The sequence below is a fragment of the Roseburia sp. AF02-12 genome (assembly GCF_003461765.1).
GTDB classification, from domain to species: Bacteria; Bacillota; Clostridia; order Lachnospirales; family Lachnospiraceae; genus Roseburia_C; species Roseburia_C amylophila.
Genome location: NZ_QTXS01000001.1, coordinates 1 through 57,671, shown reverse-complemented (window position 1 = coordinate 57,671; position 57,671 = coordinate 1). Strand labels below are relative to the sequence as shown.

Genomic DNA, 57,671 nt, shown 5'->3' with positions numbered 1-57,671 from the left:
TAAATCAATTGCATACTCTCCTGTCTTCAATTTAACTTTTGGTCTAAAATCTAATGGCATCTTAGGATTTTCAGTTGATTCCTTACCTGGATACTGAATATATACTTCTTCTCCCTCCATTGTTTTATACAACATTATTCTTTTTTCTAGCTTATCATACTTCAACTGTTTTCTCTCTAAGGTATTAAATGTATCAATATTCCACTGTCTTCTTAATAATGACTCTTTGTTAATTGTTTTCGCACTATAGTCTGCCTTTAAAACAGCTATCAATTCTTCATTCGACAATAATTTTGCCATATAAACTACCCCTCCTTAAATTCATCTTTTAATTGTGACAAAATGTAATGATTATTCAACCAGAAACACTGTTTTGGATACTGTCTACCATCTGGCAATTCATATGTATCCTGTGCATTTTGAGCATGCGGTCTCACGTGGCAAACCGGATTTTCTGAAGCATTAGGAAAGTTGTTATAATTCTTTCCATTACGTTGTTCTATCTGTAATCCCTCTATGAGCACCTTCTTTGTCCTATTCCACACCTTCTGTACCTCATTTTCTAAATCTACGTATGGAATATTCCAAAACTGGCAACCTTTTAAGCGAAGCACATCATTTTCATCAAACTTGTACACCACAAAAAAGAATCTAGTCTCACTCAAATATGTACCAAACACTGATGTTTCCCACTCTTCTTCTATCACTTCTTTGAATTTGAATGTCGGAAATGACATACTCTCTTTAATCTTGTTGTTTTTGCCAATTCGAATAGTTTTTACAACAATATTAGCCTTTTCAAATTCTTCTGCATGATTTCCCTTAATGCCAAGTATACGATACGCGAGCATTGCTTCAAGATTTTTAGGTTTTTTATCAAATTCGATTTTAAATTCCCTACAAAGAGCTTCGACAGTATAATCCTTATATGAGTTAATCTTTGATATAACATAATCTTCAAAATTACATTCGATTCCATCTTGCATAATAGCTTCGTATGTATCTTTTCCCGGAACAATATAATTGTTCAGCACATATGTCATATATGAATTTTTAAATGCAAATGCTCTTGGTTTAGCAGGCTCATTGCTAAAAGGTTGTTTTCTCCTATCTTTTGATGTTGCTGCTTTAGGCGCAGCTCCCAAATACATCGTATCACCCTCTGATAATTCGTGAGCTTTTCCTGCTTTTATTTTCTCGACAATAATCTCAAAATCATTTTTTATTATTTTAATATCTGCCTCTGGCGGTGAAAACAGTTTTGCATATCCAATTCTATAATCAAGTCGGCTTTGTATTTCCTGTTGATAAAAATAATATATAAGCAAAATCAATCTTGCCTTATTCCACATATGGCTACTTTCAAAACTTTCTTCTATAACCGAAAAATAATCAATCATAGTGATAATCAATCTTTCTTTCGCCACTAGTGTACCATTCTTATTTACTTTATAAGGTGTCACTTTTAATTCTACACCGGCCTTATAAAAATCAGGTCTAGAGTCATTATTACATTGATAATGAAAAAATCTTTCTTCAATAATTTCTCCTAAACCACCTTTTCGTTTTTTATTTTCATGACTAGTTTCATAATCACTTGTTTCACGAACTACAATTGACTTGCCTAAATCATCCTGGTTGCATACATCAGCAAATGTTTTTCCAATTAGTCTTTGCGCATACTTTTCTATCGATATAGGATTTGATTCATCATATTCAACTAAATCATCCAAATTATAACCTTCCTTCCATCTCAACGCGCGTCATTTCCTAACAATAGCTTTTTCTTGTTATATGTCATAGATTTCTCTTCATTCTATTGATAGTATTATACAAAGTTTTTATCAGGGTGTAAACCTGCGTTAACCATAAAAAAAGCAATATAAATACTCAGGGCACTCTATCGTGCCCTGCTTCTGCCACTTTCACCCCTCTCATTCATCTTTTCATCCTGCATTTCCATGGTCTTATCATAAATTCTCTGATAATCCCCATACACCTCATCAAACTCCATCTTTAATCCGCAAGCCTTCAAAACAGCCATATGAAGCTCCAGATTATAGTTATTATCATCCGACAGGAATCGGAACAATTGCTCTGTTGAAATCAGCTTTGTATTCCACTCTCTATTACTTGTGAGTGCTGCACTTGTAATATTTGAGCTGCCAATGATAATACGATAGATTTCATCTTTTTAAAAAATATATCCTTTTGTGTGAAATCCTTCAGCAGCAACTTCAACATCATATATTTTAAAAGTTCATCCTCTATGGATGATATTACTTTCTTTCCTTCTTTATGATTATTTGATATAAACTGTGGTCGATACAAGCTGCTCGATACAGTAGAACCATCTATGTATGCTGTTTCAAAACCTAATCGTACTTCATCAATTTTACTTCATTGCATTAATTTCTTTTTCTAAATGTGCCCAATAATATTACCTTTTTCTACAACTGATTATACTTATCCGATTTACCTTTTGCTTTTTCAACTGGATACTTTGCCTCATTCTGTGCCATTTTCATATTTATAATCTCATCTGCATCAAGTTCTAATTTATCCAATAAATTCTGACTGTATACCATTACATCTGCTAATTCTTCTTTCACATGCTGCAAATCATATTTTTCATCCGACCATTGGAAGCATTCCAATAATTCCGCCGCTTCAATAACAATTGATTTTGCAAGATTTTCCGGTGAATGGAGTTGATTCCAATCACGATCTTGTGTAAATTTTCTGATTCTGTCTATCGTTTTCTGTTTCATAGTCACCTCACTACTGTAAGCATTCTCTCAAATAATCTGCCAATTTTTTATCTGTACAATACACATAACATCCTTTCATTCCCCTCGTCATCAAAGTACGATATGTATTTTTAATAATCTCGTCTGCTTCCTTTAATGCACGATTCGGATCCTCTTTATATAATTTTTTAATTCCTTTTAAAGATTGATCTGTTTTAGCTCTTTTTGTAAAATCAGTAACTATATGACCAGCTTCATATCTCATATCATCGCCAATAATTACACCAGCATAATCGAATTCTAGTCCTTGAGATGTATGTATACATCCAACTTCATTGACAGAATCCTCATCAATTGCAAAAGTTGAAGTATTGCCCAGATTCCAACTCATTTCAAAATCTCCTATTTTTATGTCATGGACATCAGAGTTGTTCTGGCCTTCTTTTAACCATGTCCAACAATATCCTGCCAAAATTCTTGATTGATTTCTTGTTTTATTACACTCTATTATTAAATTCCGAACTTCATTTGGTGAATCCATAATTCTGATATCATAATCTATATCTTTCATATCAAAATTTGCAGTTTGTCTAATTTCCAAAACATCATCCAGCCATGCCAAGTAACCGTCAGACCCATCACACCTAAACTGTGATACAAGCTCCATCTCCTGCACTTCCGAATTGAGTCCATCTGCCCACTTTACAATTTCAGAAACAGTACCAATATCACTAAGTGTTACACGTTGACTTTCATCAATAAAAAAAACACTGCATAAGCCTGCATTAATTATTTCCTTTATCTGATTTTCTCCTAAATTGTGAAACACTCCAGACTTGTCATTTAATCTATGAGCTTCATCGCAAATAATAACATCTGCCATATTTTTTTCTGCGTCAACATAAGAACCTGAGCCTTTAAACATATTGTTTATACTAGTCTTTTTGTGCCCTGTAAGCTTTTTTGCATATACATTTCGTGGTGCACTATTTTTTGATGTATACTGTACAAATAATCCTTCATTGGTAAGTTTAGCTAAAAGATTAATTGCTACGACTGTTTTTCCTGTTCCTGGTCCACCTTTCACAATAACAGTACGTTTTTTCTGATCCAACATACATTTTAATGCTGTTTTTAAGATTTCCTCATATATAACCTTTTGCTCATCCAGCATTATAAATTCCTGATTTCCCTCAATCATGCTTTTAATAGAGTTCTGTAGGCTTTTTGAAGGTTTAATTTTTCCATTATCAATATCATATAAGAGTTGTTTATCATCACCCATTTTTACCGATTGTTTAATAAACTCCCGTAGCTTTGAAACTTCACCTCTTGCAAAAATAGGTGCGTCCTCAACATATTCCTTATATTGATTTTGTTCTAGTTTCTCCGGATTATTTTTCCTATAATTATGCATATATGCACATGGATGAAGAATGATATTTCCCATCTGTACATTTTGATTATAGTCATAAATCATTGCAGCATATGACCATGCTTGATACGATGGATGAACAACTTTACGCATTGCTCCACCTGTAAAAGTTTCTACTAATGCATCCTGTCCTTCCACAACTTCTACCTTATCCCATTGTTTCAATTCAATGATTATTATATTCGAATCTTGTTTTTCTCCGTATCCTGAAACAATAAAATCCACTCTTTTAGAAGTCTGTGGAATGTTGTATTCTATTGCTACTCCAGCATTTTCTGGAATTTCAGTATCATTCAAGACCTTATACATGTATTCCAACGAGTTTTCCCATGAGCGAAATTCGTTTTGAGCAGTTCTTCTATTCATTTTATTATATATATTTTCTTCTATCTCAGCAGCAATTGAATCCTGTTCTACTGCAATTAAAAAATCTCTTTTTGTCCCAGAATATACTATCATCTAATTTTCCTTTCTCATTTTTCATGATTCTCCCAGTTTTTTTACAGCAATTGTTTTCTAAATCACCACCCCATTACAATGATCTATCTCATGCTGAATTATCTGCGCTGTCCAGCCGGAATATTTTCCATGCTGCCGCTTAAAATTCTGGTCAAGATAATTCACCTCTATCTCCTGGTATCTGGTGCAGGGACGAACTCCTTCTAATGACAGACATCCTTCCTCCGTCTGATACGCCCCAAACTTTTTTGTAATTACCGGATTAATCATTACAAACTGGAATGGTCCCGCTGCCACTACGATAATGTTCTTTTTCACGCCAATCATATTTGCTGCCATACCAACGCAATGTTCCAGATTAGCTCTTAGTGTATCTAATAAATCTATTGCAACCTGTTTATCTGCTTCTGTTGCATCCACTGATTTCTGTGCAAGAAATAACGAATCTTTTACTATTTTCTTTACCATGTTAGTATTCCTTTGCTATCTCTTCATTTATTCCATACATAGACTTAAATTGTTCCAGGTCTGCCGGTTTTTTTATCAGCATAACTTCTTCTATCCTGCCAGTATGTATATCTTTAAAGCCAGCAACCTGCTCTCCATTGCAAATGCTCGCTTTAATTACAGGCTTTTTATTTTCCTCATCATAGGACTGTGTTATTATTTTCTTTTTAAAAAGTGCCATCCTAATCACCATCCTTTGACTGTACCACTAGCACAAGTTTCTCAAATGACTGTGCAAAACGCTCATCATCTTCATTTGTCCGCTTCTTCGGGTCTCCGCTTCCGCTCCGGTCCGCGCAAAGCCGATGTCCACCGGACATTGTACGCCCCTTAATATGATTCTTAGAAGAACTTCGTCTTGCTTTCTTATTAAGATGTCTTTCCATCAGCATCCGGTCAATATTTTCATCCGTGTACCACTTGCCGGATTGATGAATCGCATATGCACCCTTGCCAAGTGCCATTGCAGCAACACCATAATCCTGAGACACTACAATATCTCCCTTATGACAAATACTAATCAGCTTATAATCTACTGCATCAGCTCCGGCTCCCACCACAATCACTTCACTGTAATCAGAATATAATACATGGTTCGTATCACACAGTAATGTGACTGGAATATTATTTTTTTCTGCAATTGTCTCAACAATGTCAACTACCGGACAGGCATCCGCATCTACAAATATCTGCATTATTACCTCCCCATTTCTTTCTGTATCCACGTCATAATTACATCCACAAGGTAATCCTGCTGCACTTCACTCAATTCTCTGCCTGGCTGCATCTTGTGCCATTTCCGAATGCACTCCCTGCAGCATGTAGCCGTTGCGTGCTGTGCTATAAATACAGGATGTCCCTTGGTCGGAGTCTGTTTCCCATCATTGGAAATTACCGCCGGGGCTTCTCTTTTGGCAATAAAGTCTTTAGCATGTTGCCGGATAGTATCCATTCCCTTTTCATTTACATAATCGATATCTTTCTGTTTCAGATGAAAACTGCTGCGGAACTTGGAATTACCTAGTCGCTCGAACAGCTGCTTATACCATTCGTCTTTCGTCATTAGAATTTCACTACTTCCGGCTCATGGGTAAATGATGAGAAGGTGGCTGTTGCATTCTTAAAATAGAATACCTCTGTATTACCATCATCTGCAGAATACATCTTCTGTAATGAAGGATATGCATCCAGCATGGACTGTCTTGCTTCCCTGCGGTCATCTTCTACAAGTTCACCTGCTACACGAAGCCACTCACCATTCTTAAAAGCACATATTTCAACCTTTGGATTGGTGTGAATCTGCTTTGAAACATCCTTAATCTTACCTGTCTGAATATAAAGCTTTCCCTCAAAAATGTGAGCTGTTCCGAAAGGTCTGACTCTCGGCTGGTCTCCCTCAACTGTTGCCAGATAATATGTTTCTGCTTCTTTTAAAAATTTTTCTACTCGTTCCATTGATTCATCCTCCTTTGATTATGCCCTCATTATCAGCTTTTTCATATAATTTATCGTACATCAAAATATTTGATTTTTCAATGTGAAAACAGTTCTGTCAATGCTGCATCCCATTCCTACTCTCCCAGCATCTCCAGAAGTTTCTCCACCCTGCTCTTCTCATCCAGTCTCTTCAGCATCCCCATGTCATGGTTCTTAATATAGCATACTACATCATAAAAATTAGTCGAAGGTAATTTCTGCTTATGATATCCCTCCATACATTTTGTATGTACTTTTAATGCATTGTTTTTTCTCGCTTTATAATTTTCATGATGCAATTTTACTACTTTGTCATCCCGAATATAAATTAGCCATCTGCTGAATGTGGTGCGGATAAATACAGCACCTACAGATATATGATATTCCACCCGAAATTTATCGCATATCAGACTCATGTTTTCTGTCGTCAATGGCAATTGCCTCAGATAACTGGCTGTTTCATGCAATTTTCTACCCGATTGCGGCCCCCAGCCAAGCCGGCTCCAGCTGTCTGTGCAGCCACATACTTTACAGACTTCATTTCTATTGAAAACATCTGTTTTTCCGCAAATCTGCCACTTTATCTTTGACATATTCTGAACATAACGGCAATTTTCTGTATGCAATTTATGTGTTTTCGGATTCCTATAACAGAATTCCTTTTCTGTCTGTTTTTCATATTCTTTATAGCAGCTGCAAAACAGCAGATACATATAATTTGCATCATGTTTGGAATAATGCAGATAATTCTTTTTATATTCTATTCCACCTGCCTTAAATCTCTTTCAAATCCTATCTGATTTCTGCCATCACCTGCAGCTGTTCATCTGTTGCCACAATGCCAATCTGTACCGGCTCTCTATCCTCTATCCCCTTTGTTCCGGGCGTCTGATTCCACTCCATGTCTACAAATAAATATTCAAATGTTTCTGCCATTTTCTTATCTGTCACTCGATCACCAGTCCTCATCCCACTCGTCCATTGCATCATCTACGCCTTCTGCATAATCGTCATCTGTATCGTACCTGTCTGAATCGTAGTCTCCGTCCATATAAATGTCATCATATCCATCATCATATGAATCATAATAGTAATGTTTTGTTGTACTGCTGCCAGAATTTCCACTATTCGTATATTCTGTAGTCTGTTCTGTTTTCTCCGTATTACTGTCTGTTACTCCACTGTCAGATGGTTTACTATATGAATCTTTACTGTCTGACGAAGTGCTGTCTGATGGCGTGCTATGATAAGATGATGATGGTTTGTGAATATAGCAATAGTCACTTCCAGATACACGCTTATTGTCACATCCGGCTTTGATACATTTTGGTTCACTGGTCTTACCCAGTGTTCCTATTAGAAAAAGTACAAGAACAAATACAAGAACTACCAATACACTTTGTCCAAAAGAATTTTTTCTCATCTTACACGGTCTCCTCTTTGCATTTGATTTATTAATAACTATCCCTTTTATAAGTCCATTAACACGGTCTTATTATAAATTTTTCCACTTTTCCCATAAAGAAAAAAGGCTCTCCAGATTATCTGAAAAGCCTGTACATATTATATTCCTAATCCTGCTTATCCTCTTCCATAACTTTTTCCTCCATAACTTCTTCCTCCAAAATCTCTTTCTCCAACAGCTCATCCTCCGGAGCATCTTTTCTTAACATTTCCCGGAACTGCTCTTTCTTGGCTGCCACAGCGTCCTTGAGGGCAAGCTTCTTCTCTTCGCGGTTCTCTAAGGCTTCCTGCTTCTTTGCGTCACGAAGTTTTTGCTGTTCTTCGCGCTGCGCGGCTTTCTTAAGCTCTTTTTCCTGGCGTTGCTCTTCTTTGATGCGGAGCTTCTCGGCTTTATCCTGCTCCTTCTGCTGCAGGCGGTTCTGGCGAAGCTCGTCTTTCGCCTGCTGCTTCTGGCTCTTCTTGACCTGCTTTTTGGCGGAACGCTCGATAGAACGGATCATGCTCTTGGCATCACCGACTCTGCGGCGGGCACTGCGGTATGGATCGTAGAGGAAATAGGATGCTGTGGTAAGTGCCAGCAGCACCAGTCCTACGATAAGGCAGATTGGAAGCAGGAAATCGTAGAAGCCGTACTTTAATTCATAGCCGATAAAGAGAACCAGCATCACCGGGAAAACTACTGCTGAGAAAATGTCGCAGATGAGTCTCCAGAGAAAGAAGCACTGCTTCTGATGTACAAAAATGGCAGCCTGCACGCCGGTAAAGAACATCAGCATCAGACAGATTTGTGATGTGATTCCATGTAAAAAGCCTACAAAGACGCACAATGCCAGTGAAAAGAAAAACATGGCAAGGGCGTAGCCTCTGCGGTATGCATATTTGTATTCCCGCATTCCCTCTCGCTTATCTGCACTCAGGTCATGGATTTCATATACCCGGTCATTGACCCGCTCCTTCATGTCCTCCCGGTATTTGCGGCCTTCTCTGGCATGTGCCATATTTTCGTCCATGTCTTCGTCCAGTTCCTGCAACATTTTCTGTTCCATAAAAATCTGCTGCAGCAACTCATCTTCCCGCTCTCTGCGCTTTGTGATTTCATCCTGAATCCAGCTTGCCTTCTGCATCTGGAGACTCTCTTTCATCCATTGTTCCTTTTCCATATTTTCACCCATAGCTGCCTTCTCCGTTTCGTACGCTTCCATTCTGTTCTATTCCTAATCAATCAAATCATTCTGAAATCTCGACAAATGCTCATAAGGAAGAATCAGTCTTCCCCGGTATAAGCCGCAGCCGTCATTCATCAGGCTGTTGCTTACTGCTGTAAACATGTCGACATCCACACCGGAAAGCTCCAGTTCCTGCAAACGCCTGCACCGTTCATAAGCTTCATCAAAATAAATGCATTCTCCCTCCGGGATGGTATCCCGGCGTGCTCTGGATGCTTCCTGCTTTTTCTCATAATTAATATGGTTGGCGGAACCGATTTCTGCAATATCATCCATCTGCTTTGTGCGAAGCTGCATTTCCACATAACATCTCGCACTGTTATCATAAAAAGTAATATGTAAGGATTTGTAATCGTCCTCCTTTTCGCTGGTGATATAATCCCGGTAATATGGTTTTACAGCATCATCCAAAAGCGGGGAACTGCTTCTTAAGACACCGCCTGTCGGCTCTGCCGTAAATCCACGCTCCTCTAAAAACTGTGGCAACACATTTGCAATCTGATAAAGGTGCTTTAATTCCTCTTCTTCGCGGTTCTCATGATTTTTCAAATGACACCGTGGCATGGAAATCACAATCCGGTATGCAATCAGATCACGGAAGCAGTTCAGCTTTTCCTTTAATTCTGCAATGTCCGGATAGCTTTTATGCTTTTTATAATAATCATAAATGTACTCTACAATATAGCCGTTGAATTTGCCCTCCGCACGAATCAGTGACTTGATTCTTCCTTTAAAAGTAAAGGAAAGATAAGGATATTCCATTGCCATATATTTGTAGAACTCACGGATTTTCTGGGACTGCGCTGTCAGGAAATCATTGTGCTCTAACAGCTCCATAATCTGAATCAGGAAATTGCAGTGCACCAGATCCACTTCATTTTTTGATACTTTTGCGGATGCCCGGAGGTCCTGCGTATACTTTTTCAATATCCGGAACACCGTTGCTCCGGAGTATAAGTAATCATTTAATGTAACCATTTTCCCTCGCTAAAATATCTTTTTATTTCAAATACTCTGCCAGTTCATATACCCTGTTTCTTGTTAATTCTGCCGCCTTATCATTTTCCAATAATGGCTGCAGGCTTCCGCCCTCGGCATCTTTACCGGCTTCCTCTACTGCACTGTCTTTTGTCTTAATCCAGTCACGCTCTTCCTGGGTAAGAGTCGTCATAGTGTCCTCATCCAAAGTCTCTTTTAAACGGCTCCAAATAGAATTCAGCTCATTATCCCACAACTGATACAACTGCAGAGACAGGGTATTCATTTCCTGCTGTGTCAGTTCTCCACTGGAAAGGTCTTCCTGCATGGCTGCTGCTTTCTCCTCGATTTTCTGCAATTCACTCTCTATGGATACATCGGAAGTTGTGGTTTTATCATTTACCGTAACCTTATCCCCACTCGGTCCTAAAAAGGTATCAAAGGTCAGCACATTAAAAATTGCATAGAATGGAAGCGTCGTATCATCATCGGTAAGACCAATGGATGCCCAGTCCAGGAATCTTTCCGGCAATTCATCTAACGGTGCACCCGGCAGATAAATATATAAATCATAAACCTCTTCCAAACCAGCCGGTCCCGTGTAAATATATTTCACGCCGCCTTTAATTTCCGTGTCGCCTTCTGTTTCCTTCGTTGCAATATTCTCCAACTGCATCTCATAGGTATAATCATTTATCTTTTCCGGCTGGGTGAATTTTCCATAGAAATCACAATAGTAAAGGGTTCCATTTGGATATCCATCCCCGCTATCTCCCGCATCTGCATCATGATAATTTCCCACAAAAGAGCCATCCTCGGATAAAATCAATGTAGAATCCCATGCACCGACTCCGCTGGTAAACATAAAGCTTTCTCCTGCAAGCTGTGCAAAAATGTCATCTTCATCCACATTTTCCGTTTCTGTCTCCTCTGTCACCTCTTCTGAGTTTTCCGTTTCTTCCGTCTCAGTCTCTGCCTCTGTTTCTGTGGTCTTTTTCTCCGGCTCCACGACTCTGCTTCCGCAAGCCGCAAACGTTGACATTCCAAACGCTGCACTTAATATCATTGCTAAAAACTTTTTCCCTTTCACAAACGAATCCTCCTGATGTTCCTTTTCAATTCCCGCCCCTTTTTTATCTTTCTATGATTCTAAATCAAATACATCCTGGTTTCTTCCCCGTTCTTTTGCAGCATAGAGCTTCTCATCCGCTAAGCGGTATAATATCGTAACAGCAATTCCTTCTGTATAATGCTGTACACCACTGCTGAAAGAGCATTCGATATTCTTTTCATGCTTTGTAAATTCCTTATATTCCCATCTTATATGCTCTAGCATTTTACCGATTTCATCCGTGTTCATCCCCTTTAAAACCAGCATAAATTCTTCTCCGCCAAAGCGTACCGCGATACCTTTATTCTTTACATGCTTCGTTAAAAGTCTTGCAAATTCCACCAGAATAATGTCTCCAAACCCATGTCCGTAAGTGTCATTCACATGTTTAAAGAAGTCAAGATCAATCAGTACCGCATCAAATTCTTCCTTCTCATCCAGAATAAGGTCTCCCAGATACTGATTTAAGTAACGACGATTATAGAGTCCTGTCAGTGCATCTTTATCTGCGGCATCTTTCAACTGTTCATTCAACTTCTTTACTTCTTCTTCCTGTCTCTGTCTCTGCATCTGAAGCAGGATAGAAATTAAAAAGACACAAAGTAAAACGATAAGCAGGGAACAAAGTGTGCTCTGCAGCACGACTTCTTTTGACAGTTTTTCACTTTCCAGCGGTCTCATATAGGCTAAAATAACTGCTGCCACATCTGCTACAATTACCACGCCGGCAAACCGGATTGCATTTCCGGTTGGAATAAAAATCGCAATTGCTACCATCGCAAGTACCATGTATACAATCGTTCCCGTCTGATATATATAATACAGTGCCGGAAATTCCACAAGACTTAAGACTGCTATCATCAAATAAGACGCATAACGTATCTGTCCTTTTTTTATTCCAATGAAACTTCCTGCGACCATAAGTAACATACAGATTCCGCAGAAAATCGTTGTTCCGCTCCATCCGAAAATCAATGCATTTCCAATAAATCCTGCCAGATTTCCGATACAGCTTCCCATTGCCAGCACATAAAACTGTCTGCGGCTCACATCAATTGAGGTATCAAATAAAAAATTCATCTTTCCTCTCCCATTTTATGAAAATAAAATTTTCAATTTATCCAGTGTATTTGCACATATCGTAAGTTTCTTTTTTAATTCATCATCCGGCTGTGTCTGATCCGGAACCATTGCCACCTGACAGCCTGCCTGACAAGCACTCATAACCCCATTGGGCGAATCCTCCACCGCAAGACATTCTTCCGGAGCAAGTCCAAGTTGTGCACATGCAAAAGTATAGATATCCGGTGCCGGCTTTCCGTGTTCTACCATGGTTGCACTGATGATTTCATCAAAGTACGGATATAGTCCTATCTGCTTTAAATATCTTTCTGTCCGTTCCATGTCGGTTGCCGTTGCAACTGCCCGCCGGATTTTCTTTTCTTTTAAGAAATTCAATAACTCAATAGCTCCTCTTTTTATCTCAATACCGTTCTTTGCAAGATATTCCTCCATCAATTCCTTCCGGTAAGCCCGGATAGCCGGATAGTCAAGATTCTCATCTGCAAACATTTCCTTTAAATGCGCCGGTGCAAAGGGTTGTCCTAAGGAACGCATGGACAATGCCTGCTCATCACTCATTTCATAGCCAAAATGCGCCATTGCCTTAGGCCAGCAGATTCTATAGTATTTCTCTGTATCAATGAGTGTTCCATCCATGTCAAATAAAACTGCTTTTATCATATTACATTTTCTTCCTGCCTTTTTCATTGACTAATTTGCCATACCCACTACCACAGTTACCGAAAAAAGATTTTCTTCCTGTTTCAGAAAAACATCCCCGTTCATTTTATGCATCAGCTTTCTGCATATATAAAGCCCCAGTCCGCTTCCTTCCTGGCTTCCTGCATTGGAGCCACGATAGAAGCTGTCAAAAAGATGCGGAAGTTCTTCTGCCGGAAGAACTTCTCCTGTATTTTCCACGGTAATCAGCACACAGTCTTCTTCTTTTGAAATTGATATACCAATTTTTTTGCCACTACCATATTTTATAGCATTTTCTATGATATTCTGCAATACTTCCAGCAAACGTTCTGTATCTGCTTTCACCAGAGAATTCTGATACTCCCCCATGTTAAACCCTATATGAAGCTGTGAAAGTTTATCTTTATAGTATACTGTATCTCAACGGACATTTCCGATGGCATGCCTTCTTCCGTAAGTTCTTCTGCCAGGTCATCTAATTCTTTTGCCAAATCAGCCCGGGTCTTTCCTGCCATATTACCCATTGCCTGTGATACATCTGATATGTAGACATCACTTTCTTTTCCAAATGTCGTAATCAGATTCTTACTTTTCATGGTATCTGTTGTAATAACCACTCCCAGCATAAAAACGGAACAGAGGAAAAAGGACAATATAATCGTAAGGAACCGTCTTGGACTGCTTAAAATATCATTGACTGCCAGATACCAGGTACTGTTAAAACGGCTTTTTCCCAGCCGGTAAATGGATTTCTTTTTAAAGCGTTCTCCGGACTGACCGTTTCGAATAGCATCCACCGGTGTCAGCTTCTTTACTTTTCCGGTACACCGGTATGCAAACCAGATAGTAACTGCAATAACAATGACTGCTCCTATGAAATTTACCGTAATGGCATGACTGTTTCCCAACATCATATTTTCTGTCACAGACTGCAGCAGCATATTGCCAAATGGGATGCTTGCCAGGAATCCAATTGCTGCTCCCACAACAGCCAGCATCAGATATTTTACAAGATAAAGGCTTCGTATCTTAAAGTCCGTAATTCCGATGGCTTTCATGACACCGATTTCCCGGTATTCTTCTGTCACCGTAAAAGTAATCGTAAATTTCAACACTGCAAAGGATACTATCATCAAGCATACACTTAAAACCAGCACCACAAATGCCCCAATCATATCCATGACATAACATAATTTAAAAATGTCCCGTCCCCGGTTAAATAGGATGTTGGATGCATTGCTTAACAAAGAGGCTATTTCCGATGGATTGTCTGTGTCAATATAAATAATCTCGCCACGGTATTCTGCAAGACTTTCATCCGATGCAAATTTCTGATAATCCGCTTCATTTAAAATAAATCTTTTATTTCCCATAAATTCAGAACCCAGCAGCGCATCTTTTGCTTTTCCGGCAATCGTAAACTCCACACTGTTTTTGCCATGGGTAATCGTAAGTTTATCTCCCTCTTTTAAATCATTTGCATCTAAGAAATTTCCTGTGACATAGACCTCACCCTCAGGCACTTTTGTAAGCTCCTTATTATCCTTTGTGAAAAAATGTATCTCACTTTCGGAAATGGATTCTATGATCATTGCCTTGTTTGCTATATCAAGTTCTTTTCCCTCTGCCTTGATATTCCCCTTGGCTGCATACATAATATGATCCATGCGGTAGTCTTTTACATACTGACAGGTATCCAAAAGCTCCGGCACACCGCCATCCCCCTGCTGGGTCAATACTACATAATCTCCAATGTCTGCCTGATTAAGATAATAATCGGTTCCATTTACTACCGTCAGTACATTGTTCAGCCCGCTTGCCACAAACATGGCAGCTAAAATAATAAACAGCAAAATTACAATATTAATTGTTTTCTTTCGCTTTAAGTCTTTGCGTAAGATATCCCAAAACATCTTCTGCTCCTTTCTATCCTCTTAGTATACCTCAACTACGCGAAACACGCTTTGCAATTTTCTCGCTACTTGTAACAAAGAATGTGCCTTGGCACATTCCTGCGCCTGCGGCGGTCACTTGCGACATCTACCTTATACGCCGCAGTGTGCATCCTCGCGTTTTTTTACTTTGCAGGCAATTTCCTGTAAAGGGAAAAAAAGAACCGGCAAAGTTTTATTTCCTTTGCTGGTTCTACTATAACGAATCAATTATTAAAGAATCCTTAAATCTGAAAATTCTTATTTCATGCTTTCTTTTAAAATAAATGCCATCAGAAGTGCATCCGGTCCGATATGGGTTCCGATTGCCATTCCAACTTCATGTAAGCTGCTTTCTGTCAGGGAAAAAGCATCCATGGTTTCTTTCTGGAATTCCTCTCCCATTTCCGGATTATTGCTGTGAGCAAATTCTACCGGCATGCAGCTATCCACTTCTCCTTTTTTCAAAAATGCCTGCATTCCGCTTTTGGCTGCCTTTATGCCGCGGGCTTTGGAATATCCTTCAATCTCTCCATTCCGGAGCAGCAGCACCGGCTTGATTCCCATTACATTTCCCACCGCTGCAACTACCGGAGAAATACGTCCGCCCTTTTTCAAATATAATAATGTGGACGGAACACCGGTAAGATAAGTGCGGTTCTTTACTTCTTCCAAGATTCCTGCAATCTCTTCTGCACTTTTGCCTTCTTCTTTTAACTTCACGGCATACTCCACCAGAAGCCGCAAGGATAAGGATGCCTGCAGGGAATCCACGATATATATCTTTTCATATCCGCACATTTCTTTTGCCAGCACTGCTCCGTTATAGGTTCCTGAAAGCTTTGAAGAAATGAGAATCACCAACACTTCCTCGCCTGCTTCTTCTGCCGCTTCATACTTTTCTAAAAATGCTGCCGGTGATGGCTGGCTGGATACCGGAAGTTGTTCCTCGCTGCGCAGTTTCTCATAAAATGCTTTGAAATTCTCTTCTGTATTCCGGTCGAATATAACATCTGCAAAGTTTGCCGAAATCGGCACCAGATCCACGCCCATTGCCTTTGCTTCGATTTCTAATATATCAGATCCTGTATCTGTAATTATCTTCATTTTCGTCTCCATCTCTTGACTGTTGTCTGTATCTATGCCACACTATATGTGAGATAATTTATATCACATTGTTGTGACTGCATAAGTAGCATTGTAGCATAGTTTTCCCTTTTTTCAACGGTTTGATGTGAGACATTTTATATTATTTTGTATCATGATACGGATGTGGTGCAGGTGGGTGGGACAGAATATGATATTCGTTTCTTACGATTTGCATTTGATATGTGCATTGGTTCATTACGCAAAGAGCGTTATTTTTCTTAGCACTGTATTTTTCTTGCTGTCAGGCTGTCCTTTCCGTTGCTTTGACCGGATGCCGGCTCTGTCCGTCTGATGCGGATACCACATTCCGTCTGAAAGAGACGCTAAGAATTCCGTTAAAGTTTCCGTATCTTCCGGCACCCGGCACATATTCGCATCCATGCTTAAGATGTGCCTCGCTGGCACATCCCTGTGCCAGCGTTGCCGGTTGCTGCCGGAATTCTAAGCGGCTCTAACAGACTGCATATATCGTATCCGCATTCAGGCGAACAGAGTCCGGCATACTGTCAAACATTGGAAAGACAGGCTTTATCGGCAAAAGAAAAATGCAGTGCAAGAAAAACCGCTCTTTGACGTTAGAAGCAATGTATGTATCAAATACAAATCGTAATAACAAATATAAAGCGACTGTCCCACCCACCGGCACACATCCATAGCACATACGAACAGGAGCATTTAAATGAAAGAAACAGACAAACGATACGAAGCGAACCGCCAGGTAAAATTAAAGATTGCCCGTGCCCTGACCAAACTCATGGACACCAAAGCATTTTCCGATATATCCGTAACCGATATTATTACCACTGCCAGAGTAGCAAGAGCTTCCTATTACCGGAATTTTCATTCCAAGGAAGAAGTGCTGATTAAAATTACGGACGATATTATGGAAGAATACCGGAAGAGGGCAGAAAAGCTTGAAAATGACTTTTTCAGCTATGAGGCAATTTTACTGATTTTCCGGTATTTTAAGACTTACAAGAAATTTATTTTAAGTGTATATAAGGCAGGTCTTGCATACATTTACTTAGACCTTTTTGATCAGGAATTAGAAAATCATATGGGTGACATGCCTTATAATGATATTCACCGGTATAAAGTCTACTTCTATTCCGGTGCGCTCTATAATGTTTTCTTAAAATGGCTGCAAAACGGAATGAAGGAACATCCTTCCGCTATGGCTTCCATGGTGACGGAAATGTTAGAACAGGGAGCCTATCCGCTAGCTTAACTGCCAGCGGACATGGCTTCCTTCTTCATCTTTTGTAATAAGAAGCTGGTCTTCCATTTCCTGCTTTAATTCTGTTACATGGGAAATGATTCCAATAAGCTTTGAGCCGCCTGCCATCTCTTTTAATACCCGGACTGCCTGCTCTCTTGCATGCTCATCCAGGGAACCAAATCCTTCATCAATAAACATCATATCAAGATGTATGGCAGCAGAATTTTCCTGAATCTCATCTGCCATGCCTAGTGCCATGGATAACGCCGCCATAAAGGATTCTCCTCCGGAAAGCGTACGGACTTCCCGCTCTTTTCCGGTCACATTGGAATATACCATAAGGTCAAGTCCCTTATTCTTTCCGATTGCAGCCTTCTTCTCATCAAACATTCTGAGTTCAAACTGTCCTGCTGACATTTCTTCAAAACGGCGGTTTGCTGCATAAAGAATCCGCTCCAGATAATAGCGTTGCACAAAGGTCTCCAAATCCATACGGCTGCCGGACACATTTCCGGAAATGACAGTATAAAGCCGTGTTATACGGTTGTGCTGCTCTAATACCTGCTGCCGCCCGCTCCATATTTCCTCTACCGCTTCTAAGATTTCCGTATCCTTCTGATTAGAAATCTCCCACTCATTGGCCGCCCTGCCTGCAAGCTTACTCTGCTCCTCTGCTGCCTTAAGTTCCTCTGAAAGCTTCTCTACGTCCGGTTTTTCTTTCTCTCCTACAGTTTCTTTCGCTGTCTCATAGCGGCTCTGATACATCGTCTTCTGATTCTGATAATCTTCCCTTTTCTGCCGCATCTCTTCCATGGCATCTATCGAATACTGCTCCACCAGCGTCTGCCATTCCAGTTTGGAAATATCTTTTTCTTCTATATATAAATCATATTTTTGCTGCTTGGCTTCTGCTTCCTTTTTCCGTTCCGGAAGTTCTCTTTCACAACGGACAATGCCTGTCTGTGTACCGGTTTTCTCTTCCTCTAAACGGCTCTTTTCTTTATCAGCCTTTGCATATGCACTTTCTGCAGAAGCCTTCTTCTCCTGTGCTTCTGCCAAGACTTCATCCGCTTCTTTTTCAGATGTATAGTCAAGGGTGCGGTTCCGCTCTGTGTAAGCTGCCTGACAACGGTCAAACTGCTCTTTTGCCAATAGCTTCTTTTCTGTTGCTTCTGTCTCTTCTTTTTGAAGTGCAATCTTTTTTGCTTCTGCCTCTTCTAATTTATGAGACAATTCCTTCTTCTTTTTTATCTCCTGAGAAAGTGTTTCTTCTTCTTTTGCAAGCTCTTTCTTTTGCGTGACAAGCCACGGTTCTATTTCTTCATCGGCTGCCGGGTGTGCTTCCTTTCCAAAGGCTTCCATTTTCTTCCTGCACTTTTCCTGTTTTTCTGCCAACTCTTTCTCCCGGTTCTCTCTTCTTACGTGACATGTACCGGCTTTTGTAGATGCTGCTTCCTGCTTCTGCTGTAACTTTGCAACCGTTTCTTCTAAAGTTTCTAACATTTCCCGGCTTAATTCTTCCTGCATTTCTACCACAATGCATGGCTTTGGATGTTCCATGGAACCGCAGACCGGGCATGGCTCTCCCTCTTTTAATTCCTTTGCTAAAATACCTGCCTGGGCATCGAAAAACCGCTTACGATATGCTTCGTATTCCTGCTGCTTTTCCTGATACTGTCCGGATGCTTCCCTATAAATCTCTTTTGCATGTTCCTCTTGTTTCTTTTCTTTACCAAGAAGCTGCTTTGATTCTGTAATCTCTGCTACGGCATCTTCGATTTCTGCAAGAGCATTTTTCTTTCCGGTAATCTGTAACTGCCTTACTTCCATTCCTTCGAAGGCTTCTGCTTCTTTCTTCCACTGCACAATATTCTGCTCTAAGACAGTGCTTTTTTCTTTTGTCTCTTTTTCCGTCTCTTCCGCCTGCTGCAAAGCATCTTTACTCTGCTCTACTTCCTGCGCAGCTTTTCTTATTTCTTTCAATGCCGCTTTCGTGCGATTTACTTTTTCTTCTATAATACTGTAATTCTTCTGCTGTGTTTCCTTTTCCGCCTCTGCTAAGTTTCTTTCCTTTTCTGCCTCTTTTAAAGCTTTCTTTATCTCCGGCAACTTTTCTTCTAATTTCTGCTGTTCTGCCTTTAAATTCTCCAGCCTCTTTACCGCTTCTTCATACTGCTGATAGAGCTGCTTTGCATCATAGGCAAGCTTTATCATCTGCTCTAACCGGGCAGTCTCTTTTATCTCCTCTTCCGCTTCAAAAAGGCGTGCCAACTCCCGCTGTGCTTCTTCCATCTGGGTAAAGGATTTTTGCAGATTTTCCGCTTCCTGCAACGCACTCCTGCAATGCTCCCGCAGTTTTTCCGCTTCCTTTGCTTCCTTCTTTTTCTTCTTTCCCTCTTCCTTAAGATACTGGCACAATTGCTGCATCAATTCTAAAAAGCGTTCCATCTCCGGTGCTTTTGCATCCGCCTGCTGCATCTTCTTTTTCAATGCCAACAGGGCTTCGGCTTCTTCAAAGGCTTCCGGTATGTCCGCATTCTCAGCTTTGGCATGAAACTTCGTACGGATTGTGGCAATCTCTGCATCTAATTTCCTTTTCCGGTCTCCTAATTCATTGGCAATCTTTTCATATTTTTCTGTGTGGAATAATTTTCGGAAAATCACTTTTTTCTCATCGGATTTTGCCCGGAGCAGTTCCATAAATTCTCCCTGGGCAATCATTGCCACCTGCATAAACTGCCCCTTGTTCAGCCCGACAATATCAATGATTTTCTGATTCGTTTCCTTTTGCGAATAAACGATTTCATCCGGCATGATTAAGGTAACGGATTCGCTTTCTTCTTTTTCACCGCTTCCCCGCTTCAATGGGCGGACATGTCTTGGCACACGGCGTACTGTATAGACGCCGCTTTCTTCTGTTCCTTCACAGAATTTCAATTCCACATAAGGCTCTGCGCCTGCTGTGGCAAACTGACTCTGCAGCTCTGTTCCACTTTTCTTATTAGCTGTGGAACTGGCTTCTCCATATAACGCAAAGGCTATGGCATCAAAAATAGTGGACTTGCCGGAACCGGTATCTCCGGTAATCAGAAATAAATTCTGGGATGGTTTTCGAAAATCAATTTTCGTCCGGTCTCCATAGGACCCAAATGCCTGCATTTCCAAGGTTAATGGTCTCATAACTCACTCTCCTCCTCTACTTTATTGATGACTTCCTTAAGAATTTCTCTCTCTTCCTCGTTCATCTCTCCGATAAACTCACAGCATAGTGAAAAGGCATCAAGCTCTGCCTCATGCCGGAATTTTTCCATTTCATAATTGGCTTTGTGCAGCGTTTCTCTTCGGATTTCCAGTAAATTGGGAAATGCATGACGCAGCCGGTCCTGCATGTCAAAGACATTGACATCCACCTTATCGGTAAGAATCACAGTTACAAAATTATCGGATGGCTGCTTTAATACTTCTTCTAATTCTCCTTCCACAATACGCACCTGACGCAGTGGTTTTAACGGAATTACTCTGGTGGAAAGCCTGCCCTTTTCTTCCAGTTCCACCATAATAATGCCCTTTTTCTGTCCCGCTTCACTGACGGAGCAGGCAAGAGGTGTTCCACAGTAACGATAACACTCTTTTCCCACGGTCATAGGCTTATGAATGTGTCCCAATGCCGCATAGTCAAACCGCTCCAACACATCCGCAGACACTTCATCAATATTTCCCACGGTGCGGATTTCGGAATCCATCCGCTCAACATCCTCCGCCGCTTTTCCTGCCGGCAAGTAGAACTGGTGGCTCACCAGCACATTCCGCTCTGCTTCATTTACATTTTCTCTTTCCAGAAGCTTATGCAAAGTTGCATCATAGGAAAGGTTGTTATCATTTTCATCCGTTCCCACAATCTGCTTTACCATAGACGGCTTCACAAAAGGCAGAAGATAAAAATTCACTTTTCCATACTTATCCGTCAATGTCACTTTCTCAATGTATTCCTCTTTCGTCTCAGGCGGCTTTCCTATCATATATAAATGCTGTCTTGATAAAATGCTTCGAAAACAGTTCACTCTTGGTGCGCTGTCATGGTTTCCGCTAACCATCATAATGACAGCCTCCGGCACCATCTCCGTCAGTTCATTGATAAAATGATCGAATACCTCTACTGCCTCTGCCGCCGGCACTGCTTTATCATAAATATCTCCTGCAATCAAAATGGCATCCGGTTTTTCTTCTCCGGCCCGCTCTACAATCTGATGCAGGATATATTCCTGGTCTTCCCTTAAATCATGATTCATTAATTTCAATCCGATGTGAAGGTCGGATAAGTGAAATATCTTCATAGCCCACGTGCTCCTTTTCTATACAAGATTATCCTGCAAAGTGAGATTATATTTTTCTCTATCTCTCCTAGGGCAGAATATATCCGAATGCATCTGCTACCGTTCTTTCTGGTATCCCTAAGCGGGTATCTGCACAAACTTTTATTGATGGACACCGGGCAAAACTCGCATCGTATTTTCCTGCTAAATATAAAGAATCAAGCTCAGACATTTGCCCGGCATCCATTTGTTTGCTGCGATACCCGCTAAGGGATACACACGAAAGAACGGTAATGCAGATGCATTCCGATATATTCTGTTCCAATAGAGATAGCCAAGTCCAACTCTTACTTTGTATTATAGCTTGTCTGTGGTGCTGCCGCAACGGACTTCTGTAGAATTATATGGCAGCATTTTTAAGCAGGAGGCTAATTCTTTAGGGGGAAAATCTTTCAACTTTCTTCACTTTATAAAAATTTCGCAGTTTTTTTATTGATTTTATGACTTATTTATGTATAATAATTATGATGACGTAACTAGGATTTATAGTTTCTCAGTCAAGATATCATAAAAACCTGCTTTTTGCGGGCGATTATCATATTACTATATTTAAAGGAAAGAGGTAAAAACAAAATGGCAGAAATCAATTTAAGCAAGTATGGCATTACTGGAACAACAGAAATTGTCTACAACCCATCCTACGAAACATTATTCGCAGAAGAGACCAAGCCAGAACTGGAAGGCTATGAAAAAGGTCAGGAAAGTGAACTTGGCGCAGTCAATGTTATGACTGGTATCTATACAGGTCGTTCCCCTAAAGACAAATTCATCGTTATGGACGAGAACTCCAAAGACACTGTATGGTGGACATCTGATGAATACAAGAACGACAACCATCCAGCATCTGAGGAAGCATGGAGTGCTGTAAAAGACATCGCTATCAAAGAACTTTCTAACAAAAAACTTTATGTAGTAGATGCTTTCTGTGGTGCTAACAAAGATACCCGTATGGCTATCCGTTTCATCGTAGAAGTAGCTTGGCAGGCACATTTCGTAACAAATATGTTCATCCAGCCTACTGAAGAAGAATTAAAGAACTTTGAGCCGGACTTCATCGTTTACAATGCTTCTAAAGCAAAAGTTGAAAACTACAAAGAATTAGGATTAAACTCTGAGACAGCAGTAATGTTCAACATTACAAGCCGTGAGCAGGTTATCGTTAATACATGGTACGGCGGAGAAATGAAAAAAGGTATGTTCTCTATGATGAACTACTATCTGCCATTAAAGGGCATCGCTTCCATGCACTGCTCTGCTAACACAGATATGAACGGTGAAAACACCGCTATCTTCTTCGGACTTTCCGGAACAGGTAAGACAACCCTTTCAACCGATCCTAAGCGTCTCTTAATCGGTGATGACGAGCATGGTTGGGATGACAACGGCGTATTCAACTTCGAGGGTGGATGCTACGCTAAGGTTATCGACCTTGACAAAGATTCCGAACCTGATATCTACAATGCGATCAGACGTGACGCTCTTCTTGAGAACGTAACATTAGATGCTGACGGAAAAATCGATTTTTCTGATAGGAGCGTAACAGAAAACACCCGTGTATCTTACCCAATCAACCACATTAAGAACATTGTCCGCCCGATCTCTTCTGCTCCAGCAGCTAAGAATGTCATCTTCCTTTCCGCAGATGCATTCGGAGTACTGCCTCCAGTATCTATCTTAACTCCAGAGCAGACTCAGTACTACTTCCTGTCTGGATTTACAGCAAAACTTGCTGGTACAGAGCGTGGAATCACAGAGCCTACACCTACTTTCTCAGCATGTTTCGGACAGGCTTTCTTAGAGCTGCATCCTACAAAATACGCTGCAGAGCTTGTTAAGAAAATGGAAAAGAGCGGAGCTAAGGCTTACCTCGTAAATACAGGATGGAACGGAACCGGAAAACGTATCTCCATCAAAGATACCCGTGGTATCATCGATGCTATCTTAAGCGGAGCTATCTTAACCGCTCCTACAAAACAGATTCCATTCTTCAACTTTGAAGTTCCTACAGAGCTTCCAGGCGTTGATTCAGGCATCTTAGATCCTCGTGATACTTACGCAGATGCTTCTGAATGGGAGACAAAAGCATTAGATCTTGCTGACAGATTCATCAAGAACTTTGCTAAATACGAAGGAAATGAAGCTGGTAAAGCTCTTGTTTCTGCAGGTCCTCAGAAATAATTTTCCTGATAAGGAAATCAATAGAAACGGAAAACCGGATGTGATTCCACATCCGGTTTTCTTTATCTGTTTCCTATTTTGCTGCCAGATCCTTTACTACTTCACCTGCGATAATCAGTCCAGCGACAGATGGCACAAATGCCACACTGCCCGGAATATCACGCCGCTCCGTACATTTATGGGCTGCTCCCGGCGGACAGATACAGTTGGTTCTACAGCTGATTGCCATATCTTCAACTGGTCTGGTTGGCTGCTCTTCGGAATAAACCACCTTAAGCTTCTTTACGCCACGTTTCTTTAACTCACGGCGCATTACTTTTGCCAGCGGGCATACCTTTGTCTTATAAATATCTGCCACACGGAACTGACTGGCATCTAACTTATTTCCGGCTCCCATACTGCTGATAATCGGCACATTCATCTCCTGTGCCTTCATAACCAGTGAAATCTTCGCTGTTACCGTATCTACTGCATCTACGATATAATCATACTCTTCAAAAGGAAATTCATCCGCATTTTCCGGCAGGAAAAAGCATTTATGCACTTCTACCCTGGCATCCGGATTAATCTCTAAAATACGGTCTTTCATGACGTCTGTTTTATATTTTCCAACGGTCTTTCTGGTTGCAATAATCTGACGGTTGAGATTCGTCAGGCATACCTTGTCATCATCAATCAGATCAAAAGCTCCAACTCCGCTTCTTACCAGTGCTTCGCAGACATATCCACCTACTCCGCCAATTCCAAATACTGCAACCTTTGCATTCTTTAATTTTTCCATTGCTTCTTTTCCAAGCAATAGTTCGGTTCTTGAAAACTGTGTCAGCATCTTCTATCTCCTCTTCTTTGACTACGCTACATTTTACCGCGTCCTTATGTTCTTTGCAACAGAAAAATGCTGCACTCCCATTTCTGAAAGTACAGCATTTTTATTTTTCATTTCATGACTTTTCTATTTCCGATATATCCCTTTTCACTTATTTCATACGGCGTCCTGCATTTAATCTGCCATATGCTCCCGCAGCTACTCCTGCCGCAGCAATCAGTACAAGAAGATATAGGAATATCTGATTGTCGTCTCCGGTTTTAACCTGTGTGCTGCTATCAGACGTTGTTGCTGCCGGTGTCTGTACCGAAGATGCGCCTGGCAATGTTGTAACAACATTACTTCCGGCGGTTAATGTCGTTCCATTATTATTTTCATTTGGCGTGCTTCCACCTGGTGTATTTTCCAGATTATTTCCGCCGCCCGGGTTTGACGGGTTTAAGCTGTCGGAAGAAGGAAGTCCTTTTTCTACTACAATCTGTGTTGCAGAAGACGCATAATAATTGCGTGTTTCCTGATAACGTACCAGATAAGTTCCGTCGGTAAGTCCGTTCAATTCATTTTCTGTAATTGCGGTATAGGTAGTTCCATCAATACTGTATTCCATCTCCGCATTCACACCACGAATCTTTCCATCATTTTTGCCATCAATGGTTTCTGCTACTGCGGTAAGTCCTGTTGGTGCTCCACGATGTGCTTTGGTAATGCTGAAGTATTTTGTTACACTGCCTAAAAAGCGGGAACCACTGATAATTGCTGCAGCTGTATCACCCACTTCAATATTGTCAATATAAGTAACCGTAAAATCCCTTCCTTCAGTTAATGTCATTCCATCATACGTTACGGTTACAGCCGGCTCTTTTCCTGTGCCATCATAGACAAAGGCAGCCGGGCTTAAAGTAATGTCCGCTTCTGCCAGCTTCTTATTACGAAGTACCAGATTTTTGGCACGATTTCCGGATTCATCCAGTACTGTAATATCAGTATCAACAAAAACTGAATATCCGAAAGGAATTAATTTGTCCAATGCCTGTTCCATTGCTGGTACATTTTTATAGTTTGCCAGACCACTTATCATGTTTTCTACTGTAATTACAGAATCGTCATCCGGTGCTATTGTAATCATTTCTACAAAGAATGAGCAAGGGGATGCCTGTGAACCTACATGAAGTCTACTGCTCTTTAATTCCAGACCACCATTTGCAGTCCAACTTATCTCATGGATATCCGCTTCCACATTTTCTAATGTACATTTATCAGAAAGACTAGTATTTGCATCATTGAGCATTCTCAGGTTAAGCTTTCCATTGGAAACGCTTAAGTGATTCATGATATTAAATGCATCTAATGTTAAACTCTTCCCATTTAAATCAAGATTTACAGCCTTATATACAGAGGATAAATCAATTGTTTCACTGCTGTTCTTATAATCAACTAATAATTTTACAGTATTGTCTGCATTGGCATTATGGAATGCATCGGACAGGCTGTTATAATTTGTTACATTTCCGCTGGCATCTACAATAGCAGCCACCGGCTCCTGGTCATCACAAACAACACATTTTCCATTGATACGCTTTGGATGCGTACATCCGCTGGCAGTATATACGGTTCCATCTACGATGGCTCCTTTCTTTGTGCCGTCTACAAGCTGGATTACACCTGTTGCAGGAATCCCTTTCACCATGGAAGTTAATGCTGTTCCTTCCGTATTTCTCTTTAACGTAACCGTTCCACCTGCATTCAGGTCGACTGCATTCAAAGTCGAAATTACATATGTGCTGCCTTCCTGTTCTATTGTAATATCCCCATCAGTACACTCAATACTTCCACCTGCTCCACCCCAGGTAAGTGATGAATTTGTTGTTCCATTCTGTTTCAGTGTTACATCATTCTTTGCCTTTATATCAAGTTCTGCCTGAAACATCGGTACAGTTGCATTAGTTGAAATGCTTACTGCTCCTGCCAATGCCCGAATCGTCAGCTTACCATCTTGCATGACAGAGTTTGCAGTCTGTTCTATTGTAACATCCCCATTGGTTGAAGTTAAGCTCACCTGTGGATTACTCTTGCTTGTTATTCCCTTCGCTGATTTTAAAGAAATATCTCCTGCAGCTTCAATCGTAAGATTACTGTCAGTCAACACCCCTGTGCTGGTATTTTCCAGTTCCACCTTTCCACCGGTATTTTTCAGGGTAACATTTTCTGCATGGAAAATTGGATAATAATCAGATGCAGAACTTAATGCAAGGTCTCCTTCTGTCTGTGTCAGGTTCAGTGTGGATACTCCACTGTCAATCATACCACATGGTGCGGTTATCGTAACTTTCTTTCCACTTAAATCAACCACTCCACTGCTCAAAGCAATTGGCTCTGAAGACGTTGATGCAGTTTCCAGTGTAATATCACCGGTTGTATCTATCTCAAATCTGCTGCCACCGTTTATTACATTACTATTACTTGTCACCTTAAAATTTCCGGTAAAATCCTTTGTGACAACGGCAGCACCGGTTCCGGCTAACAGAAATGCAGGAGAAGTTCCTTCTACAGTAAAATTTCCTGCTCCGGAAATTGTTAAGTTTCCGCCTGTTACTGTCACCGGATTCGGTCCGGAAGTAGCAATCTCCATATCATTATATACAGTCATGGTTGCCGTATCTTTATCAAAATAAATATAACCACCACTTTCCGGTTCTTCCCCTACTTTATCGACGCCACGAATCGTTGCAGATGGTCCCGGTGTAGAAGGAGGATCCACCGCCTTCACATACCAGCCCGTCTCTAATGTTGTAATTCCTATTTGAACGGATGCCGGCGTATCCTCTGCCTTTACCAGTAGTCCGGCAGCATCTCCCATAAATAAGCCTGTCATCATAGTCAATGCCATCAAAAATGCCAGACATCGTTTTTTTCGGTTTCTTCCCATATTTCCTCTCCTTTTTTATTCTATTTCTTTTGTTCACACAGTTTCTATTTTAAGAAAACGCTTAAAATTTTGCAACCAATTCTTCCAAATTGTGATTTTATCTTCCTGATTGTCGATAAAAAATGATTTTTATTTTCTTTCAATATGTTATACTTGTTTCGTATCCGGTGTTTTTTACTTTTTATATACAGGAGAATAATTATGCTGATTTACTTATGCGAAGATTCTGAAAGCGATGCCTTACGGCTGAAACATCATCTGAATACATATGCCACGAAACATCATTGTAATATGGAGATTCTACTTTTTTCTTCGGGCGAAGAGATGATTCAGTATTATAAGGAAGAAAAGCGTTATCCGGCTCTGCTGTTTTTAGATATCTATATGAATAACCAGGACGGTGTGGAAACAGCACGTATCCTTCGCTCACTGGGCTATGAGGGTGGCATTATTTTCACCACTTCTTCTACGGAACATGCCATGGCAAGCTATGAGGTAAATGCTCTTTACTATCTGCAAAAGCCTTACTCACACACAGATTTTCTCAATGCCATGAGCCGCTGCGATACGCTTTTAGAGGAATCCAATGAAGTATTTACCTTTTCTGTCCGTAGGAAGGAATATTCTCTTCCTTACTCAGATATTCTCTTTTTTGAAACCGGGCAGCACAATGTCCTGCTGCACGCTATATCAGAGACTTTTACAATTCCCGGAAACCTGACACAGCTTACCGAAGACTTTGCCTCTGTTGCCTGTTTTCTTCCGGTTGGCCGCAGCTATCTGGTAAACTTAAATCATGTCACCGGAATTCTGCAGCACGACCTTATTATGGAAGACCACTCCATTGTGCAGATTCCTTTTCGTAAACGTGACGAGGTAAGCAAGGCCGTTAATAGCTGGTTTGCAAAGCTTGAGAAAGAGCCAACTCATCCCGGCTTATCCTAGGGCCAGATATTTCCCATGTTTCCAATGTACTCCTATTGTGAAAATGTTACAGACTTGTTACAATTCATTTGTACTTAGCTAAGACATGATTTCAAAGAAAATAAGGAGGACGAAACTATGTGTTTTAATTTCAATAGCTGTTCCGAGTTATTTAACACAATCTGCAAATTATTCAGACTCGGATGTTAATATGTTTTATGCGATTTGCATAACCTAAAAAAAGCTGCCCATCGGCAGCTTTTTTCTGGGTAAAGATATTGTCTTTTTGATTGACAGTTTCTTTCTTATATGTTAGTTTTCTACTAGAACCATTATTGGTTCTTTTTCTTTACATATTATGTGCATATCATTTTAAGTAGTTCTTTTAATCTTCTTATTTCAGATTATTCCATGCATTTTTATTATCTTTTTTGTTTTAGTTTATTCCACCCTTGACACACGTATTAACACGTATTAACATAATATTGATCAAAGGAGAATTGCGTATATGCCAATGACTTCCAGAGAAATGGTAAACTACCTTAAGAAACATGGTTTTATCATAACCAACCAGAGCGGTTCTCACATAAAATTATTTCATCCTATCACGAATAGAACCGTCATTGTTCCTTATCATAACAAAGACTTGAAGAAAGGATTAGAACAGGCAATTTTAAAAGAAGCCGGTCTACGATAATCCAATTTCTATCGAAAGGAGGTTCTTATGAACAAATTATTTTATCCTTCCATTTTTCATATTGCAGAAGAAGGTGGATTTTGGGTTACTTTTCCAGATTTACCGGAATGTATGACCCAGGGAGATGATATGCAAAATGCTTATGAAATGGCTGTTGATGCCTTAGGTCTTGCCCTGATAAGCCGTAAGCAGGAACATCAGGAGATTCCGGTTCCTTCCCAGCCAAAAGATATTAACGTTTCAAAAAATGAATACTGCATTATCATCGAATTCGATATGCTTGCTTATCAAAAACGCAATAACTCAAAAGCAGTAAAAAAGACCCTTACCATTCCGGAATGGTTAAATGAAGAGGCTATCTCACTCAATATTAATTTTTCGCAGGTACTGCAGGACGCCCTTATCCAAAAAATTAGAGCTAAGCTGTAAATACATCGCATAAAGCAATTTTATAATCTCTATATTCTATTTTTGAGAATTTTGTGATATACTACTTGTAAAAAGCAGTTTTACTACCGTCGTAAAGCCTCTGGGGGTTTGGTAGTGAACCTGCTTTTTTAACATTTTTTCAAAAATATTGCTAATAAAGCATGTTGTTTTATCTAACATATGATATAATACTTTTTAGAAGATACAGTATCAAGGTGCGTTTCGGACGTAAGAGGAAGGATGTTATCATCATTACTCGTTTGAGAAGTATCTTCTTTTTTATATTTATTTATTCTCTACTATAACAACCAGCAAATCTTTGCCTCTTCTACTCTTAACTCCCATTTTTACTCGATATTTATTTTGTCTCATTTGCACCTACTTGTACCTATTACCTACAGAACCTGCCACTGGCAGCTTCTTACGGATGCCTGCAACAAAAAAGGCTGTAACCCATGATTTATGATCAAGGATTACAGCCTTTTTTCTAGTTAAGCTGGCAACGGGAATCGGACCCGTGACCTCCGCACTACCAATGCGACGCTCTACCGACTGAGCCATGCCAGCAATTCTGTCGGAACTAATCCCGACTTGTAATACTATACTATAGAGAGCTATGATTGTCAATACTTTTCTACAGCATAATGTCAGATTTTTCTTTGCTATGCTCAATCTTCATATTTAACTTCCGGAACGGAATTGCAATTACAAGTCCAATCAGAAGTGAGATTATAATATAGATGCCTAAGATGCCAATGCATTTCCAATAAGTCATTCCATACATACCACCGATAGTCTCCCGGAGTGCATCCATTCCATAAGGGAATGGGAAGAAACGGTAAATCCGCTGATAGATTGCCGGCAGTACTTCGATTGGGAAGGAACCGCCTGCTCCTGCTACCTGGATAACCATAATGACTACCGCCAAAGCCTCTCCGACATTTTCAAAGGCTACCGTTAATGCGTACATAAATAAGGTAAATACAAAGCTGCAGCATGCGCAGGCAAGCCAGAATAAGAACGGGTTATGGCATTGTATCTTAATATAAAACAAATCTCCCAGTGCAGTAATCAATGCCTGCACCTGTCCAATCAGGAAGAATGTAATATATCTTCCAAAGAATTTCTGGTAAGGTTTTGCATCCGGTATTTTCTCATCCGGAAGTACCTTTACATGAATGATTGCCACCAGAATCAACGCACCTACCCACAATGCCAGTACCGTATAGAACGGTGACATTGCCGAACCATAATTGGAAATCGGATAAATCTCTTTCGTCTCCATATTGACCGGAGAAGATAAGAAATCTCCTAACAAAGTCGGGTCGGTCTCTAAAATTTTCATCAAAGCCTGATACTGGTCACTGATTTCCAGAGCACTGAGACTTGTAATCACACTGTCAAGTCCGGTCTTCATTTCCTGTGCTGCTGCCAATGAATCACTTAAGCTTTCATTTCCCTTATCGAGGGTTTCACTATAAGCATCCAACACTTCCGATACTTCATCAAAATCTCCATCGACACCATTTAAAATTGCCTGTGTCTGATTCAGCGACCCCTGCATGGACTGAATGGTTGTCTCCAGCTGACCTTTTACCGAATAGTCAAACGTATCTTTTAAAGCTTTTATTTCGGTCTTACAGGAAGTTATTTCGGTAGATATTTCAGTGTTTAAAGTATCCTTTGCAGTATTTAAATCTGTGACATTATTCTGGACACTGTTTAAATCTGCTTCAATTTTATCTAACTGTGCTTCGATTTCTGCAATCTGACCGGAAACACTTTCATCATCCTTCCAGTCTGCCACACTGTTTTCAAATAACTGACGGATCAGCGGCATCATATTAATTGCGCTCTGCAGTCCGCCGGAAGATAAATCACCATAGTTATCCAACTGATCTAAGGCATTCTGTATCAGCGTATTGATGTTGTCAAGGCTGTCGGCTGCTGTATTAAGATTTGCTGAAATAACCTCAGCCAAAGCACTGGCATTAAGGCTGCCGGAATTCAATGCTCCCTGCATGGTATTTACCGTATTCGAACCATCATCTACCATCGTATTCAGATTCGGCAGCATAACCTGTGTCGTATCAATCAGGCTGGATGCCGAATTGGTAATGCTGACAAAAGAATTCAGCAATGCAATATAGCCGTCCAAATCTCCGCTTAAATCATTAAGCTGTGTCAGGAAAAGATTCATCATAGAGCCGGAATCCATTCCATTTTCTACCATGACATCATTTACCTTTAACATGACTTCTGCCAGAGTGCTGACAAAGGTTGCATTAACCTGTTCCTGCACTGCCGTTTTTGCCTTGGATGTAATCTTTGGTGCAATGGCATTTTTCTTCTCATTTTCATAATAAATAATCTGCGGATTCTGTACTTCTCCGTTAAGGAAGCTTATCATTTTCTCGGAGAAATCCTCCGGAATAATCAGTGCCGCATAATATTCACTGCTGTATACACCGTCGGTTGCTTCATCCATGGTATCAGTAAACTGCCAGCCCATAGTCTGATTGGCTTTCAGGGCATCAATGACGCTGTCTCCGATATTTAAAGACAGACCTCCCATATCAATTCCCTCATCTGCGGAATATACTGCTATCTTAAGATTTGATGTAGATTCCGGTCCATACGGGTCCCAGTTGGACAATATATTAAACCATGCGTACAGTGATGGAATAATGGAAAGGCCTATTACAATAACTACTGCTACCACATTGGTGCTGACTCTCTTAAAATCCCGGTAAAAGATTCTAAAAATATTTTTCATGTGCTATCCCTCTGCTACTCCTTTGTGTTATCTGTTAAAATTTCCTGCTCTGCCGTCTGAAGTACGGTACGAATCCGTTCCTCTACCTGGGCAATTCCATCGCCAATCAGTGCATCTCTCTCCTGCTGCTCCCGGTTAGAAATCTCATTTAATTTTTCCTGTAATTTATAGTCCGAATATTCTACGAAAATTAAATATCCTGCCAGAATAAACAGCGATACAATCCACAGAATCAAAAATACAATTTTTGAGCTTTCTGTCCAGAATAACAATGCCAGGAAAATCAGTGGAATAATGATAAGGCACCGCAATCCGATGCGGATACGTTTCTGGTTCTTCTTATGAATCTCCTGCTCATAGCCTAAAAGCATGTCATAAAGCTTTTCATAATCTTCTTTCTTTTCCATCTGCTCTTCACCTGCTCTCTTACATCATCTTCGTATCTTTCATTCGCTTTTCTACGAAATGATTGATACCCATAAATGGTATGCGAATCATCAGTCCGATTAACAATGCCGCTGCTGCGAAAATCAGAAGCTCTGCCAGATTCTTCTCATAGGTTCCGCCATACATGCCGCCAATGGTTTCACGCATGGCATTAATGGCATATGGGAATGGAAAGAAAATATATACCCGCCGGTAAAATTCCGGCAATATCTCAATCGGATATGTTCCACCGGAACCTGCAATCTGAATAACGACCATTACAACCACCAGTGCTTTTCCGATATCGCCAAAGGAAAGTGTCAGCGCATAGATTAATAAGGTAAAGGTAAAGCTCGTCAGCGACGCCGCAAACCAGAACAATACCGGATTCTTCACCTGACAATGCAGCAGATAAATATTACCCAGCACAATAATCAGTGCCTGTATCTGTCCCATCACAAAGAAAATGAGATATCTTCCAAAAAAAAGCTGATAACGCTTCGGATTCGTCAAATCCTTTTCGGATGCCTTTACCTTAATCAGTGCCACCAGTACAATACCGCCTACCCAGAGTGCCAGTGTTGTATAAAATGGTGCAACCGCAGAACCATAATTTTTAATCTCATAAACCTGCTTTGTCTCCACTTTTACCGGCTGTGCAAAGAATTTACCATAGGATTCCGGATCGCCGCCCAAAAGTTCCATGATAATCTGCATCTGTTCATCTTCCGATGCTTCATTCAGCTTGCTGATTGCCTCTTCTATCTTTGTATCACAGGTCTTCAGCAATGTCTGAATCTGTGTAAAGCTTTCATCTGTAGCATCTACCATATCTAAGGTTCCATCGAAAATGGTTTCCATGTCACCTAATGTATTATTCAGATTATTCAAAAGATTGGTTACATTGACCAGTATCTGGGATGCCGTATCCAATATTCCGGATACTCCAGGCACCAGATTATTGGTGTATACATTCTTCATATTTTCAATGGTCTTGCTGCAGGTAGACAATGCTGTATTCATTCCGCCTGTCACAGTATCTACCGCATCTTTTACTGCATCTGATGCATTGTCCGGCATCAGTGTCTCTAAAAGCTTCTGCATTTCTTCTGCATCCTGCTTCAACGCATCAATCTGTGACATCACATCATCCATATCCGTTTTCTGCTCGTCCGTAAAGCTCTCATCTGTCTTGAGTCCACTGATTGCTCCATAAAGCGACTGCAACTGGTCATTTAAAGTCTTGATATCATTCGTTGTTGTCTCAATACTTTCAGTTGTCTTCTTGGCAGAATCTCCCAGTCCGGCATTGGTAATATCCGTTGAAATCTTATTCAAAGAATTCTCAATATCCGTTAAGGTTGTCTCCACATTCTTGGAAAAATCTGAAAGTGTAGTATCCGTACTGTCTAATTGTGTCTTTGTTCCATTCAGGGAATTTACAGCTGAATCAATTTTATCTTCCACCTTTGACACACTGGAATTGGCTTCATCAATCCCTGCGCTCAGTTCTTCATTTCCGGACAGGAAGCTGTCTATCATGGCATCATAGTCCTTTAAATTCTGGCTGAGCTGCTCTAATTTCTGGCGGAATCCATCCACACCGCCATCTTCACTTATTTTCTCAGAAAGATTATCCATCTGGGCAAACATGGCACTTGCCGCTGTCTCAAGAAATGTCTCATTGATACTGGACTTTAATGTGCTCACTGCAGTATCGGTAATTTTCGTTGCAATGGCATTTTTCTTCTCATTCTCATAATATGTAATGGTCGGATTCTCCAGTCCTTCAGAAAAGATGCTGAACATGCTCTCGGAAAAGCGGTCACCAATAACTACTGCCGCATAATATTTTCCACTTTCTACTCCACTGATTGCTTCATCAGAGCTGTCTACAAACTGCCAGCCTATGGACTTATTCTCCTTCAACTGCTCAATCACCTGAACACCCATGTTGACGGTTGTGCCATCCTCTAATTTCATTCCTTCATCTTCAGATGCCACTGCAATATAGATATTTCCGGTGTTGGCATAAGGATCCTCGTTGGAATAAATATTAAACCATGCATACAAAGATGGAATAAAACACAATCCGATTGCAATGACCAGTGCGAAAAAATTCCTGCAAAGTCCTCTTACGTCCTTACGAAAAATGTGAATGATATTTTTCATGCTGTTACTTCCCTTTCAACTTCTTCTTTAAACGCTGCAACGCATTATCCACAGCCTTCGGCTCTTTTCCCATAGCTTCTGCAATCTGTTCATAGCGAAAGCCCTGCAGATAATACGACAACACTTCCTGTTCCATTTTGCTTAAAGTTTCATTTACTTTCCGCTTGAAATCTTCCCGGTCTTCCTGACTGATAAATAAATTCTCCGGATTCGCCTCATCTATAGTCTCTAACACATCCGCCAGATTCCTGCCTTCCGAATCCTCACTATCTGCATAAAGTGGTACATACGAATTGAGCGGTGCATGCTTTTTCCGATTGGAAGCCTCCACCGCTGTATACATCTGCCTTGCAATACAAAGGTCTGCGAAATGAAAAAAGCTGCTGTCTTTATCCGGCTGATAATCCCGGACAGCTTTAAACAGACCAATCATTCCCTCCTGAATCAAATCGTCCGTCTCACCACCAATAAGATAAAGTGCTTTTGCTTTTTTCTTAACCAGACTCTTGTATTTGTCCATCAGATAATCTGTAATTTCTTTTTCACCACTACGAAGTGCTGCAATTAATTCCTCATCACTCATGTTCTGATAAGATTGCATCTCTCTCTCCTGTTAACTTAATCTCTGTCTTACAATTTCATAAGCTAAAACACCTGTTGCTACCGATGCATTTAAGGAGTCAATATCTCCTTTCATTGGAATCGATGCCACAAAGTCACAGTTTTCTTTTACTAATTTGCTGACACCTTCTCCTTCATTTCCGATAACCAGTCCGATAGAACCTTTTAAATCCAGATCATACATGGTTGTGCCACCCATATCTGCACAGACAAACCACATGCCCTGCTCCTTTAATTCCCGGATGGTATTGGTAAGATTGGTTACCTTTGCTACCGGTGTATAATAAATGGCTCCTGCGGATGCCTTTGCTACGGTAGCGGTCAGTCCCACTGCACGGCGCTTTGGAATAATGACGCCATGGGCACCTGCCAGATTGGCAGTACGGATAATTGCACCCAAATTGTGCGGGTCTTCAATATTATCCAGCAAAATGACAAATGGTGCTTCATTTTTCTTTCTGGCATTTTCTAAAATATCTTCTACCGTTGCATAGGAAAATGCTGCTGCCATGGCAATGACACCCTGATGCTTCTTCGTCTCTGACAACTGCTCTAAACGCTCTTTTGCCACAAACTGTACCAGCGTATCATGCTTTTTCGCTTCTCTTAAAATGGTCTGAATGGGACCGTCTTTACAGCCATCTAATACAAACAGCTTGTCTATGGTTTTTCCGGAACGAAATGCTTCTAAAACTGCATTTCTTCCTTCTATCTTCGTGCTTTCCGCCTGTGTGTTTTCCATCTGCATTTCTTCCATTCTACTTTCCTCCTGCCAGATCATTCTTTCCGGTCTTCACATTATAGTGTCTGATTGCTTCTTTCGCCAGTTCCAAAATCCGCTCAAACTGATCCGTCAGATATAAATAGCCCATCAATGCTTCAAAGCCGGTGGCACGGCGATAATCTGACATAGTTGCGTTTTTTGCCATGGTCGGAGACTTGGCATTTCTGCCTCTGCGGTAAATTTCCGTTTCGTCTTCCGTAAGCATCGGAGTCAGTGTCTCCATCATCGTTGCCTGCGCATGTGCTTTCACCAGATGGCTGGTGGTCTGATGCAGACGGGATGCCTTGGTATTGCCTTTTCCAACTACAATGCTTCTTATGACAAGGTCATAAATGCCATCTCCTATGTAGGCAAGTGCCAAAGGGGAGTAGGTTGCTACATCCACCTTTGGCAGGTCAAAATATTCTTTGATATGGGAATCTATGCCTTTTTCCATTTTACACCCTCTCTGGTATCCTCTAAGACAATTCCTTTTTCCAAAAGTTCATTACGAATTGCGTCTGCTTTGGCAAAATCTTTTTCCTTCTTTGCAGCCTTACGCTCTTCGATTTTTTCTAATACATATGCTTCTAAATCTGCATCGATCTCATCGGCAGGATTTGCTGCTTCTCCCGCTGCCAAATCAAGAGATAATACATAATCAAAATCTTTTACCAGTGCAAGCTTGGTTGCATCGGTCATATCGGCTTTCAATACTTCATATACTACAGTCAGTGCCATGGAAGTATTTAAATCATCCTCTAATGCCTGCAGGAATTTCTCTTTGTATGCATCAAATTTATCCTGCTCTACTTCTGTAGACGCATCCAGTTTTGCAATGGTCTTACGAAGCTTTACATAGGAATTTTCCATATTATCCATTACTTCATAAGAGAATTCCAATGGCTTTCTGTAATGGGACTGCAGACAGAACATACGATATACCAGCGGCAGATAACCTTTTTCTTCCAATAAGGAAACGGTCAGGAAATCTCCCTTGGATTTACTCATTTTTCCTGATTTATCATTCAGATGATGCACATGGAACCAGTAATTACACCATTTGTGTCCAAGATATGCTTCACTCTGTGCAATCTCATTGGTATGATGTGGGAAAATATTATCCACACCACCACAGTGAATATCCATATATTCGCCTAAATGCTTCATGCTGATGCAGGAGCACTCGATATGCCAGCCCGGATAACCAACGCCCCATGGACTATCCCATTTCAGTTCCTGGTTATCGAATTTGGACTTGGTAAACCACAATACAAAATCACTCTTGTTGCGCTTATTTTCATCCTCAGATACGTCATCACGGACACCTACCATCAGCTCTTTTTCGCTCTGGCTGGAAAATACATAATAATCATCTAATTTTGATGTATCAAAATATACATTTTCTCCGGCAATATATGCATAGCCTTTCTCTAAAAGTACCTCTATCATATGAATAAATTCCGGGATACAATTGGTTGCCGGCTCTACCACATCCGGACGTTTGATATTTAATTTGGAGCAATCGGAAAAAAATGCATCGGTATAATACTTTGCAATCTCCATAACGGTCTTGTGCTCACGCTTTGCGCCCTTTAACATTTTATCCTCACCGGTATCTGCATCACTGGAAAGATGTCCTACGTCTGTTATGTTCATGACACGCTTTACATCATAACCTGCATAGCGAAGGGTCTTCTCTAATACATCTTCCATAATATAGCTGCGCAGATTTCCGATATGTGCAAAATGATATACGGTTGGTCCGCAGGTATACATTTTCACTTTGCCATCTTCGTTTGGCACAAAGGTCTCTACTTTTCTTGTAAGGGTATTAAAAATCTTTACGTTGTTCTCCATGTTATCCTCCATCGTTCCTGGAATTACTTATTTAATTCTTTTCTACTTCCTGCTTTAATGCTTTTATCTCTTTTTCCATATCAATGATACGGTTGCATAATTCTGAATTTTCCCGCTGCAATACATTGATGTCTTCCTGTACCGGGTCCGGCAGATTGCACTGATCCATATCGCTGCGTGGAATTTTTACATTGTTACGTTTTACGATTCGTCCCGGAACACCTACTACCGTACAGTTTGGCGGCACCTCTTCAATTACCACACTCCCTGCACCGATTTTCGAATTCTCGCCTACCGTAAAGGAACCGATGATTTTTGCTCCGGCACTTACCATTACATTATCCTCTAAGGTCGGATGACGTTTTCCGGTTTCCTTACCGGTTCCGCCCAGGGTTACACCCTGATATAAGGTTACATTATCTCCGATAATTGATGTCTCTCCGATGATAACGCCGGTACCATGGTCGATAAAGAATCCTTTTCCAATTACTGCGCCCGGATGTATCTCAATTCCGGTTTTTCTTGCTGCTTTCTGTGAAATATATCTTGCCCGGAAGAAATGTCCCTTCAGGTAATGCTTATGTGCACGCCTATAACTAAGCATAACACGAAATGACGGATAAAGCAAAACCTCCATTGGAGATTTTAATGCCGGATCACGCTCCTTGATAATCTCAAATTCCTCTTTTAATTCTTTTATAAAACCCATGATTACAGCCTCCTGTTCACTGTATAGATTCTTTCCTTTATGCATGCAAGCATGCGATTTTTACTTTACAGGAAAGCAATTTCCTATAAAGTAAAAAATCGTCTCTATATAAATATAGAGACGAAGTTATTCCGCGGTTCCACTCTAAGTAAAGCATTGCTGCTTTCCCTCAATACACGTAACATGTGCTATTCGTTCCTGGCTACTTGCTTTCACCGGGACTGCTTCCGGATGCACTTCATATACTTTGGAATCAAGACTGCTTTCAGCCGATGACAGTCTCTCTCTTTTATTCACGCATGTATACTACTCTTTCCGTTCACTGCATTTATCAATTCATTTCTGAATCATTTTTAAATTCTTTTTACGCTACTAGTTTATGCACGAATTGCCATTTTGTCAATAGAAAAGTTATTTTCCGCATCCCAGGCAGCCTGCACAATTTCGTTCACTGCCTCCCACTGCTATGCTGTTTTCATAGATACTTGAGATAGCACAGATTGCCTGGGAGCTGATTCCATCTTCGCTTCCGGTAAAGCCAAGCCCTTCCTCTGTGGTTGCCTTTACATTTACCTGACTGACGTCTATCTTCAATGCCTGTGCAATATTTTCTTCCATCTTCTCAATGTGTGGACGCATCTTTGGCTTCTGGGCAATAATCGTAGCATCGATATTATCAATGACATAATTCTCTTTCTCTAAAAGCTGTCCCACTTCTTCCAATAATTTTATACTGGAAATCCCCTCATATGCCGGGTCTGTATCCGGAAAATGCTTTCCGATATCTCCTAAAGCCGCTGCCCCCAGCAACGCATCCATGATGGCATGTAACAATACATCTGCATCCGAATGTCCCAGCAAGCCAAGACTGTGCGGTATCTCCACTCCGCCTATGATTAATTTTCTTCCTTCTACTAATTTATGAACATCATATCCCATTCCTACTCGCATGTGATTACCTGCTTTCTTTTTTTCTTTTCAACTTTCCGGCTCTCTGCTTCCGCCCTATCTCAGTCCAGCTCCGCAGTGCACGCGGGAAGCTGCCATGCACCTTCCCGCTCTCGGGCTTTCGCCCTATCTCGGTCCAGCTCCGCAGTGCACGCGGGAAGCTGCCATGCACCTTCCCGCTCTCGGGCTTTCGCCCTATCAAAAACAAGGAAAATCCAGTTTTGTCTGCAAGCAGCCAATCTGGATTTTTCTTGTTTTTGGCACTGCTCAATGCTTACGGACATTATACCACACTGGAGGTATTTTCTGATAGCTGTTTATAGATTTCTTTTTTCATATTATTTCCTGTTTTGCATCATACTATAGTTTCAGGAGGTATTTTTATGAATTCTAAAAAACTTTTTATCTGGGGTTTTCTCTTTGTGTCTGTGATTGGATCCCTATTACATTTCGTCTATGAATGGTCCGGTAACAATTCCATCGTACGGCTTTTTGCACCATGGAATGAATCCACCTGGGAGCACATGAAGCTTCTTTTCTTTCCAATGCTGGTTCTTGTGCTTTTTCTCTTTTTCAAACTGCCGGAACAAAGTCCGATTCCAGTAGCACTCTCCATTGGGACGCTGGTTGGATTGGCATTGATTCCAATTCTCTTCTACACATACACCGGTGTGCTGGGCTTCTCTGTCATGGCGATTGATATTGCAATTTTCTACATCAGTGTTCTGGGTGTCTTTCTTACCGGATGGTTTCTGAAAGATAACCGCAAACTTGCCAACCGCAGTGGACTGCTACTTACCTGCCTTGTAATTCTTGCAATTCTGTTTTTTATCTTTAGTTACTATCCGCCTGAGATTGGACTTTTTCAAGAGCCATAAGCTATTTTTAAATAGGGAAACAGGTCGGTAAGGGATTTACAAGAAATTCTCACCTGCAGTTCTTTCCTGATGCCAGATTTTTTCTTGCTACTCGCAAAAAAAGAATCCTGCATCTGCAAGATTCTTTTTCAGTAGCGGAAGGGAGATTTGAACTCTCGACACCACGGGTATGAACCGTGTGCTCTAGCCAACTGAGCTATTCCGCCATATTCAATTATTTGTTTTGGAATGGGACCTACAGGGCTCGAACCTGTGACCCTCTGCTTGTAAGGCAGATGCTCTCCCAGCTGAGCTAAGATCCCATATTCCTGCGGGTTACTCATCTGCAACCCGCTTTGCTAGTATACTATATAGGAATAGTGAAGTCAAGCACTTTTTCAAAAATATTTTTGAAATATTTAAAATTTTTGAAAATATTTCAAGATTCAAAATTACTCAAATAATTCTGTCAAGCTGCCGAATACCTGCCTTATGAGATACCTTTGCAAATCATATATCTCTCCGTACTCCCTACTCCTTCGCAATAAACAAAACACCCAGTGTTCCCGGTCCACAGTGGCTGGATACTACACCACCCGCTCTGGTCTCTAAAATTTCACGAAAGACATGAAGGTCATTAAGGTACGCACGTACTTTATCTACGATTTCCGGGGCACTGCCGGAATGAGTGATAAATACGCGTTCCGGCCGGGCATTCTTCATTGCTTCTTCCATGTCTTTCACATAAGAGAGCACAACCTTTTCCATATTGCCACGGTATTTCTTGCCCGGTCCCATCTTACCATCTTCCACACTGATGCGGGGATGGAGTTTTAACGCACCTCCTGCTAATGCAGCAAGTCCGCTGCATCTGCCGCCACGATAAAGATAGGTCAGTGTATCCACCACAAAGCTCGCTCTTACCAGTGGCTTTAATGTCTCAATATAGGAAGCAATCTCTGCTGCGCTCTTTCCCTGCTGTGCCATTTCGGCTGCTTCTATGACAAGAAGTCCGATACCGGTAGAAAGGTTTGCTGAATCGATTACAGTCACCAGATTTTCCGCATTCAGTTCTTCCGCTGCAAGACGCATGACATTCATAGAAGAAGACATCCCGGATGCAATGGCAAAACAGATAACCTCCTGACCTTTTTCTACATAAGGCTTTAACAATTCTACTGCCTGCTCTGCGGATGGTGCTGAAGTCTTTGGAGTGGTCTTGTGTTCATCCGACCAGTCAAAAATCTCCTGCGGAGTAATATTTACTCCATCCAGATATTCTTCGTCACCTAATAAAATGTGAAGCGGAAGAATGGTAATATCATAACGTTTTACCAGTTCTTCAGATAAATCACAGGTACTATCTGAAATTATCTTTACCATATCAAAAACCTCCCAAAATAAAAATTTACATTTCTTCCAGCAGACGCTCTACCAGTTTTACACAATCAGCTGCATCCGGGGAATAGCCATCTGCACCGATTTCATCTGCAAAGCTCTGTGTAATTGCTGCGCCGCCTACGATAATCTTGCTGTTGCAGCCGCGCTCTTTTGCCAGTTCTACCACATCCTTCATACGCATCATAGTAGTGGTCATCAGGGCAGAAAGTCCGATAATCTGGGCATTTTCTTTTAACGCTGTATCCACAATAATATCCGCTGCCACATCCTTGCCAAGGTCTAAAACACGATAACCATAGTTACGGAGCATCAGTGCTACCAGATTCTTACCGATATCGTGTATGTCACCTTCTACGGTTGCAATAATAATGGTTGCCTTTGGCTCTGCGTCCTTATCTTTGGAAAGCATTGGCTCCAAGTATTCAATGGCATGCTGCATGGTCTGCGCACTGGAAATCAGCTGCGGCAGGAAATAAATCTGCTTGTCAAAAAGAACACCTACTTCATTAATGGCAGGAATCAACTGTCCATTAATAATCGCTCCCGGTTCTTCTCCTGCTGCCAAAGCTTTATCTACTTCTTTTAAAATATTGCCCTTATTTCCCTTTAATACACAGTCAAATACCGGATTTGCCGGCTCTAAAGTGCCTGCCGAAGCTGCGTTATCGGTTGCCGGAGCTTCCTTCTGTGCCCGTTGGTTCATCCGATTGATATAGCGGATATCGGAACCTTCTTTATGTAAAAGCATATCCGAAGCCACTGCCGCATTCATTAATAAATCCTGGGATGGATTTGCAATTGCCATCGTAAGTCCTTTTGCAATTGCCATAGTAAGAAATGCACTGTTTACATAAATACGTTCCGGCAGACCGAAGGAAATATTGGAAAGTCCACAGGCTGTAGCAAGTTTTAACTCATCCTTACAATACTGGATGGTATCAAAACATTCCAATGCTGCCAGCGGATTGGCACCTACCGTTGCTACCAGTCCGTCCACGATAATATCTTCTTTATGAAGACCGATTTTTAAGGCGGCATCTAAAATGGTACGGACAATCTGCCGCTTCTCTTCTGCGTCTTTTGGAAGTCCCTCGTCAGAAAGCGGAAGCAAAATAAACATTGCTCCATATTTCTTTGCAATCGGAAGCAATTTTTCGAATTTCTCTTTTTCTAAGGAAATAGAGTTAATCAAAGCTCGTCCCGGATAAATACGAAGTGCTGCTTCAATAATATCCACATGGGATGAATCGATACAAAGCGGACAATCCACTGTATAAGTAACCTCATGAATGGTATTTAACATCATCTGTTTCTCGTCAATTCCATTCATACCCATATTGACATCCAGAATGGCTGCACCATTTTCTTCCTGCGCCCGTGCCATATCACGAACCATATTAAGGCTGCCTTCCCGAAGCTCTGCCTGCAATTTCTTCTTTCCGGTCGGATTAATCCGCTCACCAATTACCATAAATGGTCCGTCCAAATCAATTTCTACCGTCTTACGCTCGGAAGTAAGCACTCTTCGTCTTGGTGCTTCCACATGATGGATTCCCATTGGTTTTACTTTATCTGCCAATGCTTTGATATGTGCCGGGGTCGTTCCACAGCATCCACCAATAATCGAAACGCCTTCTTCGATTAATTTTGCACCAACTTCTGCGAATTCTTCCGGTGTGGTCTTGTATACCGTTACACCATCCTCTAATTCCGGTAATCCGGCATTTGGCTTTGCCAAAACAGGAACATAGGCATATTCTACAGTCTGGCGAATCGGCTCTAACATTTCCTCTGGTCCTGTGGAGCAGTTCATTCCCACTGCATCAGCACCCAGGCTCTGCAACGTAACTACCGCAGTTACCGGATCTGTTCCATACAAGCTTCTGCCATCCTCGTTATAAGTCATACTTGCCATAATCGGCAAATCACAGGTTTCACGGATTGCCAGCACAGCGGCTCTTGTTTCCTGCAGACTCATCATGGTCTCAATGATAAATAAGTCTACTCCCGCATCTGCCACAACTTTGACCTGTTCTTTATAAATATCTACCAGTTCTTCAAACTGCAATTCACCCATCGGATAAAGCTGCTGACCGGTCATGGTAATATCACCGGCTACCAGCGCTTTTCCGCCTGCTGCCTCTTTTGAAATGGCAACTAATTGCTGGTTCATCTCTACCAGCTTATCTGCCAGTCCATATTCTTCTAATTTAATGCGGTTTGCAGTAAAGGTCGGTGCCAAAAGAATCTGTGTTCCAGCCTCCACATAAGCCCGCTGCAAATCTATCATGATCTGTGGATGCTCTAAAATCCACTGCTCCGGGCAGACTCCTACCGGCATTCCTGCATTCTGAAGATTGCTTCCGGTTGCACCATCTAAGATAACCGGTCCATTTTTTACTAATTCCTTAAATTCCTCTCTTGTCATCTGCGTTCTTCCTCCTGTCGGATTGCCTCAATAATTCTCGCAATTAAGCCCGTCCGGTTAAATGGTGTCATAAAATAAAATCCGTCTGCAATATCATATAATTTTGCTGCGATTTCAACAGATAATTCAATTGCCACTTCTTCTGCCTCTTCTCTTGTCATATCTTCCCGATACCGGTTTACAATTTCATCGGAAACATGGATGCCCGGCATCTCATTTTTCACAAACATTGCATTCTTATAGCTTACCAGCGGCATAATACCGCACATGATTTTCGTGTCAATGTGTTCTTTGATATAAGTCAGTCTTTCCACATCTTCCTCGGTATATACCGGCTGTGTCAGGAAATAACCGCATCCTGCTTCCGCTTTACGCTTCATCCGTTCAATAATCGCATCCGGATTGGCGCCATGATAATTCAGTGCACCACCATAATAAACCGGCTCCTGTGCAAAAACTTCTAAATTCATTTCCTTAACATACTGCATCAGTTTAATGGAATTGAAATCAAAAACAGAAGTCACTCTTTCGCGGTCTGCCCTTGAAACCGGGTCTCCGGTCACAATCAGGAAATGGCGGACATCATTCATATGCATGCCTAAAAGACCTGCCCGCAACGCAATCACATTGCGGTCACGGCAGCTGATATGTGGCATTACTGCCACACCGGTCTTCTGCTGGATTTTCACTGCCAGCTGTCCGGCATCCATTCTCGCCCGCGCCATTGGGGAATCGGAAAGGGTAATCAGATCCACATTACATTTTCTTAAATCTTCTGCTCCTTTCATAACCTTGGATGCATCCTCGGAAAATGGCGGGTCCAATTCTACAATATAAGCCTTCTCCCCACGGGAAAGCTTCTCTTCAAAAATAGATGGAGTTCTTGTAACCTCCTGCGTTACTACATTTTCAATTTTCTTTACTGCCTTCGGCACATCCTGTAACTCGCCAGAAAGCAAAGCAATATATTCCGGTGTGGTTCCACAGCAGCCACCTAAAATATCGGTGCCAAGGGCTGCAATATCCTTCATTTTTTCTGCATAATAAGATGCATTATTGGAATAAATTGTCTTTCCCCGCAAAGTATATGGGTACCCTGCATTTGGAAGTGCTGATACGAATTTGTCACTGGAGAACTTCAGGTTCTTCATAAACTGATACATGTGGGTACTGTCCAGTTCACAGTTAAATCCATAGGCATCCACATTTTCCATCTCGGAAGCTTCTACTGCCACACGTTGCATGGAGAGACCTGAGCGGGTGTATCCACTCTTGTCAAACGCAAACTGCACCAGAATAAATGCGTCTGATTTTTCTTTGATATATGCCGTCACCGGCTCAATATAGGTAAAGTCACTCTGTGTCTCAAATACAAAACAGTCTGCGCCACAGGAAAGGAAGGTGTCACAAATTTCTTTGTACTCCTGTAACACATTGTCATAGTCCTGATGGTCAAGATCATAAATCGGTCCTAAATCTGCTCCGATAAATACCGGAATCTCTTTTCCATTTTCTGCCTGAAATGCGGTTACTGCTTCCTTTGCAATCTCATAGCCCGCCCGGACTGTCTCTTTTACTTCCTGCATATCTGCAAGAAACATGGTATTTGCTGCAAATGTATTGGTGCGGATCAGCCTTGCTCCCGCACGCAGATATTCTAAATGAATCTCCTTAATCTGCTCCGGATTCTTGAGATTCTCCTTTTCTGCAATCACAGTATCTTCGCTGTATTTTTCCTCATAATAAGTGCCCATGGCACCATCGGTTATCAGTCTTTGTTCTTTGATATATTCCTTTATATTCATAGTATACTCCAGTTTATCTTACATTTGAATTCCTACTAATTATATATGTAAGCTCCTTTTCCTGCAACTTAAAAATATAAATTTAATCCGGTGAGTTGCTTTTTTCATTTTCTGTGCTACACTGTTATTCATTGACAATGATATTTTCAAATACAAAGGAGTACACTTGATGAATTCAGTAAAGCTAATTGCCTTAGACATCGATGGCACCCTCTATAATAAAAACGGTGTCATTACCTCTTATAATAAAGAAATGATTCGAAAAGCCGTAGAAAACGGGATTACCGTTATTATCTCCACCGGCCGGCCTTATATCGGTCTTCCTGTGGATGAAATGAAGGAGCTTGGCATCCAATATGCCATTACTGCCAACGGTTCTGCGGTATACCGCGTCCCGGAAAAGGAACTGCTCTTAGATGAAAGCATGGATACCAATTTAAGTGTCCGGCTGTTACGCAAGCTCTATACGCAGTCTCTTCATATCGATGCCTTTATCAATGGTGACGGCTATACCCAGTTTTCCACCAGCGAGCTTACCAACCTATTAGATATTCCGGATTCCTTAAAAAAATATATCCAGACCACCCGGAAGACGATTACTGACTTAGCTGCTTATATCGAAGAACATAAACTTTGTGTTTCAAAACTGACTTTAAACTTTGCACCGGATGCAGATGGAAGCTATACCACAAGAGAAAAAACAAAAGAAATCTTAGACACCTTCCCGGAAGTCACTTATGTGTCCGGCGGTTTTCATAACTTAGAAGTTACCAGATGCGGCATTGCCAAATCCAAAGGACTTAAATTCCTCTGTGATTACCTCCACATTTCCATGGAAGATACCATGGCGGTAGGTGACAGCGAAAATGATCTCGATATCGTCAAAGCTGCCGGCATTGGCGTTGCCATGGGAAATGCGCAACAGCTCTTAAAAGATTCGGCTGATTTCATTTCCCTTTCTAATGAAGAAGATGGTGTTGCATACGCAATCGAGCGGTTCTGCTTTTAACAGAACCGCTCGTTGTATACGCTAGAACTTTGTACATACTTTATATTTACGTCGTAAAGTATTCATCGTATAGTCGTTATAATCTATTTTCTTATCCTTCTGAAGTCTTCCTAATACAATACCTGGATCACGATTTATTTTATTTGCAAATTTCTTAATAGCCTGTAAATCAAATTCACCCTGTCTTATAAATTCCTGATAATACCCTTTCGGAATCAGACTATCTTCTGCGAAACGATTCGCCGCTTCCTCCTGCTCACCACAATTTTTAATGTTTCATGTACTTACCATCTTCTACTAAAAAAAGACCTTGCAGAAAGGATTTCTCCTATCTACAAGGTCTTGCTCTTCTTTATTCCTATTTTTTATTTGAAGTATGCTACTCCACTTTCAAATAACTTCATATCCTGCTCGCCGTAAATGTTAACTGCAACAGACTCTCCACGACGCTCTGCATGTGCCATCTTACCAAGGACACGTCCGTCCGGACTGGTGATACCTTCGATTGCCATGTAAGAACCGTTTACGTTCCACTCTTCATCCATGGTTGGAACACCGGCTTCGTTTACATACTGGGTTGCCACCTGACCATTCTCAAAGAGCTTGTCTAACCACTCCTTCGGAGCAACGAAACGTCCTTCTCCATGGGATGCCGGGTTACAGTATACGCCGCCAAGCTCAGCCTGTGCTAACCATGGGGACTTGTTAGTCACTACCTTGGTATATACCATCTTGGAAATATGACGTCCGATGGTATTGTAGGTCAGAGTCGGTGAATCCGGTCTCTGGTGTGTAATCTTGCCGTAAGGAACCAGACCTAACTTAATCAGTGCCTGGAATCCGTTACAGATACCAAGTGCAAGACCGTCACGCTCATTTAAAAGCTTGTTTACAGCTTCTTTCATCTTCTCATTACGGAATGCTGTTGCAAAGAATTTTGCTGAGCCTTCCGGTTCATCTCCTGCGGAGAATCCACCAGGGAACATGATAATCTGTGCTTCATCAATTGCTTTTACAAATACATCAACAGAATCACGGATGTCTTCTGCATTTAAGTTCTTAAATACCTTTACGGTTACATCTGCACCTGCATTTTCAAATGCTTTCGCACTGTCGTACTCGCAGTTGGTTCCCGGGAATACCGGAATAAATACATGTGGGCGGGCAACCTTGTGCTTGCAGACGTAAATGTCTTTGGTATCGTAAAGTCCGCTCTTCACTTCTTCTGTTCCGGTGGTTGCTCTGGTTGGGAATACTTTCTCTAAAGTCTGTCCCCATGCTTCGATTGCTTCATCCATGGAAATGCTCATATCACCATAGATAAAGTTCTTGCTGTCATTTACTGCACCCACAACAGCTCCGTTTGCTGCAAGACCTGCTGCTGCAAGGATTTCCTGTGCTTTTGCAACTTTATTTTCCGGAACTTCTGCTACGATATTTCCAAAGCCCGGTGCAAATAATGTTTCTTTTGTTACATCTGCATTTACAGTAACGCCAAGTTTATTACCAAATGCCATCTTGCTGACTGCTGCTGCAAGACCTTTTCCGTCTAATGCATAAGCTGCTACGATAACGCCTGTCTCAGTCATTTCATGAATTGCATCATAAAGCTTCATAACCTGTGCGTAATCCGGCATATCATAAGCATCTTTTTCGATGGTAAATAACATCAGCTTATTATTTTCTTTCTTAAGCTCCGGTGTGATAACATCTTTTTCTTTTGCTACATCAACTGCAAAGGATACCAGTGTTGGCGGTACATCAATTTCATTGAAGGAACCGGACATGGAGTCCTTTCCACCGATGGATGGAAGTCCGAAACCAATCTGCGCATTATAAGCACCAAGCAGTGCTGCAAATGGCTGGCTCCAACGACTTGGCTCCTCCGACATTCTGCGGAAGTATTCCTGGAATGTGAAACGAATCTTGTGGAAATCACCACCGGCTGTTACGATACGGGAAACAGACTCTAATACTGCATAAGCTGCTCCATGGTATGGGCTCCATGAAGATAAATATGGATCAAATCCGTAACTCATCATGGTTACTGTATCGCATTTTCCATTCATAACCGGAAGTTTTGCAACCATACTCTGTGTCTCGGTCAACTGATATTTTCCACCATATGGCATGTATACACTGCCTGCTCCGATGGAACCGTCAAACATTTCTACGAGACCCTTCTGGGAACATACGTTAAGGTCTTTTAATTCATTTAACCATGCTGCTTTCATATCGCCTGCTGCAACTGCTTCTTCTACAGCCTTTGTGCCGATTTTATTTAAATAATTCTCTTCTTTTACCGGAAGCTCTACCTTTACATCAGTCTCCTGATGTGCTCCGTTGGTGTCTAAGAATGCTCTGGAAAGATTTACAATTTCTTTTCCTCTCCAGGATAATACTAATCTTGGCTCTTCGGTTACAACGGCAACTTTCACAGCCTCTAAGTTTTCTTCTTTTGCATAATCTAAGAACTGCTGTGCATCTTCCGGTGCAACAACAACTGCCATACGCTCCTGAGACTCGGAAATAGCAAGTTCTGTTCCGTCCAGTCCGGCATATTTCTTTGGTACTTTATCCAAATCAACTTGTAATCCGTCTGCAAGCTCTCCGATTGCTACGGACACTCCACCGGCACCAAAGTCATTACATTTCTTAATAATGTGGGCAACTTCTTCTCTGCGGAAAAGTCTCTGAATCTTACGCTCGGTAGGTGGGTTACCTTTCTGGACCTCTGCTCCACAGGTATCAATGGATTCTGTATTGTGTGCTTTAGAGGAACCGGTTGCTCCACCGCAGCCATCACGTCCGGTACGTCCGCCTAAGAGGATAATAATATCTCCCGGATCAGAAGTCAGTCTCTGAACGGCACGACGAGGTGCTGCTCCCATAACGGCTCCGATTTCCATTCTCTTAGCAACATAATCCGGATGATATACTTCTTTGACATATCCGGTAGCAAGTCCAATCTGGTTACCATAGGAACTGTATCCCTGTGCTGCGCCGCGAACCAGTTTCTTCTGAGGAAGCTTTCCTTCCATGGTATCTTTTACAGATACGGTAGGGTCAGCAGCTCCGGTTACACGCATTGCCTGATATACATAAGTACGTCCTGACAACGGATCACGGATTGCTCCACCAAGACAGGTTGCAGCACCACCAAACGGCTCGATTTCAGTTGGGTGGTTGTGGGTCTCATTTTTAAAGTTTACAAGCCATTCTTCTGTCTTGCCATCTACTTCAACAGGCACTACGATAGAGCAGGCATTAATCTCATCGGATTCTTCCTGATCCTGTAATTTTCCTTCTTTTTTCAGACGTTTCATTGCCATAAGTGCAATGTCCATTAAGCAGACAAACTTGTCATCTCTTCCTTCATACATTTTCTTATGTGTATCAAGGTAATCCTCGTAAGTCTTTTCCATTGGCTCTTTATAAAAACCATCTTCAAATGCAACATTTTTCAGCTCAGTAGAAAATGTGGTGTGACGGCAGTGGTCTGACCAGTAGGTATCCAGTACACGAATCTCTGTCATGGATGGATCTCTATCCTCTTCTCCATGGAAGTAGTTCTGAATATGTAAGAAATCCTTGAATGTCATAGCCAGTCCAAGGGAATCATAGAGTGCTTTTAATTCCTGCTCCGGCATATCCTTAAATCCGGTCATAATCTTAACATCTGCAGGCTCCGGGAACTCTGTTACCAAAGTCTCAGGCTTCTCCATGCCGGTCTCTCTGGAATCTACCGGGTTGATGCAGTGATGCTTGATTGCCTCTAACTGCTCAGCGTTGATATCTCCGTAAATAACATACGTTGTTGCGGTACGGATAACCGGCTCTTCATCCTCTTTTAAAAGCTTCACACACTGCTCTGCAGAATCTGCTCTCTGGTCGAACTGTCCCGGAAGGAATTCAACGGAAAATACTTTTCCATCCCCCATTTCAAAATTCTCTTCATAGACATCATCTACCGGCGGCTCTGAAAATACAGTCTGAACTGCTCTTTTATATACATCATCGGAAATGTTTTCAATATCATAACGAATCAGGACACGTACCTTATCTACTGCGCTGATTCCAAGATAACTCTTAATCTCTGCATGTAACTCTTTGGCGCGTACTGCGTAAGCGTCTTTTTTCTCTACATACACTCTTCTTACCTTACTCATCTTCTACCTCCTGAATGTTTACTTTCTTATGCTCATTATAGCACGGCATTATGAATAAGAACAATTAATATATTTAATTTTATTTATAAGAGTTACTAATGTTGACACAGTTATAAGTGTCACTTATAATAAAGGAAAATATGCAAGATATGCATTCTGATATGATAAAGGAGCCATTATGGATATTAATTACGAATTATATAAAGTATTCTATCACGTTGCTACTTCCTTAAGCTTCTCGGAAGCCAGCAAGCAACTTTACATTTCCCAGTCTGCAGTAAGCCAGTCCATCAAGACCTTAGAAAAGAAATTAGAGCAGCCGCTTTTTATCCGGAGCACCAAGAAAGTCCAGCTTACTCCGGCAGGACAGGTTCTGTTAAAACACATTGAGCCTGCCATGAATCTCATCGCCCGCGGGGAAAACCAGCTCTTAGAATCCAATACTCTTGGGTTGGGGCAGCTTCATATTGCTGCCAGCGATACTATCTGCCGCTATTTTTTAGTACCTTATTTAAAAGAATTTCATAAAAAATTTCCCAGCGTTCCCATCAAGGTTACCAATGCAACCTCTCTTGGCTGCGTTGACCTCTTAGAGCAGGGAAAAGTCGATATTGCCGTTACCAACTGCCCGAATGTACGATTAAATCAATCCTACATCCGCAAAATGGTACTGGATTTTACGGATGTATTTATTGCGAATCCATCCTACTTTAATTTAAAACAACAGGAATTAAGTTTCCGGGATTTAACAAAATATCCTCTGCTGATGCTCGATAACAAGAGTACCACCAGCGAATTCATGCACAATCTCTTCCTCTCCCATCAGTTGGAGCTGATTCCGGAAATTGAACTGAGCAGTAATGACCTTCTGATTGACCTTGCCCGTATCGGTCTTGGTATCGCCTGCATTCCGGACTATTGCTTGAAACATGAATCTAAGGATTTGTTTATCTTAAAAACTTTAGAACCTCTTCCACGAAGACAGCTTGCTGTCTCCGTAAATCCGAATCTTCCGATTCTTACTTCTACGGAAGAATTCTTAAACCTGCTGCCGACATTATAAATGCATTTCCTCCCAGAAGGCTGTCAGCTTTTCTTCCAGATTGGAAAGTTGGCACACACTCCGCTGTTCCCACTCTCTTGGGAACAGCCGCTGATAATCATTCTGCAGAAAGCGTTCATCCAAAAGCTCGATAATTCCCACATCTTCTGCAGTCCGGATAACGCGTCCCGCTGCCTGAAGTACCTTATTCATCCCCGGATACCGATAGGCATAGTCGAATCCCATACCCTCTTTCTTATCATAATACTCTTTTAAAATTTCCCGCTCATTGCTAATCTGCGGCAGACCGGTTCCTACGATAATTGCGCCAATCAACTGCTCCCTCTTTAAGTCAATTCCTTCTCCAAAGATTCCGCCCATGACACAAAATGCCACCAGTGACTCCTCTTTTTCTCCCTGAAATGCTTCTAAAAAAGCTTCTCTTTCTTCTTCCCGCATGCCGGATTCCTGACAGATGCAGGTAATTGTTTCATCCGTCCGTAACTCAAATGCCTCATGCACTTTTTTCAGGAAAAGATAGGATGGGAAAAACACCATATAATTGCCCTTTTTCTTCTTTATTGTACGATAAATATAATCTGCAATCCTTCCGTATTCTTCCGGTGTTCTTCTGGTATATTTACTGCTGACATCATTTCCGATTAACAAAAGTCTCTTATCCCGGGAAAATGTTGTCTTTGCATAAACCGCATAATTATCCGTTTTATTCGTCAAAAGCTCCTTATAATACTGAACCGGCAGCAGCGTTGCCGAGAAAAAAATCGTAGCATTTCCCTTATCCAGACACTCCTGCAGATTAAAGGACGGATCCACGCAAAAAAGCTTTATGACAAATCTGCCCTCTTCATCATGCTGTCCGTAAATCACATAATGCTCATCCACACGCTCATAGATATTCAAGAAATTTCTCAATTCAAAATAAAAATCAAGAACCACATCCCGCCCCGGGAACTCCGGATTCTTCTGCATATATTCTTCGATTTTTGCTGCAAGACGCATACAGGAGAAAATAAGATTCGGAATGCTTTCGTAAATCTGATAATTTTCGCATTCTCTCTTATATTCCAACATCAGCTTATTGCATTTACCCAGTTCTTTCTCAATGGCAGAGCTTCTTGGCTTCATAATTTTCCGCACTGCAAGAATATCTTCTTTGACAAGGACGGCACTATACATCTCCCGCCCACGCTCCACAAGATTGTGTGCCTCATCCACCAGAAAGATGTAATCACCCTTGATGCCATCTGCGAAAAAACGCTTTAGATACACATTCGGGTCAAAGACATAATTATAATCGCAGATAATATTATCCGCCCAGGTTGCCGTGTCCAGACACATTTCAAAAGGACAGACCTGATATTCTTTTGCATGTGCCAGCAAAACTTCTCTTGTCATATTATTTTCTTTCTGTAATAAATCATAAACCGCATCATTTACCCGGTCAAAATGCCCCTTTGCATAAGGGCAGCTTACGGGATTACAGTCCACTTCCTCACAAGGGCATAATTTTTCTTTCGCTGTAATCTGCACACTCTTTGCCCGATAACCCTTTTCACATAAAATGCCAAGGGTCTCTTTTGCCACATTTGCGGTAACAGTCTTGGCTGTTAAGTAAAAAATCTTATCACCTAAACCTTCTCCCACCGCTTTGATTGCCGGATATAATGTAGAAATTGTCTTGCCAACTCCGGTAGGTGCCTGAATAAACAGATTCTTTTTTCTGGCTATCGTACGGTAAACCCCGGCAGCCAACTCCTTCTGTCCCTCCCGGTACGGAAACGGAAATGCCAGTTCCTTAATGGATGCCTGCCGTTTCTTCCGCCACTCATACTGAAAATCCGCCCATTTCTTATATTTTAAAATCAAATCCGAAAACCATTCCTGCAGCTGCTGCATGGTATATTCATAAGAAAAATATTTCAAATCTCCGGTATCGAGATTTCCATATGTCATCTGAACATTGATTTTCTGTAAATCATTCTGGATTCCATATATGTACGCATAGCACTTTGCCTGTGCCAGATGTACCTTTATGGGTTCTTCCAATAAGTCAAGGCTTAAATATACGCCTTTTATCTCATCAATGGTAACTGTTTCTTCTATTATAATGCCATCTGCCCGTCCCCAGATTCCAAGCTCATAATTTTCTTCCTCAATGATAATATTCAAAGGAACCTCGGCATGGTAAGTGCTTCCCATCTTCTTTTGAATCTTCCGATGGAGTCTGCTGCCCGCCTGCATGGCTTCCATCGTATCAAGACTGGCTCTGCGGTTATCAATGTCTCCGGAACGCAAGATAAACTCCACCAGATTTCGTACCGATATTCTTATCTGCTCACGTTCCATTCCGCTGTCACCCCTTTTCATCCCATCTTATACTTATTTCTATTTATGCTATTCACTATTTTTTCTATTTATCAATTTTTGAAAAATCTCATTTTTCTAGCAGACTTTAAAGGAATTGAAACGTACTCTCATTTCATAATAACAAAAAAATACCAGATAGAAAAGACAATATCCAAATTGTCCTCTACCCGGTATTTCTTCTTACCTTATGAACCTGTATTTTCTGGCTGCCAGAAAACCTGTGCCATCATTTAAGCAGTTGCATACTTGCTTAATACATTCTCAAAGTTCATATCATGTCCGCCATACTTAACAGTAAGCTCTCGATTCAGATCAAGACTTAATACTCCAAGAAAAGACTTTGCGTCAATTATTACTCTATTGTATGAAATATCAATGTCAAAATCACATTTTCCTGCCTCACGTACAAAGTCTCTAACCTCTTCTGTGCCAGCTAATTTGATTTTCTTTTCATTCATTTTTTTCACCATCCTCAAAAAAATAAACTGATTTACTTTTGATTCTTGAGCATTATGACACCATTTCTTTTTTTTGTCAATTTTCGCTTACCATCTTAGTATATGAATTTTATGAGCATTTTACACAATAAATTTTTCTGTTTTTCTCAATTTTGGTCTTACCAAAATTAGTTTGCCTGTCACATTTTGTCGTTTTTTATGGTACTTTAGTCACATTTACAAGTTTTTTTTTACTCAGTCAATATTTTTTATCGTTTTTCACAAATTTTTGTGTCAAAAAATAAGGTAATAAGCCTCGCATTCCTTCAAAAGTCTTCAAAAAAGCTCCAAATTCCATCATTATTCCTAAACTTCTTTCTACACATAACATTTACATAATACTTACTATTGCACTTTTTTCCGTACATTCAGCGGTTTTCCATATAAGTGGACATTTTGTGTATTATAACGTGATTGTATCACTCATTATATTACGTCTTTCGAAGATATCCAGATCTGCTTTTTCTTGAAATATACTATCTCTATAATAATAAGAAGAACGGACACTCCGATTACTGCCAGATAACCATATTTCCATTGAAATTCCGGCATTCCCGGAAAATTCATTCCATACCAGCCTGTAATTAGTGTCAATGGCAAAAAGAGCGTTGTTACAATGGTCAGAATACTCATAATCCGGTTCTGGTGAATATCAATCTGCGTCTGATACATTTCACGGATTTGCTGTAAATACTCGCGGATTGTCTCTACGTAATTATGAAGCCGTTCCACACGATTCATATAGCGTTCCCAGCCCTGTTCCTCCTCTACTAAAGACTCCCGGTTCATATACATCTGCATGAAATCTCCCATATTCATCAACTGTTCATAATATGCCCGGCTCTCTGAAAGCTGCTTCCGATAACGCATAATTACTTCATTAAAATGCTCCGGTATCCTCTTAATTACAACATCCTCTACCTTCTCCAAATTTTCCTCTATCTTTTGCAGATAAAGAATATCATTGTCAATTAATGCATTACAAATAAAGAGCAACACCATATGAAGTGTGCAGCCATCAAACATATCATTTTTGACCTTTGCCAATATTTCCTGTAATTCCTCATCTTCTTCTATTAAAAATAGTTTATTTTCAAAGAGATAAAAGCCAAAGGAAAACTCTTTTTCCTTTTTACTTCCCTGTTTTGGTACATGTATAATCCCCTGTACACATTCATGAAATGCCTCTACTTTGCTATAGCGGATAAAACGCATGCTGCTAATCAGATTCTTTCGATGCGGATAATTTCCTTCTAATTGCTGAAATTCTTCCATATTTAATAGTATTATCTGCGGTTCAGATTCCTTTTCTATATTTTTCCCATTATCCCTCGCTAAAGAAAGTTCTCCTGATGCCGCATACAACCAATACCTGTTCATTTCTCTTACAGCTCCCTTCCTCACAATCCTGTTTTCATTCATCACATATTTTCTTCTATGTCAGTAGACTGCCCTTTATAAAACTTCTCTTTCATTACTTTCTCTTAGATTTTAACACTCTTTGTCTATTTTATACCACTTTTCTTTTTTATACAAAATTTACTGCTAATAGCTGTTTGTAAATTCATGCTAAGTCTGCCGGTAGCTTCTTACGAATACTTGACACAACTACGAGAAACACGCTTTGCGAGTTTCTCGCTACTCGCATAACAAAGAATGTGCCTTGGCACATTCTCGCGCCTGCGGCGGTCGCTTGCGACATCTACCTTATACGCCGCAGTGTGCATCCTCGCAGAGCGTTTTTTACTTTACAGGAAAGCAATTTCCTGTAAAGTAAAAAACAGAAAGTATAAAATATACTTTCTGTTTAAGAACAGGGGTGGAAGGAATCGAACCCTCCTCTGGAGTTTTGGAGACTCTTATTCTACCGATGAACTACACCCCTATATGCTAAAATGACGTACAAGTACGTCACAATAGGTTTGTTTTGTAACATACCTTCAAAACTTCATACAGGAATCCGAAAACTTTATTTCTA

The 57,671-nt window shown here is 40.9% G+C and carries 50 protein-coding genes, 4 tRNA genes and 1 other annotated feature (1 of these 55 running past the window's edge); of the genes, 8 read left to right on the top strand and 46 right to left on the bottom strand.

Going from position 1 to position 57,671, the window contains the following annotated elements:
- The 22 genes from DV740_RS00270 to DV740_RS00170 form a co-directional block, all read right to left on the bottom strand.
- Nucleotides 1-300, bottom strand: partial view of a hypothetical protein gene (locus DV740_RS00270; protein ID WP_118087226.1) — the start only. It extends 576 nt beyond the left edge of the window; only the first 300 of its 876 coding nucleotides appear in the window; the start codon lies at nucleotides 298-300; the stop codon falls past the left edge of the window.
- A gap of 5 nt (nucleotides 301-305) precedes the next feature.
- On the bottom strand, nucleotides 306-1,733 hold the full coding sequence (locus tag DV740_RS00265; protein WP_118087225.1) for a Sau3AI family type II restriction endonuclease: 1,428 nt from the start codon (nucleotides 1,731-1,733) through the stop codon (nucleotides 306-308).
- Between the two features lie 167 nt (nucleotides 1,734-1,900).
- The gene (locus DV740_RS14700; protein ID WP_158561482.1) at nucleotides 1,901-2,044 is read right to left on the bottom strand and encodes a hypothetical protein; all 144 of its coding nucleotides are present in this window, start codon (nucleotides 2,042-2,044) and stop codon (nucleotides 1,901-1,903) included.
- A 406-nt stretch (nucleotides 2,045-2,450) separates the two neighbouring features.
- The gene (locus DV740_RS00255; protein WP_118087224.1) at nucleotides 2,451-2,771 is read right to left on the bottom strand and encodes a nucleotide pyrophosphohydrolase; all 321 of its coding nucleotides are present in this window, start codon (nucleotides 2,769-2,771) and stop codon (nucleotides 2,451-2,453) included.
- 10 nt (nucleotides 2,772-2,781) lie between these two features.
- Nucleotides 2,782-4,644: a DUF2075 domain-containing protein gene (locus tag DV740_RS00250; protein WP_118087223.1), complete on the bottom strand. Its 1,863-nt coding sequence runs from the start codon at nucleotides 4,642-4,644 to the stop codon at nucleotides 2,782-2,784.
- A gap of 57 nt (nucleotides 4,645-4,701) precedes the next feature.
- Nucleotides 4,702-5,112, bottom strand: coding sequence for a peptide deformylase (locus tag DV740_RS00245; RefSeq protein ID WP_118087222.1), 411 nt, complete (start codon nucleotides 5,110-5,112; stop codon nucleotides 4,702-4,704).
- A 1-nt stretch (nucleotide 5,113) separates the two neighbouring features.
- Nucleotides 5,114-5,332 (bottom strand): aspartate dehydrogenase, encoded by a 219-nt coding sequence (locus DV740_RS00240; RefSeq protein WP_118087221.1) that lies wholly within the window; start codon nucleotides 5,330-5,332, stop codon nucleotides 5,114-5,116.
- Nucleotide 5,333: 1 nt separating this feature from the next.
- A complete protein-coding gene (locus DV740_RS00235; protein WP_118087220.1) occupies nucleotides 5,334-5,846 on the bottom strand; it encodes a YaiI/YqxD family protein in 513 nt (170 codons plus the stop codon).
- A gap of 2 nt (nucleotides 5,847-5,848) precedes the next feature.
- Nucleotides 5,849-6,214, bottom strand: coding sequence for a DUF4186 domain-containing protein (locus DV740_RS00230; RefSeq protein WP_118087219.1), 366 nt, complete (start codon nucleotides 6,212-6,214; stop codon nucleotides 5,849-5,851).
- Nucleotides 6,214-6,606 (bottom strand): pyridoxamine 5'-phosphate oxidase family protein, encoded by a 393-nt coding sequence (locus DV740_RS00225; RefSeq protein ID WP_117840704.1) that lies wholly within the window; start codon nucleotides 6,604-6,606, stop codon nucleotides 6,214-6,216. Before DV740_RS00225 ends, DV740_RS00230 begins: the two co-directional genes overlap by 1 nt.
- A gap of 116 nt (nucleotides 6,607-6,722) precedes the next feature.
- Complete coding sequence (locus tag DV740_RS00220) at nucleotides 6,723-7,340, bottom strand: hypothetical protein (RefSeq protein ID WP_118087218.1); 618 nt, start codon at nucleotides 7,338-7,340, stop codon at nucleotides 6,723-6,725.
- 79 nt (nucleotides 7,341-7,419) lie between these two features.
- Nucleotides 7,420-7,578, bottom strand: a complete 159-nt coding sequence (locus DV740_RS14695; protein ID WP_158561481.1) for a hypothetical protein — start codon at nucleotides 7,576-7,578, stop codon at nucleotides 7,420-7,422.
- A gap of 4 nt (nucleotides 7,579-7,582) precedes the next feature.
- Nucleotides 7,583-8,050, bottom strand: a complete 468-nt coding sequence (locus tag DV740_RS00215) for a hypothetical protein (RefSeq protein WP_242994174.1) — start codon at nucleotides 8,048-8,050, stop codon at nucleotides 7,583-7,585.
- Between the two features lie 148 nt (nucleotides 8,051-8,198).
- Nucleotides 8,199-9,293 (bottom strand): hypothetical protein, encoded by a 1,095-nt coding sequence (locus DV740_RS00210; RefSeq protein ID WP_118087217.1) that lies wholly within the window; start codon nucleotides 9,291-9,293, stop codon nucleotides 8,199-8,201.
- Between the two features lie 12 nt (nucleotides 9,294-9,305).
- Nucleotides 9,306-10,295 carry a guanosine polyphosphate pyrophosphohydrolase gene (locus tag DV740_RS00205; RefSeq protein WP_117698592.1) on the bottom strand — a complete coding sequence of 330 codons (990 nt, stop codon included), beginning with the start codon at nucleotides 10,293-10,295 and terminating at the stop codon, nucleotides 9,306-9,308.
- A 22-nt stretch (nucleotides 10,296-10,317) separates the two neighbouring features.
- The gene (locus DV740_RS00200) at nucleotides 10,318-11,385 is read right to left on the bottom strand and encodes a lysozyme inhibitor LprI family protein (RefSeq protein ID WP_118087216.1); all 1,068 of its coding nucleotides are present in this window, start codon (nucleotides 11,383-11,385) and stop codon (nucleotides 10,318-10,320) included.
- Between the two features lie 51 nt (nucleotides 11,386-11,436).
- Nucleotides 11,437-12,486, bottom strand: coding sequence for a GGDEF domain-containing protein (locus DV740_RS00195; protein WP_118087215.1), 1,050 nt, complete (start codon nucleotides 12,484-12,486; stop codon nucleotides 11,437-11,439).
- A gap of 15 nt (nucleotides 12,487-12,501) precedes the next feature.
- On the bottom strand, nucleotides 12,502-13,149 hold the full coding sequence (locus DV740_RS00190) for an HAD family hydrolase (protein WP_118087214.1): 648 nt from the start codon (nucleotides 13,147-13,149) through the stop codon (nucleotides 12,502-12,504).
- Nucleotides 13,150-13,179: 30 nt separating this feature from the next.
- The gene (locus DV740_RS00185; protein WP_117947796.1) at nucleotides 13,180-13,539 is read right to left on the bottom strand and encodes a sensor histidine kinase; all 360 of its coding nucleotides are present in this window, start codon (nucleotides 13,537-13,539) and stop codon (nucleotides 13,180-13,182) included.
- A gap of 8 nt (nucleotides 13,540-13,547) precedes the next feature.
- On the bottom strand, nucleotides 13,548-15,083 hold the full coding sequence (locus DV740_RS00180; protein WP_118087213.1) for an ABC transporter permease: 1,536 nt from the start codon (nucleotides 15,081-15,083) through the stop codon (nucleotides 13,548-13,550).
- Between the two features lie 279 nt (nucleotides 15,084-15,362).
- Nucleotides 15,363-16,208 carry a DegV family protein gene (locus DV740_RS00175; RefSeq protein ID WP_158561480.1) on the bottom strand — a complete coding sequence of 282 codons (846 nt, stop codon included), beginning with the start codon at nucleotides 16,206-16,208 and terminating at the stop codon, nucleotides 15,363-15,365.
- Between the two features lie 237 nt (nucleotides 16,209-16,445).
- Nucleotides 16,446-16,631: a hypothetical protein gene (locus tag DV740_RS00170; RefSeq protein ID WP_118087211.1), complete on the bottom strand. Its 186-nt coding sequence runs from the start codon at nucleotides 16,629-16,631 to the stop codon at nucleotides 16,446-16,448.
- Between the two features lie 298 nt (nucleotides 16,632-16,929).
- Here DV740_RS00170 and DV740_RS00165 point away from each other — a divergent pair, with 298 nt between their 5' ends.
- Nucleotides 16,930-17,478: a TetR/AcrR family transcriptional regulator gene (locus DV740_RS00165; protein WP_118087210.1), complete on the top strand. Its 549-nt coding sequence runs from the start codon at nucleotides 16,930-16,932 to the stop codon at nucleotides 17,476-17,478.
- On the opposite strand, the gene DV740_RS00160 is transcribed toward DV740_RS00165, so the two are convergent.
- Nucleotides 17,470-20,649, bottom strand: coding sequence for an AAA family ATPase (locus DV740_RS00160; protein WP_118087209.1), 3,180 nt, complete (start codon nucleotides 20,647-20,649; stop codon nucleotides 17,470-17,472). The two genes, DV740_RS00165 and DV740_RS00160, sit on opposite strands and share 9 nt — an antisense overlap.
- Nucleotides 20,646-21,803 (bottom strand): exonuclease SbcCD subunit D, encoded by a 1,158-nt coding sequence (locus tag DV740_RS00155; protein ID WP_118087208.1) that lies wholly within the window; start codon nucleotides 21,801-21,803, stop codon nucleotides 20,646-20,648. The genes DV740_RS00160 and DV740_RS00155 overlap by 4 nt, the downstream gene beginning before the upstream one ends.
- A 612-nt stretch (nucleotides 21,804-22,415) precedes the next feature.
- On the opposite strand from DV740_RS00155, the gene pckA reads away from it, so the two are divergent.
- Entirely contained in the window at nucleotides 22,416-24,020 is a 1,605-nt protein-coding gene (gene pckA / locus DV740_RS00150; protein WP_118087207.1) for a phosphoenolpyruvate carboxykinase (ATP), read from the top strand.
- A gap of 73 nt (nucleotides 24,021-24,093) precedes the next feature.
- Here the strand turns inward: pckA and DV740_RS00145 are convergent, their stop codons facing one another.
- Both DV740_RS00145 and DV740_RS00140 read right to left on the bottom strand, forming a co-directional pair.
- On the bottom strand, nucleotides 24,094-24,849 hold the full coding sequence (locus DV740_RS00145) for a tRNA threonylcarbamoyladenosine dehydratase (protein WP_022242242.1): 756 nt from the start codon (nucleotides 24,847-24,849) through the stop codon (nucleotides 24,094-24,096).
- 148 nt (nucleotides 24,850-24,997) lie between these two features.
- Nucleotides 24,998-27,772 (bottom strand): hypothetical protein, encoded by a 2,775-nt coding sequence (locus DV740_RS00140; RefSeq protein ID WP_118087206.1) that lies wholly within the window; start codon nucleotides 27,770-27,772, stop codon nucleotides 24,998-25,000.
- Between the two features lie 201 nt (nucleotides 27,773-27,973).
- Here DV740_RS00140 and DV740_RS00135 point away from each other — a divergent pair, with 201 nt between their 5' ends.
- The 3 genes from DV740_RS00135 to DV740_RS00125 all read left to right on the top strand — a co-directional run bounded on the left by DV740_RS00135 (nucleotide 27,974) and on the right by DV740_RS00125 (nucleotide 29,822).
- Complete coding sequence (locus DV740_RS00135) at nucleotides 27,974-28,717, top strand: LytR/AlgR family response regulator transcription factor (RefSeq protein WP_158561479.1); 744 nt, start codon at nucleotides 27,974-27,976, stop codon at nucleotides 28,715-28,717.
- Nucleotides 28,718-29,204: 487 nt separating this feature from the next.
- The gene (locus DV740_RS00130; RefSeq protein ID WP_118087204.1) at nucleotides 29,205-29,393 is read left to right on the top strand and encodes a type II toxin-antitoxin system HicA family toxin; all 189 of its coding nucleotides are present in this window, start codon (nucleotides 29,205-29,207) and stop codon (nucleotides 29,391-29,393) included.
- A 27-nt stretch (nucleotides 29,394-29,420) separates the two neighbouring features.
- The gene (locus tag DV740_RS00125; RefSeq protein ID WP_117840670.1) at nucleotides 29,421-29,822 is read left to right on the top strand and encodes a type II toxin-antitoxin system HicB family antitoxin; all 402 of its coding nucleotides are present in this window, start codon (nucleotides 29,421-29,423) and stop codon (nucleotides 29,820-29,822) included.
- A gap of 494 nt (nucleotides 29,823-30,316) precedes the next feature.
- Here DV740_RS00125 and DV740_RS00120 read toward each other — a convergent pair.
- From DV740_RS00120 to ispF, 10 genes are all read right to left on the bottom strand, one after another.
- Nucleotides 30,317-30,389, bottom strand: a tRNA-Thr gene (locus DV740_RS00120).
- Between the two features lie 67 nt (nucleotides 30,390-30,456).
- A complete protein-coding gene (locus tag DV740_RS00115) occupies nucleotides 30,457-32,598 on the bottom strand; it encodes a YhgE/Pip domain-containing protein (protein ID WP_118087203.1) in 2,142 nt (713 codons plus the stop codon).
- A gap of 14 nt (nucleotides 32,599-32,612) precedes the next feature.
- Nucleotides 32,613-33,005 carry a hypothetical protein gene (locus DV740_RS00110; protein WP_199534923.1) on the bottom strand — a complete coding sequence of 131 codons (393 nt, stop codon included), beginning with the start codon at nucleotides 33,003-33,005 and terminating at the stop codon, nucleotides 32,613-32,615.
- A gap of 19 nt (nucleotides 33,006-33,024) precedes the next feature.
- A complete protein-coding gene (locus DV740_RS00105; protein ID WP_118087202.1) occupies nucleotides 33,025-35,196 on the bottom strand; it encodes a YhgE/Pip domain-containing protein in 2,172 nt (723 codons plus the stop codon).
- Nucleotides 35,197-35,200: 4 nt separating this feature from the next.
- The gene (gene sigH, locus DV740_RS00100) at nucleotides 35,201-35,797 is read right to left on the bottom strand and encodes an RNA polymerase sporulation sigma factor SigH (protein ID WP_022242898.1); all 597 of its coding nucleotides are present in this window, start codon (nucleotides 35,795-35,797) and stop codon (nucleotides 35,201-35,203) included.
- Between the two features lie 12 nt (nucleotides 35,798-35,809).
- Nucleotides 35,810-36,565 carry a 23S rRNA (guanosine(2251)-2'-O)-methyltransferase RlmB gene (gene rlmB / locus DV740_RS00095; protein ID WP_416390276.1) on the bottom strand — a complete coding sequence of 252 codons (756 nt, stop codon included), beginning with the start codon at nucleotides 36,563-36,565 and terminating at the stop codon, nucleotides 35,810-35,812.
- A gap of 10 nt (nucleotides 36,566-36,575) precedes the next feature.
- On the bottom strand, nucleotides 36,576-37,037 hold the full coding sequence (locus DV740_RS00090; protein ID WP_022242900.1) for a Mini-ribonuclease 3: 462 nt from the start codon (nucleotides 37,035-37,037) through the stop codon (nucleotides 36,576-36,578).
- Nucleotides 37,022-38,440, bottom strand: coding sequence for a cysteine--tRNA ligase (gene cysS, locus DV740_RS00085; RefSeq protein WP_117698606.1), 1,419 nt, complete (start codon nucleotides 38,438-38,440; stop codon nucleotides 37,022-37,024). The genes DV740_RS00090 and cysS overlap by 16 nt, the downstream gene beginning before the upstream one ends.
- Nucleotides 38,441-38,471: 31 nt before the next feature.
- Nucleotides 38,472-39,149 carry a serine O-acetyltransferase EpsC gene (gene epsC, locus DV740_RS00080; protein ID WP_022242902.1) on the bottom strand — a complete coding sequence of 226 codons (678 nt, stop codon included), beginning with the start codon at nucleotides 39,147-39,149 and terminating at the stop codon, nucleotides 38,472-38,474.
- Between the two features lie 113 nt (nucleotides 39,150-39,262).
- Nucleotides 39,263-39,481 (bottom strand) — a binding site (T-box leader).
- Nucleotides 39,482-39,560: 79 nt separating this feature from the next.
- Entirely contained in the window at nucleotides 39,561-40,100 is a 540-nt protein-coding gene (gene ispF, locus DV740_RS00075; RefSeq protein WP_118087201.1) for a 2-C-methyl-D-erythritol 2,4-cyclodiphosphate synthase, read from the bottom strand.
- Between the two features lie 380 nt (nucleotides 40,101-40,480).
- Here ispF and DV740_RS00065 point away from each other — a divergent pair, with 380 nt between their 5' ends.
- Nucleotides 40,481-40,975, top strand: coding sequence for a DUF6512 family protein (locus tag DV740_RS00065; RefSeq protein ID WP_117840662.1), 495 nt, complete (start codon nucleotides 40,481-40,483; stop codon nucleotides 40,973-40,975).
- 132 nt (nucleotides 40,976-41,107) lie between these two features.
- Here DV740_RS00065 and DV740_RS00060 read toward each other — a convergent pair.
- From DV740_RS00060 to DV740_RS00040, 5 genes are all read right to left on the bottom strand, one after another.
- Nucleotides 41,108-41,181, bottom strand: a tRNA-Met gene (locus DV740_RS00060).
- A 23-nt stretch (nucleotides 41,182-41,204) separates the two neighbouring features.
- Nucleotides 41,205-41,277: transfer RNA gene (locus DV740_RS00055), tRNA-Val, on the bottom strand.
- A 208-nt stretch (nucleotides 41,278-41,485) separates the two neighbouring features.
- Nucleotides 41,486-42,337 (bottom strand): DegV family protein, encoded by an 852-nt coding sequence (locus DV740_RS00050; protein ID WP_118057671.1) that lies wholly within the window; start codon nucleotides 42,335-42,337, stop codon nucleotides 41,486-41,488.
- 25 nt (nucleotides 42,338-42,362) lie between these two features.
- On the bottom strand, nucleotides 42,363-44,783 hold the full coding sequence (locus tag DV740_RS00045; protein ID WP_118087199.1) for a homocysteine S-methyltransferase family protein: 2,421 nt from the start codon (nucleotides 44,781-44,783) through the stop codon (nucleotides 42,363-42,365).
- Nucleotides 44,780-46,588 (bottom strand): bifunctional homocysteine S-methyltransferase/methylenetetrahydrofolate reductase, encoded by a 1,809-nt coding sequence (locus DV740_RS00040; protein ID WP_118087198.1) that lies wholly within the window; start codon nucleotides 46,586-46,588, stop codon nucleotides 44,780-44,782. The genes DV740_RS00045 and DV740_RS00040 overlap by 4 nt, the downstream gene beginning before the upstream one ends.
- A gap of 169 nt (nucleotides 46,589-46,757) precedes the next feature.
- On the opposite strand from DV740_RS00040, the gene DV740_RS00035 reads away from it, so the two are divergent.
- Nucleotides 46,758-47,597 (top strand): Cof-type HAD-IIB family hydrolase, encoded by an 840-nt coding sequence (locus DV740_RS00035; RefSeq protein WP_118087197.1) that lies wholly within the window; start codon nucleotides 46,758-46,760, stop codon nucleotides 47,595-47,597.
- 365 nt (nucleotides 47,598-47,962) lie between these two features.
- Here the strand turns inward: DV740_RS00035 and DV740_RS00030 are convergent, their stop codons facing one another.
- Nucleotides 47,963-51,766, bottom strand: coding sequence for a phosphoribosylformylglycinamidine synthase (locus DV740_RS00030; protein WP_117698611.1), 3,804 nt, complete (start codon nucleotides 51,764-51,766; stop codon nucleotides 47,963-47,965).
- A gap of 178 nt (nucleotides 51,767-51,944) precedes the next feature.
- On the opposite strand from DV740_RS00030, the gene DV740_RS00025 reads away from it, so the two are divergent.
- Nucleotides 51,945-52,829 (top strand): LysR family transcriptional regulator, encoded by an 885-nt coding sequence (locus DV740_RS00025; RefSeq protein WP_022243377.1) that lies wholly within the window; start codon nucleotides 51,945-51,947, stop codon nucleotides 52,827-52,829.
- Here DV740_RS00025 and DV740_RS00020 read toward each other — a convergent pair.
- From DV740_RS00020 to DV740_RS00005, 4 genes are all read right to left on the bottom strand, one after another.
- Entirely contained in the window at nucleotides 52,824-55,175 is a 2,352-nt protein-coding gene (locus DV740_RS00020; RefSeq protein WP_118087196.1) for an ATP-dependent DNA helicase, read from the bottom strand. The two genes, DV740_RS00025 and DV740_RS00020, sit on opposite strands and share 6 nt — an antisense overlap.
- A gap of 251 nt (nucleotides 55,176-55,426) precedes the next feature.
- Entirely contained in the window at nucleotides 55,427-55,654 is a 228-nt protein-coding gene (locus DV740_RS00015; protein ID WP_117698613.1) for an HPr family phosphocarrier protein, read from the bottom strand.
- Nucleotides 55,655-56,119: 465 nt separating this feature from the next.
- Nucleotides 56,120-57,073 carry a magnesium transporter CorA family protein gene (locus tag DV740_RS00010; RefSeq protein WP_158561478.1) on the bottom strand — a complete coding sequence of 318 codons (954 nt, stop codon included), beginning with the start codon at nucleotides 57,071-57,073 and terminating at the stop codon, nucleotides 56,120-56,122.
- Between the two features lie 434 nt (nucleotides 57,074-57,507).
- Nucleotides 57,508-57,578 (bottom strand) — tRNA-Trp (locus tag DV740_RS00005).
- Nucleotides 57,579-57,671: the final 93 nt, after the last annotated feature.

What these genes read in the sequence shown, in the direction of transcription:
- DV740_RS14700 (WP_158561482.1), bottom strand. Translation starts at nt 2,044, where the DNA reads ATGGCTGTTTTGAAGGCTTGCGGATTAAAGATGGAGTTTGATGAGGTG.
- DV740_RS00255 (WP_118087224.1), bottom strand. Translation starts at nt 2,771, where the DNA reads ATGAAACAGAAAACGATAGACAGAATCAGAAAATTTACACAAGATCGT.
- DV740_RS00250 (WP_118087223.1), bottom strand. Translation starts at nt 4,644, where the DNA reads ATGATAGTATATTCTGGGACAAAAAGAGATTTTTTAATTGCAGTAGAA.
- DV740_RS00245 (WP_118087222.1), bottom strand. Translation starts at nt 5,112, where the DNA reads ATGGTAAAGAAAATAGTAAAAGATTCGTTATTTCTTGCACAGAAATCA.
- DV740_RS00240 (WP_118087221.1), bottom strand. Translation starts at nt 5,332, where the DNA reads ATGGCACTTTTTAAAAAGAAAATAATAACACAGTCCTATGATGAGGAA.
- DV740_RS00235 (WP_118087220.1), bottom strand. Translation starts at nt 5,846, where the DNA reads ATGCAGATATTTGTAGATGCGGATGCCTGTCCGGTAGTTGACATTGTT.
- DV740_RS00230 (WP_118087219.1), bottom strand. Translation starts at nt 6,214, where the DNA reads ATGACGAAAGACGAATGGTATAAGCAGCTGTTCGAGCGACTAGGTAAT.
- DV740_RS00225 (WP_117840704.1), bottom strand. Translation starts at nt 6,606, where the DNA reads ATGGAACGAGTAGAAAAATTTTTAAAAGAAGCAGAAACATATTATCTG.
- DV740_RS00220 (WP_118087218.1), bottom strand. Translation starts at nt 7,340, where the DNA reads ATGTATCTGCTGTTTTGCAGCTGCTATAAAGAATATGAAAAACAGACA.
- DV740_RS00215 (WP_242994174.1), bottom strand. Translation starts at nt 8,050, where the DNA reads ATGAGAAAAAATTCTTTTGGACAAAGTGTATTGGTAGTTCTTGTATTT.
- DV740_RS00210 (WP_118087217.1), bottom strand. Translation starts at nt 9,293, where the DNA reads ATGGAAGCGTACGAAACGGAGAAGGCAGCTATGGGTGAAAATATGGAA.
- DV740_RS00205 (WP_117698592.1), bottom strand. Translation starts at nt 10,295, where the DNA reads ATGGTTACATTAAATGATTACTTATACTCCGGAGCAACGGTGTTCCGG.
- DV740_RS00195 (WP_118087215.1), bottom strand. Translation starts at nt 12,486, where the DNA reads ATGAATTTTTTATTTGATACCTCAATTGATGTGAGCCGCAGACAGTTT.
- DV740_RS00190 (WP_118087214.1), bottom strand. Translation starts at nt 13,149, where the DNA reads ATGATAAAAGCAGTTTTATTTGACATGGATGGAACACTCATTGATACA.
- DV740_RS00185 (WP_117947796.1), bottom strand. Translation starts at nt 13,539, where the DNA reads ATGGGGGAGTATCAGAATTCTCTGGTGAAAGCAGATACAGAACGTTTG.
- DV740_RS00180 (WP_118087213.1), bottom strand. Translation starts at nt 15,083, where the DNA reads ATGTTTTGGGATATCTTACGCAAAGACTTAAAGCGAAAGAAAACAATT.
- DV740_RS00175 (WP_158561480.1), bottom strand. Translation starts at nt 16,208, where the DNA reads ATGAAGATAATTACAGATACAGGATCTGATATATTAGAAATCGAAGCA.
- DV740_RS00170 (WP_118087211.1), bottom strand. Translation starts at nt 16,631, where the DNA reads ATGGATGCGAATATGTGCCGGGTGCCGGAAGATACGGAAACTTTAACG.
- DV740_RS00165 (WP_118087210.1), top strand. Translation starts at nt 16,930, where the DNA reads ATGAAAGAAACAGACAAACGATACGAAGCGAACCGCCAGGTAAAATTA.
- DV740_RS00160 (WP_118087209.1), bottom strand. Translation starts at nt 20,649, where the DNA reads ATGAGACCATTAACCTTGGAAATGCAGGCATTTGGGTCCTATGGAGAC.
- DV740_RS00155 (WP_118087208.1), bottom strand. Translation starts at nt 21,803, where the DNA reads ATGAAGATATTTCACTTATCCGACCTTCACATCGGATTGAAATTAATG.
- pckA (WP_118087207.1), top strand. Translation starts at nt 22,416, where the DNA reads ATGGCAGAAATCAATTTAAGCAAGTATGGCATTACTGGAACAACAGAA.
- DV740_RS00145 (WP_022242242.1), bottom strand. Translation starts at nt 24,849, where the DNA reads ATGCTGACACAGTTTTCAAGAACCGAACTATTGCTTGGAAAAGAAGCA.
- DV740_RS00140 (WP_118087206.1), bottom strand. Translation starts at nt 27,772, where the DNA reads ATGGGAAGAAACCGAAAAAAACGATGTCTGGCATTTTTGATGGCATTG.
- DV740_RS00135 (WP_158561479.1), top strand. Translation starts at nt 27,974, where the DNA reads ATGCTGATTTACTTATGCGAAGATTCTGAAAGCGATGCCTTACGGCTG.
- DV740_RS00130 (WP_118087204.1), top strand. Translation starts at nt 29,205, where the DNA reads ATGCCAATGACTTCCAGAGAAATGGTAAACTACCTTAAGAAACATGGT.
- DV740_RS00125 (WP_117840670.1), top strand. Translation starts at nt 29,421, where the DNA reads ATGAACAAATTATTTTATCCTTCCATTTTTCATATTGCAGAAGAAGGT.
- DV740_RS00115 (WP_118087203.1), bottom strand. Translation starts at nt 32,598, where the DNA reads ATGAAAAATATTTTTAGAATCTTTTACCGGGATTTTAAGAGAGTCAGC.
- DV740_RS00110 (WP_199534923.1), bottom strand. Translation starts at nt 33,005, where the DNA reads ATGGAAAAGAAAGAAGATTATGAAAAGCTTTATGACATGCTTTTAGGC.
- DV740_RS00105 (WP_118087202.1), bottom strand. Translation starts at nt 35,196, where the DNA reads ATGAAAAATATCATTCACATTTTTCGTAAGGACGTAAGAGGACTTTGC.
- sigH (WP_022242898.1), bottom strand. Translation starts at nt 35,797, where the DNA reads ATGCAATCTTATCAGAACATGAGTGATGAGGAATTAATTGCAGCACTT.
- rlmB (WP_416390276.1), bottom strand. Translation starts at nt 36,565, where the DNA reads ATGCAGATGGAAAACACACAGGCGGAAAGCACGAAGATAGAAGGAAGA.
- DV740_RS00090 (WP_022242900.1), bottom strand. Translation starts at nt 37,037, where the DNA reads ATGGAAAAAGGCATAGATTCCCATATCAAAGAATATTTTGACCTGCCA.
- cysS (WP_117698606.1), bottom strand. Translation starts at nt 38,440, where the DNA reads ATGGAGAACAACGTAAAGATTTTTAATACCCTTACAAGAAAAGTAGAG.
- epsC (WP_022242902.1), bottom strand. Translation starts at nt 39,149, where the DNA reads ATGGGTTTTATAAAAGAATTAAAAGAGGAATTTGAGATTATCAAGGAG.
- ispF (WP_118087201.1), bottom strand. Translation starts at nt 40,100, where the DNA reads ATGCGAGTAGGAATGGGATATGATGTTCATAAATTAGTAGAAGGAAGA.
- DV740_RS00065 (WP_117840662.1), top strand. Translation starts at nt 40,481, where the DNA reads ATGAATTCTAAAAAACTTTTTATCTGGGGTTTTCTCTTTGTGTCTGTG.
- DV740_RS00050 (WP_118057671.1), bottom strand. Translation starts at nt 42,337, where the DNA reads ATGGTAAAGATAATTTCAGATAGTACCTGTGATTTATCTGAAGAACTG.
- DV740_RS00045 (WP_118087199.1), bottom strand. Translation starts at nt 44,783, where the DNA reads ATGACAAGAGAGGAATTTAAGGAATTAGTAAAAAATGGACCGGTTATC.
- DV740_RS00040 (WP_118087198.1), bottom strand. Translation starts at nt 46,588, where the DNA reads ATGAATATAAAGGAATATATCAAAGAACAAAGACTGATAACCGATGGT.
- DV740_RS00035 (WP_118087197.1), top strand. Translation starts at nt 46,758, where the DNA reads ATGAATTCAGTAAAGCTAATTGCCTTAGACATCGATGGCACCCTCTAT.
- DV740_RS00030 (WP_117698611.1), bottom strand. Translation starts at nt 51,766, where the DNA reads ATGAGTAAGGTAAGAAGAGTGTATGTAGAGAAAAAAGACGCTTACGCA.
- DV740_RS00025 (WP_022243377.1), top strand. Translation starts at nt 51,945, where the DNA reads ATGGATATTAATTACGAATTATATAAAGTATTCTATCACGTTGCTACT.
- DV740_RS00020 (WP_118087196.1), bottom strand. Translation starts at nt 55,175, where the DNA reads ATGGAACGTGAGCAGATAAGAATATCGGTACGAAATCTGGTGGAGTTT.
- DV740_RS00015 (WP_117698613.1), bottom strand. Translation starts at nt 55,654, where the DNA reads ATGAATGAAAAGAAAATCAAATTAGCTGGCACAGAAGAGGTTAGAGAC.
- DV740_RS00010 (WP_158561478.1), bottom strand. Translation starts at nt 57,073, where the DNA reads ATGAACAGGTATTGGTTGTATGCGGCATCAGGAGAACTTTCTTTAGCG.